Raw genomic sequence first — 44,864 nt, 5'->3', positions numbered from 1 at the left:
TGATAGGGGAGCTGAACCTGAGGAGCGTGGAGGCGTTCCTCAGGTTTGTTGAACGTTATTTAGGTGGACCGCCGGGGCTGATGAAAATCTTTAAGTTACGTTAAAGTCCCATAACTGCTGTATAAATAAAGGGAAACCGCATCATCTATATCGAAGGTAGATCTCAGCCATGATTTTTTCTCTTCCTCTTCTTACGATTGTATTTTTAATAAAATCTGAATGGAAATGCTTATAAATATCTTGATAAAGATATATTATCTATGAGCTATATTGAAATAGAAGCATTAAAAAGGCTAAAGAGTGCAAGTCTAATCTTGATTATAACTCCGATACTAATTTTAATTGGGATTTTTATAGGAGTAGGAGTGCTATTCGGTTCAGCATCTTTAGCAGTGGAAGGTTTAGCGTCGGGTAATTCATCATTAGCTTCTAATGGTGCAATAACCGCAATAACTACACTAGTATTAATGGGGATATTACCTCTAGTGGGCGTAATATTAGGGCTTATTGCAATCTTTAAGCTTAGGGACGGATTTAGAGACCTTAAGTCAGTTTTCCCAGAGGCAGGAATAGGGGCTAGCGGAGGGCTGTTATTACTTATAGGGTACATAGTATTTATATTATTCCCGATAGGAATACTCGCCATCAATCCTATTTTTCTGATCTTATCGTTTGTTGGACTGGTATTAGGTATGCCAATATACTTTGTCGGTATAATTTTAACTGCAATAGGATTCTACAGAGTAGGTAATAGGTACAATGAAAGCTTAGTGAGCGTAGGAGGTATATTGACTATCTTCTTACCTTTCATAGGCTATATTTTGAACTTTATAGGACTAGGGAAAATAATAAACAAATTATCAATGGGACAACAACCTTACTCACCTCAACCTTATCAGCAAAGTACTTTTCAACCCAGTGGGATGCCTTACTCGCAGCCACAATACCAGCCTAATTCACAACCTCAGAATCTGCCTTCTTTGCCTTACCAACCAGCCTCACAACAATTTCCTGGACAACAGCCACCTCTCCCTCAATCTAGCCAACCAATGAGTCCTCAAGCTCCACTGCCAATTTACCAAACCGGTCCCTTCGCCATGTTAAGGCCAGATGGCAGTTTAACGTTCCAAGTGTACTCCTCTCAACCCGCCCAGTTAATAAGCGCAAGAATAGAAGACAGTGGTAATACTACTACAACAATAACACCGAACTTCATTCAACCTAACCAGATCACTAACGTGACTGTAAATTTCGGATCTATTCCAATAGTGCCAGGTAGACAGTATAGAATTATAGTAACAGCTATTATAAATAATTCACCTACTCAATTTCCGGTTTATGCAAATAGTTAAAGCTGATAAAAACATCAAAATGGAATTTCTCTCCCTAAGCGAATTTTCATAAGGCTGTTAACAACCATAAATAAGTCATAACTAGTTTTTAATTACTAATTAAGAAAATTTTCGAGACCTAATTATTACGGTGCATAGAGTATATGTCTGAAGGAGATTGCATGAGTAACTGACTTCCTTATATAAAACATATTAGTCAGATCTGTGTAATACAGATCTGACTGGGGTTCAGGCCGTGACGCTCCTTGGGCTTAAAGCTTGCCGGGGAGCTTGGCCGCCTCCAACTCGGACCGGAAGTTGGGCAAAAAGCCCGAATAAAACATAAGGGTGAGTGTAAGTGGAGGCCCCCAGTTGCAGGAATAGACGTATCAAAAGATAAATTAATTGTACTATAATAAGCAGTTTAACATTAGTGAGTAAAGCAGGTTCCATGGCGTAAGTAGTGTGGACTATGCTCGATTTTCAAGGAAAGTTTTTATACCGGAAGCTCCCCTCTCTAGAAAGTCTTTTGTATTTTAGATCATAAAATCAGCTTCTACGAATATTCGAATACTATTAAACCTTTCATTATTATTAGGAATATAGATGTGATTAACAGAATAAATCGTTAAATATGCAGAAAAATTACAATATAACATCTCTTCAAAACTTATCGCGATCATTAATTACTACACTCAGTCATCTGAAATATTTGGCTGATTAGATAAAATGTATTCCTTGGTCAACATTAGCTTGAAGTTTTTCACCAAGACATATCCCTAAAGTCCTCCTGAGCTTGTCGAAAAAGTTCACCGAGAAGTTCTACCCTTCCACTCGGTATACTCAGTTCTCTCTATAGTAATTCCCATGTTGTCTTAACTGAACTCTTTCGAATTCTGTACAGCAACGAGAATGTCATAATCTTTTACGTCAATACCATTAACTGAAAACGGGTCTTAACCTTCAGAGATATCCTTGTTACATAAATCGACATAACTAGTGAAGTTGCTTTAATGACCTTATATTGAAATTTTTAAGAAAATAATTTTGTTTATTTCTATATATTTAATTAAATAAACAATAAAATTAGAAGGAGTTCGATATCATAAACGTAGAATTTTGTCATTTTAGTAATATAAAATCTTTTTGTGAATAAAATTAGGTATATATAAAGTTTACCACGATTAGACTTAATAAGATATATCTACAAGTCTTTAGGCGATGCATCAGATAGCGAATTTTTATCATATCTTGTATAAAGAAGGTAGTATTAGCTTATTTAGTAAGAGGGTATTACCCGTTTATGATCTCTTCCCACAAAGCCTAAAGAACCCATAAAGTTTATATATCTCTCCATTCACTGGAAAATCTAGCGATAATATGAAGTATAGACTAATCGGAATTGGAGCTAGTAATTCTCTCGTAATGGGAATAGTAGTAGTCGTATTATTAATCTTTGCTGTAGCTGGATTCTTTCTATATCCTATAATATTTCGTGAGACCCCTAAGACCGTGACGTTAACTGAGCTAAATACAATTACCTCTACTTCTACCTCTACTTCTACCGTTACTTCTACCGTCACATCAACAGTTACAAATACGTGTGTCTCAACGACGAAATCAACCATATACCTGACTTCTACCGTCACATCAACAGTTACGGTAACGCAAACGCAAACTAAAGTATCTTATGGAACAACCCCTAACAATATTGACATATATAATGCACTTACCACTACTTTGGGTAACGGTTACAAAGTCACGCTCTTAAATAGCACCAACGCTAGCGGTATGCTAATGTTCGGCAATGTAGGAGATCCTCAACTGTTCATAAATTATAGTTTCTTGTACTTTATACAGCAAGGTGACTTAATTAAGGTTTACCCACCAGGTAGCGCTCAGTATTGGGGTAATTTGTCTTTAGATTTAGGAGTCTTACAGATAGTTCCCGCCGAATACCATGTTGCAGCGGCACTAGTGGCAAACACCACAGGGATTTATTATACTGGTGGGAATTATACAGTAATGGTCATAGGGACTTTTTCTCATGGCGGTGCAAGATTTATACAACCTTATCCTGCTGACGGGTACTCAATTATGCTATTTGTAACACCACCTAAACCCTTAATTAACAATACAGCATACTACACAAATGAGTTATTAAACGTAGGTATGCAGGGATGGGAGGTCAAACTTTCCGGCGAAATATACTATCCTTATTCCATGACTCCATACATAGTTGTACAATGGGAGCCTTATTGGAATGTAGCCAGAGACCCATGGACTACTGGAGAGTTTAATGTTTGGGTAGTTCACCCCTCGCCTAACGGCATTGTAAACGAGAGCGATATTAAACTGCTAGTTGGTGGAGGAGGTAACGGGTTTATAGAGGGTCTTAGCCCAGGTGATCTAATCGAGATGAAAGTCACATATGACGGGTACAATAATACAATCTATGCTGAAGTTGTAGATCTCAATACATCAAGTACAATAACGCTGACTCTACCTTTGTACTCTAATTTTACAGTCCCTCATGAAGGTAATTATTGGACGGAAGTTAATGCAGGAACTGGGAACTCTTACTGGAATTGGGGAATAGTATATCTCAGCGTATTTAATAACGTGTACGTTCAAATAGAAAAAGTTTAACATAATAATTTTTTAAACTTTATTTAAGCCTTGTAGCATGGTCAAAAATCTAAACAAAGAATTATTTACATCACGGTTACATACACTCTATGATTTTTAGACTTATCTCCAGTGAAGTGTTAAGTAATTAAATATGTACTCCTTCTCTACTTATTATGACTATAAACACTCTCCTAATGTTAGCTAATGAAAGTTATCCATCATAGTAAGAAATATAATATCACTTCATAATTTCCTTATCAGATTATGATATAATTTCCTCAATGTGTTTAAAGAAAGAAAAATTTATATAATTAAAATTCTAGCTCTAATTATATGTTAAAAGTATGTCCTAGATGCGGGTATGTAAATAACGATCGGGCCATACAGTGTGTGAGATGTGGATTCCCACTGCAACAGCCTTTTCAACCTAGTCCTCAATCGAACCTTCCTTACTATCCTCCAACTTATCCTAAGAAGAAGAGTAGTCTTCCAATATTAGGCGTAATAATAGCTGTTATAGTTATCATTGCTGTAGCAGTTTTCTTCCACCCTCCATTTTTGAACAAGCCTATAAGTAAAAACGTTATTACCATACCCGTTGTAACTACATATCCAAAAACAGTGACTTCATCTACATCAGTAGTGCCCCCTTATACGACAAGTACAACTACTCAAACGCCTATTTCACCCCTATCTTATACGGGCTCAGTAATATCCTTTAACGGAATAGACCAATACTTTATAACCCCTGAATTTAACATAACTGTTAATGGAAGAAACATTACTGTAGGACTCTTTAACTATGTTGCAATGAAATATGACGCTGAAACAATAGCTGTCAGAGCTTACTTAACCCCTTACACTCAAGGTGTAATAATCGGCTTATCTAAGAACACCCTCCCCTTCAATACTCCCTATTCAGGTTGGTCACCTCTGGTGTACATGAGTGATGGTCAACTGATTATCGCTGACATTAACTCAGTTGGTGGGTTTACGTTTCTAGAGACCGGTGTAGGTAATTCCATACCTACTCCTAACGGAGGAGAAGCGGCTATGGCAGTTGCGATACCGCAGCCAGGTTTTTACTGTATCGTGTTTGAAGAATGGACTAATGACAGCGGTACGTATGTTGCGGGATACATTAATGGGCAGTTGATAGGAGAGTTCTATAGCACTTATACTAACGCTTCCTCCCTATTTGGTCAAATTGGTCCGTATAAGTATAACTTCGTGGGCATAGCATTTACTAAGCAGTGGCCTCAGACAAATTACCAGTGGTACCCATTTAACGGTTCTATAAGCGACATAATTGTATATCCTTCTGTGCTAACTCAGTCCCAAATAGAGCAGCTAATGAGCGGCACCACGCCAAAGGGATATTTAGTGTATTATAACGCACCAAACGTTAATTATTCACCAAAGGTGGGCAAATGGTATCCGACATATAGCTATCTTGATTACCCATTGGTAGCAGTAGGCAACCCAATCGTCATCACTGAATAACAAATCTTTTCTATAAGGTATTAAGTTTTTTAATTTATTTCTAGTAAGACTAGATTAATGTCCTTTCTTATTTTTCAAAGGGTTAGCAATTACCTGAGATGCTTACATGTCTAACAGTAAAAAGGTTTATAGCTCCTAATAAACAGATTAAAACATGCTAATACTTCTTATTTTGCTCTTCGTTTTATCAAAAAATTACGTTAGCATACTAACATGACAACTACGGTTTGGCTTAGTGACCAACTCCCATGTAACAAGTTAAGCTGTAACATACCGTCACCTATTGTCAGTATTGAGTACCAAATAGACGGTTCAGTGTATTGTTCGCAAGTTAGAGTAATAATAGGTGACCCGTTAACGACACTACCATTCTACCAACGTTTAGTATTTAAAGACAACTCTTGGTGCTAAAGAAAATGTACTGTTGTTAATCGATCTTAGTTCTATCTTAATAAAAACCATATATTACCAGATTTGATACCAATAATCACACATTTATTGTGTCGAAATCTGTAGAATTACCTAATACTTCATAGTGATCAGTAATTAATTTACCTGGTCTACAGCTAAAAATTAACGTTAATTAAAAAGACGATTTTGCTAATTACTATTTATGATTACTTTCAAGATTAGTTGTTAGTTATGTAAACAATAGTCTTGATTTTATGAGAAAGTCTACTAACCCTTTATACCAGAACAGAGATTATGTCGCTTAAGGGGTTACGTCATAATATAACTCCTCTATGTCTCTCCGTCAGTATTAATTCCCACATCTTTTAAGAAAATTTTGCAAGGCCAATAATTTCTCCGAAGTCCCAATACCTCAAATTAATTTCAGTCCTCCTTTCCGAGTCCAAGTCTACAAATATCCTCTTAAAAGTACCGTTATACTCGTCATATCCCTCATGTATGGATATTGCAACCTTTTTTCTGGGAGCACGTGTTTATAACCAGAAGTTATTATAAAGTCATAAAGCATGTTGTGACCTTGAATATAAGAATACCAGTTTGCTTCTATGATATCTTAGAGGAGATAGTAAACTTAGCAATGTCAAAGGCAGAGAAACTATTGTGAGAATTACCGTACATTAGAACGAGGTCAGCTTTAACGCCTAATTTGTAACCCTCCTTAGCGTCTAATTTAAATGTATTAACTTCCGTTTTTAGTTCTTGCTTTGAAAACTCTTTTGCTTTACCTTATGCTTCTTCCCTAATATCGGTGATAATCAGCCTCTGTACAGCAAACCCTAAACTCATCAACGTCTTCAATATCGTTATTCCTCCTATCCTAGTACCGCCCTTTCCTGAAGGGGAGCTTCCGGTATAACAACTTTTCCTCGGGAAAGAAGTTTATTCACACTCGGGATATTTCTCCTCTATGTAGAATTATTGTATTTTTATAGACTTTTCCAATCTCAGAGTCCGTAGTGTATATTGCAGCATTCTCTTTTTCAGCAAAGGCTGCTAGAAAACAATCCACTATGGAAAGGTTTTGGTATTTAACTTTGAGCTCACCGGCCCTTAAAGCGAGTTCCTTATTAGTACTGACAATCTTTATTGGGGAATTCAGGATTAAGGAGAGTCTAACATTTGCTTCTATCCCCTTAAGTTTGCCATAAGTATAAAGGAACTCCGCTAAATTAAGGTCTAGAGTATAACCTATACCCTTACTCGTATAAACCTCCTCCACAGCTTTCTTAACCTCTTCATTAAGCCCGGAAAAATATACGTGGAAAAAACTTGTATCAAGCAGAATTTTCCTTCTCAACTTCCCGTTTCCTCAGCTTTTCCAACTCTTTTACAGCAGAATCTCCCATCTCTTTATCTATGCCGTATGCGTCCAAGAGGGTTAATTTACGTTTTAAAATAATCTTATCACCCTTAACTTCTAGCTCTATGACAGAACCCTCTTTAATATTGAACCTTCTTCTAACCTCAGTGGGGATAACTATAATCCCTTTCTTATGAACTTTTACCTCCATAAATGGTATTTCGTTTAACGATTACTAAAGTTTAACTTGTGATTAAGTTAAACTACAAGGCGAGTTTAACCTAAATGTAGACCCCCCTCGGGAAAGGGAGAACAATACTTTGAAAGTATTAAACCCAGTGCTCTAATCCTTACTAATTTCAGTCCTTTTCAAAAGTCTTAGATAATTGCCGAGAAGTCTAGGATGGTGCAAAGGCTGACACTCCTTCCACAAGCTTATATCCTTATCAGAGTAAGTTAGACTGAAAAACATGAGGACGCTGGGGGTTTTGACTCGCTGCTCCTTATGACTTCATAGGGACCCGCCAATGACCTTATTATATCTAGAATTAATAGAACTCCTAAACACTTTCTTCACGACAAAGAAGACATAATAAATAAACTAGATAGTAAGAGAAAAGAGAGGAGGAAAAAATTACTTTAATCTCTTATAAAGAATTATTATAACTGCTAACACTACAACCAAAATAACCAATACTAAAATTGGTAACATGTTGAAGTTGTTATTATTAGACTGAACTATTGGTGCCGATGGTCCCACTGGGATTTGCGTTATTTCGGTAGTATTTGTAGTGGTTGTAGTAACCGAAGTGGTTGATGTATTCACTGAACTAGTCGTAGTGGTCACATTAACCGTAGTTGTCGTGGTGGTTGTGGATTGGTTTGTTGGGTGTGGTAATGGTTGTATTGCCATGTATATTGTACCATGGCCATTCGTAGTATTCATTAGCCCAAACCATGTCAGGTACAGCGTGTTGTCTATGATTGATGCCCTAGGGATTATTGTGAACGCCGTGGTGTAGTTGCTAATCGGCTGTAACACTGTGCCGTTCCAGTTGAATACGCTTAACAAGCCCGGCCTCCAGGCTATTATGACCAACCCATGGCTCCATACCACTGGGAATGCGTATGCGTAAATCGGTAGGCTTATTTCCAACCTCTGCGTACCGTTAACCACCGTTAATGTTCCATTGTAGAAGTGGTAGAGTAGGTCACTACTGAAGCCGGCAATGCTCGCATAAATTGGTTCAACCACTCCAGTATTCATGTTAACTAGGGCGTAGGTGCCGTTTATGAACTGAACAATGACCAAACCATTCCAAGCACCAGTAATACCAACAACACGTGGAATACTCAACGCCCTAACAACAACACCAGTCGGCGTCAACTCCTCAAGTATCGTGTTGTTATATGTGAGTGTCACTTTAGGCTCATAGACTAGGTATATGTACTTGCCGTCGCTGGCGTAGCTCATTGCATCACCGCTTGTTGTTAGATTAACCACTGGCCCCCAAGTATTGCCGTGTAGTACCGAGGCTTGTAGGAGTATTGTTAGGTTGTTGAGGCCGTAATGCCCCATAGGCACACCACCCCAAATCATCATCAACGAGCCATTGCTCAACGTGATCAAAAGCGGACTACCCTCACCCAAATCATTAAAAACCGGCAACGGTGCCTTCACCGCCGTAGTCCCATTGAATACTAAACCCTTAATAACAGCCACACCACTCGGCATCAACTCAGTGTAGTAGATATAAACCAAACCATTGTAGTTGGTTATTGAGTACCCGTAGCCAAAGCGGGTATTGTTAGTTATGATACCGAAGGTTGAGCCATTAACCCAATCGGAACCGAGTATTTGCTGCTGGAACTGCTGGGCGGCCTGCTGCAATTCATCCTCAAACGATGCAATATCACTATTAGGCACGGAACCCCACTCATAGAGAACACCTGGGCCAAGAATAGTCCAGCTACCTTGGTAATTAAATATTATTAAGTTGGCGACTACGAACGCATTAACCTCACCAACCATTGCACCACCAGGGCTTTCTAAAAGTGATGAACCGTTTGGTTGCAGTAGGAAGCCTACGCCCGCTGCACCCTGGAGACCGCCGGCAGCTCCAAATCCAAAGATGTTGGCAGATAGTGAGCCCTCGATACCGAAGGGTATGAACACGTTGCCGGATACATTCTCAAAGGCTAGTGGTATTGTACTATTTGGGTTATTAGCTGGAATGAGTACGGCTTTTACATGGGCACTTGCACCAAGTGATATTGACACAGTAGCGCCGACAGCCCCTATGTCATCTATAGAAATACCCCATGGCGTTGGGACATTGAAAGTGCCGTAGGCTGATAAAAATGCCGACGCGTCTATGCTCTGAAGCAAAACCTGGTAATTACTTATCGCTAGGTTTCCCTGGGCACTACCACCTATCGTGAATGCCGCATCGGCAGGCCCGAATCGAAGTACCAAGTTTTTACTTATACTGCCAGCAATGCTTACAGTACCATTTGAGTCCAATGTCACGGGTATGGGGTACTCGAGCAATATACTATAGTTACCGGAGAGGTAATTAACTGGAATATTCTGCTCAAGCTCATACTTTAGGATTACTTTTGCCTTTATTTCATACGTGTTATTGAACAGGCCGGTAATGTTCTTTTCAAGGCTCCACTCATACCCAATATCCAATGGTATACTGAACCCACTTAACTTGCTTAGGTTCAATTCAGATGCCTGGTCGGGGATAGGTATGTTGTACAGTATTGCTAATACTATGGGTGGTGGTTCCAGTACTATTATGCTGTATGTGCCCTCTACTACGTTGTTGTTACCATACACTGCGTAGACTGTTAACTCGTAACTACCGGGTTTTAACCCACCCATATTCACCTCATTACTCACCCAATATCCACTTGATGTGTTATAGGTGAAGCTTAACGTGACGTTAGACCCCCCAATGTACCCGGTGACGCTTGAGGGTTGATTACCGTTTATGCTTGGGGCAGCCACGAAGAACCTATCAGTTAGGTTAAAGCCTGAGTAGAAGTACTTAACGAATTGAGAATAAACCTCAATGTGTGTTGTGGGCGGTTGTATGATTGTGGTTGCTGTCCAGTTCCACTGGTCAGTCACAGTGTATATGCTGATGTGGGTGAGCACTGCGGCGTAGACGTAGTAGGTGCCTGCTTGGCTGACTGGGTAGGTGAAGTTGAACGTGTTGAGTCCCGGGTTTATGGTGACGTTGAACACCTTGGATGGGCTGTAGGGACTAGCGAGGGAGGGATTATTGGTGACCCAGAGCTCTATTTCACCCAGAGTCGGGCTAGTCACTGTACCGTTGGCAGTTACCGTGACCACAATCTCCCGATTGCTAGCCGAGACTTGTAGATTATAAATCCAAGGCTCATGCCTATAGAAGGTGACGAAGTTACTACCAGGCTGGAGATTCACCGTCATGCCTCCCCAATACTCCGTGAGGTTAAGCCCAATGTTCGGGTAGTGGTAAACCTCAAGAGTGTAGGTTCCCGGAGGCACATTGTAAAAGTTCAAGTAACCGCTTGAATTCATGTACACAACCTCCTTAAAACCAGAGGAATTGTAGAGGACCCCAAGGACAACACCAGGCACTGTGGTGGCAAGCCTACCAAGAACATTAAACACTTTAACGCTCAAGGAAGACAAAGTTTGTGGTGTGGTATTATGCGGTACGGAAGAGCTAGCAATTTGAATAAGGTAACTGAGAATTCCACTAATCTCGGTGTAATTCGGCGATTGAGTATTAATTCCAATCGAGTATACATATTGTGCTGACTGATTAGGCAGAAGGGTTATTTTTGCGTGCTGAATGTTAAGGAAAGAATTGGCTATAGTAACGTTGTCAATGGAAAAGCCGTTAGTGACTAACTGGATTTGTTGAGTAGTAGATAAATTATTTATCGGGATCAGCTGAATATCCCACCCACTTACGTTATCTATTAATGTTATAGGCCCTACCGGGAGGACTTGCCAAAGTCCGAAAGAGTCCAGCTTCCCTAAATAATTCCCATTAATGTATAAAGAAGTTTTACCGTCAATATAGTACGCATCTTGAATTACTTGTTCTGTCGCTTTGACATACGGGTTAAACAAGTTTGGTAGGACTGTGAAATATAGTCCGTCTACACCCTTATGTATATGGCTCCAATATTGATTAAGTTCTAGCGGAACTGGTGCTAAGTTGCGGTAGTAAAGTAGGACTATCACTTTTTCTCCATTATAAGCTATTATCATAGTCTTCTGAAGCATATAGGTTGAGTTCACTACACTCCCGTTATTATATGTAGGTAGGGCTATGAAAGTGAACCCGTATACCTTCCAACTACCTAAAGTAGTGTTGAATACGTAAGGACCTTCTAATGTGTGAGCGAAATAACTCATATTGTTAAAGTCAAGTATGCCCGGGATAGAAAGATTACCCAACATAACGGGGGGCATGAACAATTCTAATTCAGCTTGAGTGAAGTTCAAGTATACAGCACCCATAGCGGAGGAATTGTAAAAATACGGAATAGGGTTAAGCTCGATCGGCGTTTCCGTCACGAATCTAAGGACCTTTTCGTCAGTTGGTATTGGTGTTCCCAAGTAGTTACTTAAGTATGCTGAAACCACGACGTCTACGTACGGGGTACCGGAAGGGATTCCCAAACTGAAGTAATTGTAACCGGGGGCTAGATACCTTTCAATTGAAGCAGGTATCAAGGACGAAGGAGTATAGAAGTAAACAATAGCCTCAATAGAGTAGTTTCTAGGATTATAAATTACTGCATTTATATTGTACATTCCGTTAGCTAAAGTATAGTTTAAACTATATATTATGGGAGCATTCCTGATAAAGTTTACCGTATAAGGTAATGAGGTCACATTCACCGTAATGTTGCCCCAATATTCGGTGATGTTCATCCCAGAACTAGGAATATGGTATACATCTACAACGTACTGCCCGGGAGTCACGTTAGTGAACACAAGTTGTGAGTAACTGTTAATATAAGCCTTTTCAACTACTTGGTTTTCAGAATTAATTAGAAGTCCGTACGTTATCCCTCCTACTACTGGAGAACCGAGAGTATAATTGTAAACGTTTACTACAAGTGATCCTTCCTCTTTTTGCGCACTCTGAACTCCTATTATTATAACTTGTGTAATGTAGTTTGTGTAGTTTGTTAAAAAATCTGCAACGTATATGTAACCGTTACCGTAAGTCATTAGAGAGTTCTGTAAGTTATTAGGTGCGGTGAGATTACTGATCACGTAATTATACTCGGGGTCTATAACAGAGATCATCCCATCAGCACTTACGTAAACGTAGCTATTTTCAGGGGAGTAAGTAACAGCAAAAGTTAGCGATCCTATTGGAATCTCAGCCACCAAATTATTAGAAGAAATTACACTTATGTAATTTCCACTTACCACATATACGTAACCGTTACTCGGGTTATACGTCAACAAGGGCTTTGAGAATAAAATGTATTGACCGCTAATGTTTTGTAAGAATCCTATTACAGAGTTATTCGAGGGATTGATAACAACTAAATCTCCTAGGCCATTATATCCTATGCCAAATGCGTATATATATCCGTTAACGGGGTCATAAAGCATGGATAAGACAGAAGTATTAACATTTATAGTTCCTACAATCTCTAAATTAGGAGTAAGAACTATTATAGAACTGTAGCGCGACACGTAGATGTAACCATTCGATGGATCAAGTACCATGCTATAACTACTCAAATTTCCTATAATCACGTGACCTATAATCATGTTATTACTTACATTGATAGCATATATTTCATTAATAGTACTATCATTTGTAAACGAATTAACGCTTACATAAAGAATTCCGTTTAGCCGATCATATAACATGGTAGAAATACTACCGTTTAGAGTTATGTTACTAACTATGGTAGTCCCATCTATAACACTTATTGACGAACCAAGATCTACATAAACATCTCCGTTCTGCGGATTATAGCACATGATTCTAGGTGGAGGCAAAGTTGGAATTTTCGATACTTCTGTGTAGTTAGCGATAACGTAAATTCCTGACTCTGAATAGTTTAATGCAGCAAAACCAACGTAGGTGTAGCCATTTTTTGGGTCATAGAGTATAGAAGTCGGTTCTCCTTCTCCCAAATTTATCTCATTGACTATGTTTCCTACTGGTTTAGACATTGAAAGAGCGATCAAAAAATAATGAGTTAATAACGTAGGTGTTAGTAAAAATATTAGTAATAATGAAGATAATAATCTCTCATGCATAGTTGAGTTCACGCTCTTTAGTTATAGATTTTATTGTCAATATAAATACTTTACTTAGCGGGTACTACTGTGACCACACTCATATTGATTTCAAACTAATAAAAAACTCTAACAATCACCTCACCTCCTCAAAAAAGAACTGAACACTATCAATACCAGATAAAGCACACCCAACAAACCGCTTTACGTAGACTTCAGGCTCTTGATAACCACACATAGCCTATTTATTTTCTAACCCGGAAATTCAAGGCGTTTGGGAAAAAATCCCACGTGGGGGGTTGCGGATAACTTGCACGGCATTTATGCAAGCACTGAATGAGACTTGGTTGGGTTCAATTTCGGGAAAAGGTGGTAACCACTGTTTAGAACTACTACTTGCGGCGCCTACCCATTAGTAACGCAATAATCAACACTAAAACCACTATTACCGCAACCGTAACATAAGTGAGTAATGCACTGTGTGATGGTTTTACACTATTCGTTATGCTAGAATTCACAGAATAATATGTGGGTCAAGGCAATGGTGACTTTACATTACCTATCATCGCCAAATACAACAAAGCCCAATTAGCATAGAAAGCACCTGTAATTCCTTCTACGCCGAATACGTAAGACCCACTGTCTGGTGGTGTGTAGTAGCCGTTTAGGTTTAGTGTGAAGTTTGCCGATTGCCCAGTGTTTAGATCTATGGCGATGCCGGTGAGTGTGTTTGCGCTCGGGTTATATGTCACGGTTATGTTAATACGATCACCAGGGTTAGGCTTGAAGGCACCTGTACCAATACCATTCCAACCGGCGAATGGCTGACCAAGGTTTGGCGACGGACTTGGACCAATGCTTGGGTTATTACCGTTTGTATTATTCACAATCCACACGTTCCACTGCCCAGTAGCATCAGGGTATGTACCGAATATCTGCCAGTATGGTTCCCACTGAACCGCTATGTACTGTGTTGAGCTCTGGGGCAGAATAATATCATCCTCATGAGGTGATGGGTACCCATACCCACTATACGCCCATCCATTCCCAACCGTTGAGGTGTAAGGTATTGAGTAGTTGTACTTCGGGCTTACGCCCCACGTTGTTGGGTTTAAGAATAGGTATATTTCGAAACCATCAGAAAGTGGTGATGAACTGCTTGAGTATGTACCAATAATTATTATCTTCACCGCGCCTCCACTGTAGGTTTCATTCCAAAACATGGCACTGCCCATATTATATTGGGTTGAACCCATCATAAGCACTGGTTGGTTGCTGCTTATGCCTGCAAGGCTCCAGTACTGGCTTGCGTTTTTTGGCCCATAGTACACCGGCCACTGACTTGTTGGTGTACCGTAATCGTCGCCTTGGTACACATGGAGCACGCCGAAGTACTGCTGGCCATTCAATAGGTTTAGTACCACTTGGTAGTTCTGTGACTTTGTAGGAGTCATGTGGTTAAATAGAGATGGTACGAGGAATAAGGCGGCTATAATAACTATTATTGCTAAAGCAACCCCAATTATTGGTACCAACTTCCTTCCTCTCTTTTTACCACCGGCTGAAGGCGGTTGCGGGTAGGGTGGTGGTGATACTGGAGGCTGTTGTACTGTGGGTTGATATACTGGTTGAGTTAATGGGAATCCACACTTAATACAATACATTGCTTCATCAGGGTTTTGGAACCCACATCTGGGACAGTACTTTACCATTATTCACTTTTTATCTTTTAGTAATAAATAAGTTTTTCATCACCTAGCACTTTTACACATGTTAGTCAATGAAAGACCTCCTTACGACTGGTCTGATGCGAATGGGGAAGCTCAAATTAGCGCCAACCAAGTCAGCCTTGGGCGTCGCCAAGGTCGGTTAAGCCATCTGAGACGGCTATTAGCTTTGCCCTGCCTGACCTTGCGTGAGATAATACTTCTTAAGGATTGAGTAGCCCCCAGAGTACGCTACCATTAGCCCTATGAACCACATCATCGAGAGCAAAGCGACAATCGGCCCCCCGCCGACGAACACAAGTAGCGGGTACGGGATAGCCGTCATAATCCCGCCGACCTTCAGCCTGGCGTTCTTATACTTAGACCCGACTAAGAAGAGCGAGGTCCCCAACAGTATATTCCCTACAAAGATTAAGGGCGGGATCGCGTCTAGAACGGCCCCTGCCTTGCCAATCCCCGTGTAGGGCACGTAGCCGCCAAGGTAGGAGAGACCCTTGTACGTTTTGTAGACTCCATATATCAGCATGACGATCAGGGCTATGAACACTATGAACAGCTCTGTCAGCACCTCTGCTGAGTAAATGAACGACTGTACGATCGCAGCAGTGAGCGTCTGCATAGGCGGAGTAGGCCCTTGAGGTAAAGGCCCCGAGACTGATGACTCTGCTGCCATACTACCGAAAAAGGAGAACAAGCCCACGACGAACATGAAGGTGGCTATCCACCCTATCCCATATATCAGGTTCCCGATGCCTCTTATTTCGGGGTTCTGGTCATTGAAGGACAGATGAACAACGTCCTTCTGGCTCTGCCTTTTCCTTTGGTTTTTGGACGGAGAACCACCATTCATTGACAAGCACTACCTAAAACTTTTGGTATTGGAAAAATATATAAATTTTATAGTGCGGGTTTTCGACGTCACTTCTTCGTGGTCTCCTTGTCATACTCGGCGGGCTGAGCGAGCTCTGTAGCTTTTGCGTGATTTCCGCTCAAGTTTGAGCGGAAACATGCTTACAAGAATGATGACAAGCACACATGAGGGCTTGCGCTGACCGCTATAGCTCCCTAACGCCAGCTGGCCAGGGCGAGGAGCACGGCTATGCCTTTAGGAGATTCAAGGAGTCCCTGCGGAGGGCTCCTTAGCGCTCCTCGTGGGGCCGTGTAAACCTCATAGCCTTGAGGCTCTCATATAAGTAACAATAATAACCACTAGTTGGCGGCACCACAGCTTGTGAATCAAGGCTAGAGGTGGTAAAAAAGAGAGGAAAAAGAGTGTTCCCTTTTATTTCAGAAAAACCAATTCACTGTTTAGGGCTATGGCTTTCTAAGTTTAATCATTAACAACGCAGCAAGCGACACCACCACAACCACAGCCACCACAACAACCAAGGTAGGCACTACACTGGGTGTCTGATTAGTCGATGTCAACATAATGGGTGTGGTAACAGAGCTAATTGAGGTACTATTAGTCGAGACGCTTGTCGATGTCGACTTAGTGGACGTGGTAACCGAGCTAATTGAGGTACTATTAGTCGAGACGCTTGAGGTACTATTAGTCGAGACGCTTGAGGTACTATTAGTCGAGACGCTTGAGGTACTATTAGTCGAGACGCTTGAGGTACTATTAGTCGAGACGCTTGAGGTACTATTAGTCGAGACGCTTGTCGATGTCGACTTAGTGGACGTGGTAACCGAGCTAATTGAGGTACTATTAGTCGAGACGCTTGTAGAGATTATACTAACAGAGCCCGAATAGAAATTGGTAACGTAAATGTACCCATTGGATGGATCATACGCAACCCCCGCTGGCTTTAATCCAACGGGGATGGTTGCGATAACAGTATTATTCGCCCCATCTATCACCGAAACGGTGCCCGAATCCCAATTGGCAACGTAAATGTACCCGTTAGATGGATCATATGCAACCCCCCATGGCGCTAATCCAACGGGAATGGTTGCGATAACAGTGTTGGTTGCACCATTAATCACCGAAACGGTGCATAAATACGAATTGGCAACATAAATGTAACCGTTAGATGGGTCATACGCTATGCACCATGGCCATATTCCAACGGTGATATTTGCGATAACAGTGTTGGTGTTCCCATTAATCACCAAAACACTGTCTGAACCACAATCGGCAACGTAAATGTACCCATTGGATGGATCATACGCAACCCCCGCTGGCCGTTGTCCAACGGTGATATTTGCGATAACAGTTGTCCCATTAATCACCGAAACAGTGCATGAATTCCAATTGGTAACGTAAATGTACCCATTGGATGGATCATACGCAACCCCAAATGGCTCTATTCCAACGGTGATATTTGCGATAACAGTTGTCCCATCTATCACCGAAACGGTGTCCGAATCCCAATTGGCAATATAAATGTACCCGTTAGATGGGTCATACGCACCCCCCCCTTGGCCCTGATCCAACGGGAATGGTTGCGATAACAGTGTTGGTTGCACCATTAATCACCGAAACGGTGTTTGAATGACAATCGGCAACATAAATGTAACCGTTAGATGGATCATACGTTATGCCCCATGGCCGCAGAGGATTACTTGTATTCACATTTCCATTTATGAGGGTATTGTTTAAAAGGTCTAGAGTATATTTTACGTACCCACCCGGATTGTTCTGACCACTATTCTGAGACCCGTTAGCCGGAACTGTAAGTCCAAAGGCTAAAAAAAGGATTGCTATTGAAACGAATATCATCGCAATTAATCTACCTCTCTTAGCCATCCTCCGCACCATCACAGACCTATTTATGATCCCCTTTTATAAATATTTCGAAGGGTTGGGTGGGCATGGCGTGAAAATAACCATAAGGCAAGGTGTGTATTGCTTGGTTTGGTTAAAATTGCGCGTTTTTGAGTAAAGCGCATCAGCAACCTCTTCTGTATAGGCTTTGGTTAAATACTCAACTTCGTGATAATCACCTCCTCGTCTCCCAAATTGTTCGCGAGTCTTCCGAAGACAGCGTTGGCACAATTATCAAATGCTAGGCACTTAACGGCATCCTCATCAAGCTCCCTAACGTCAAGTACAAGTAATACCCTCTACCGCGCCGTATTTAACCTTGTGAACGCCTCCTCGGTTATCTCCATGAACACAAACACCGTCAAGATGCCCCAGAAGCTATTTAGCCGGAGTACCAATGCCATCTCCTCTGTTAGGTTCATCTTCACCATGAAGTAAACATTTGATATGGCTGGCTCGGTAGTCCTCAGAGCTAACACGTGGTGTGTGTTCCACCTGATCCTATTCGGTAGGAAGAACCTCGTTCACAATGATTTAATCCTCCTAGCCTTGCTATTATCCATATCAGGCACGTATGCATTAGGTCGAATTAACATTTTATTAGCGACCTCCTCACCCCTACCGCAGATCATCGGTATGAACGGCAAATTAGGCCTATTCCTATAAGTATCACAAGCAACCGCGGACAATTGAGTTGAAGGCCTCAATCACATCGCCACGCCTATTAACGCCCATATCTGTGATTAGATCATTAAAACGCGATAAAGGCGTCCTTACCGTAATGCCCCCGATTTCCTACCTCATTCCTTTAATCAGCTGTCAAGGTACTTAAATAGCCCTTTGTAAATCCGGAATTTATAAGCCAATAACGACACTATCCCCACACCCTCTATAGAGTGTAAGATATAAATACCGGCATCTTTCTTGAAATTACCTAGGTGAGAACATGAACAGAGTTGTAGTTATTGGAATAGTAGTAGTTATAGTAGCAGTAACAGCCGCTATTATGTTCTATAAAAGAGAGTCAACATTAATGCCTTCTTAGGATTGCGTTTTAATTATGTAGCAAAACCTTTTACGATACCGAGATTGTTGAATAGCTTAAAAGCACTGTCTTAGGGTTATAAAGCTTAAAATTTCCGGTTCCGGAATAATTCCGGTGGCGGAAAATTCTCTTTGATACAAGGCCTAAAACAGAGAGGAAGGATTTCTTTGATAGGGAGAGAGAAATTGAGGAACTAAAAGATGTAATTACACATAATGACTTTGCAGCAGTACTGGGGATTAGAAGGATAGGTAAAACGAGTTTAGTAAAAGTAACGCTCAATGAACTTCCAGATTACGTTACTCTAACTATCAATTTGGGTAAGCTAGGGAGTAAAAAGTCCTACCCTATGGAAACGTTTTCAAAATTATTTTTGGAAGGAGCGGCGGAAGTTATAAGGAAACACACTTTTGCCGGAAAAGTTTCAAAAATTATTGCAAATAGATTAGGTATAAATCCGGAAGACATCCTAGAATTAAACTGGATTAAAATTGGAGTTAAACTAAGAGAGTTTAAGACAGAAGACGTTGATGAGGTCATTAGGGCTCTGGACTCGATTGCTAGGGATAATAAGAAAGGGTTAGTAATATTCATAGATGAAGTACAAAACATTAAAAAGGTTAAGGGGTTTGATATAGGTTCATTCTTTCATGATATTTACGAATGGTGCGAAAACACGGTTGTAATAGTTTCTGGTAGCTTTATTGGGGTAGCCGAGGAGATTTTAAATCAAGTTGAGGAGGAGAAACCGTTCTACGGTAGAAAGTTCTTTAGGATAAAACTTGAGAGGTTTGATGAGGTTAAGTCTAAGGAGTTCTTAAGGAGGGGCTTTGAAGAGGAGAATGTTAAAGTTGATGAGAAGGTTATTGATGAGGCTGTAAGGCTCTTCGACGGGATCCCAGGGTGGCTTGCCCTATTCGGAAGGAGTTACTCCTATTCTGTAAAGCACACCCACCCTATTGATATTAGAGTTATAGTAAAGGAAGCGGCGAAACAAGTTTCTAAAGAGTTTACGAGGTTTTTGAGTAACTCTAATTCACCTAAACGTTATGCAGAAATTATACTTTCGCTTTCGAGATTGGGTAACAAAGGGAGTCTTAGTGAGATTAGGGATGTCATGAACTCCCTATATAAAGAGAGTATTGGGGATTCAAGGATTTATGAATTATTAAAAACATTGGTCGCTTACGGCTTCGTGGATAAGACTAGTAAGGGGAAATATTCTTTACCTAATGATTTGCCAAGTAGGTTGGGGTTAAGGCATTCTGCAAAGATGTGGGTGAAGAAAATGCCATGATTGACTTTTCAACTGAGTAATATGAGTTAAGCTCTTCTAGTCGCTTCATCTCCTCGGAACAACTTTACCATACCTCCCCTTTGTCTACATAAGTTTAAAAAACCCACGTGACAATGTTAGTTAAGGCTATGCTTAAAATTTGACCGAAAAATTTTATGCTTAACGCACTCGACCCTTCCAAGAAGGGGAGCTTCCGGTATAACAGCTTTTCCTTGGAAATTAAGCGTAGTCCTTACTACTTACGCAATGAAACTTCCTTTGCCCAATAGCATTAAACAGCCAATCATGGAGTACAGTTAATTTATCTTTTGATCATCTACAACTGGGGTCTCCAAATTTATTCGTCTTAGCCAACTTCCGGTTCAGAGTAAGGCAATATCTTTGACAAGCTTTAAGCAAAAAAATCTACACTCAATTCAGATCTTTATTGTAAGCTAAAAGGAGTCGACAGTATGAAGAGACTTGTTTAACTCCCCCACTATTTTCAGTTAAGCGGTCTAAGTAATGGTGAATAATTCCCAAGTATGTAATAACCGCCGTAAATATCTAATTTAGGAAACTATAATGATTAAAATTAGTGTGTGGGTTCCTTCCTTAATCCAGATAATTTATAAAGACATAAGCCATATTTGGCAACAGCTTGCTTAACTTTACCGAGATGCTGTTATAATTATGTTGTATTTCTTTATACTCTAGAACACTGATCGGGTTCCCGAATAGGTCTATCCTATCTGAGATTGCTTGGACACTCTTCCTTATAGCAAACCCCGGGTAACTGATCGTCACCTCGTACTCCAATACGGGGTTAAAACTGTTTGTCGCTATATAAGCTGCAATGCGTGTGTCACCATATATTTCTTTTAGCGCTTCTAATATCCTTTTCTTATCGTTCAGCGACCAATCCATTAGCTTATAATGTAAAAATAGTTCGAACTCAGAGTTTTCGGGTATTTTTTCATCACATATAAAGGAGATGCCTAATACGTATTGGTATTTTAAGGGAGTCTTTAAGTAGGAGATTGCCGGTCTACATTCCCAGTCCAGTATCTTACCTTCAAAGTGTAAAATACTCATGTTTTCAACCGGGAAATGGGACATTGTGAAGTAGCTCTTATTGAATTCCTTAAAATTGTGTATTATTGAATGTATAAAGACTTCTATGTAGCCGTTAGAGGAGTATACCATCTTTTGCTCAACGTACTTCATGTAAAGTTGCATGGACTTTGTGTTATAACCCAGCTTTTCGAAATCGTCTAACGTCATCTTTTAAAATTTACATTCAGCATATATAATCCTTTTAGCAAATGTTTCCAGTTGTCTAATTAAAGAATTACGAAGGTTTTTAAAAAATTTTTAAAAGTTTTCAATTTGAAAAATTCTCGTATTAAACCTACCGCATACACTCATTAAAAAAAAAGATATATTCTCACTGATTAGGGTTAAAATTGGTTATAGTAAGGGCAAAAGATTTTACCATTTCACAGCTGATTAAAAGTTTTTAGATATATTTCGACAGAATATATGCTACTTCATTCGCTGTAGGCCTTTCTACAGGGTTTGGTGATAGCATTTTCTTCAATAGTTCCCCGATTTCTGGGTCTATTTGCAGAGTGAAGTTCCAGTTTTTCAGTTGCTCCTTACCGTAGTTCAACCACTGCAAGGCGTAATGCGTGTTACCGTAACTATAATAGTCGAAAGCGTAATTCATCGCGTCTAAATCCGGTCTGTCTATATTTCCCTTGAGTAGTACGTACATAGTCATGCCCAAAGCGAAGATGTCCATGGAGGGCGAAGCACCTTTACCTATTATCACGTTTTCTAATTGTTCCGGCGGTGCGTATTCTAATGTTAGTTGGCTTATGCTACCACCTACTTTTACGGCACTCCCTAAATCGCCTAACTTTACGTTGTCGGTAAGGCTCACGAGCGGGTTATTCGTATCTAAAGGCCTTAATAAGTAGATATTCTGAGGTTTTATATCTAAATGCGCATATCCTTGGGAATGCATGTATTCTAACGCCCTACTCGTGTAATAAATTATCTTATAAACTATTTTGTTCCACTGTTGTGAATATCTTAACGGGCTGTTCTTAAATAACTCATAAACTGATCCCCCCTCCATAAAGTCCATTATTATCCTCGGTGGGTCGGTTAGGTAAATTCTCGTATCGTTATTATTAATTATTGACTTTATCGCGTTCTCGTCGACGTTTACTGCATAAATTTTTACAGTGTACGGAGAGTCTGATAAGGATACTAAGTTTGATGCTTCCTTTTGGATACTGGAATAATAATCTTTAACAATAGTAGTACCCCTCCTAACGTTAGCCAATTTTAGGACTTTGATAGCATAAGGTCTGTTATCGTAATACCCATTTAAAACGTAACTTGTACCACCCTCTCCTATTACTGATAATATTCTGTAAACCCCTAATTGCTTACCTACCCATAGATTCGGATCCCAGTTGCTTAATGATGGTGCAAGTGTCGATGTCTGTTGTTGCTGATGTGTGAGGTGCTGATATGGCCACGCCTGCTGATACGCGGGGGATTGAACGCTGACCGGGGTTGAGTGTTCAAAGTGCACTGAGGCACTCACTATAAATATTATTCCGGTAATTAAATATAAAACATATAATGAATTACTAGTGGAAAAGAGTAGTTCGCTTGTAGCTCCACCTATTGTTGACGATCCATAAATCATCGCCGTTATTAGTAATAATACGCCCCCAACTAAAAAGAGCCACTGTTTGCTTTTAGAACTATATAATATGAACCCTACGCCCGAGAGTATGAACGATATTAAGAACGCTACTACGCTTATTAATGGTAAAGGGAGTAAGCCTGGGTAAGAACTGAGGTAAGGATTAGAATAGGGATAAGGATTAGATAAGGAAATAAGAAATGCTAAGAGTAAAGAAATAATAAGTAAAATGTAGCCTATTTTAGCCGTGTTTAATGCCCAATAACCTAGATCTTGACGTCCTAAAAGCCTAATTCCCCAACCCCCGTTTTTTAAAGCTTCGTACAGGAAGGTTAGTGATGTTATTGTGAATATCAAAAAGAGTATTAAATTACTTATTGAAGCTGCAGAAAGCGAGGCTGACTCAGCAAAGAATCCAAAAATAGCGGAAAGTATTAAATACATGCCAAGGTTGTTGATACTGTTCTTTACAGTCCGCATCGAACAAAATTATCTTAACCTTATATATAAATTTTTTAGTTTACCAGATTTCGTAGGCGTTCCTTTTTTATCAAAGCTAACGTTAAACTTACTTTTAAATCAACGCTTGAATTCAAGGAAATTTGATGAGCCTAACATCTAAGAAAATTGAACCAATCCACAAACCAAGTTTACTGCAAATCTTAGGCATGTAGTTCAACAACTAAAAATTAAAACCTGGCGGATCTTATGGCGCTTTAAAAACTAGTATAAACCTTGTACTATCTCACTAGTCCCATCCTGGTTGATGTAAATCCTTGAAAACTCGCCCATGTTATTTAGGAATAAGAGTCCAGCTCTTTGTTTGTGGTAAATGCTAGAAAACACCGTTATTACCTTACCGTTATGGTCTATTTTGAACCCGTCAGCAGTCTCGTGAGCCCTAATAACCCCTCTAAAACCAGTTCTAGTTAAAAACTCCTCTGTAATTTTTCTACCGAAGTAAAACACTCCATCACCTCTTCTGTTAAGTGAAAAGTAATCAATTGAGTCATTAGGGTCGTTCCATAACAGTTGGAATAGTATAGGGTCGTCCGGGATAATATCCCCCTTAGGGAGCCTATACAAATCGTCAACATTGTCTATTCCTAACTCCATCTCTCCTTTAGCGTTATAGAGACCCGGTAAGCCCCCGTGAGTACAAAAGTAACCATTAACACTTACGGCTACGGGCATTTGGGAGAACAGTTCTACGAAAACTGAGTAATACTTTTCACCTACTTTTTCCTTTACTTCTTGATAAAAGCCGTAATAATAGTTTGTGAGGGGACTTTCGTGATTTCCCCTCAAAACTATTACCTTTTTATCCCTGTCATTTACGAGGAGTTCTAGAACACTCATTAGGTTCTCTATTCCATTCGGTGGTTGTCTGTCAACATAATCGCCCAAGAAAACGAGTAGGTCTACCTTGTCGTAATAATATTTGGCTAAATCCGTGACATTAGTGGCGCCGTGAGTATCACCTATAAAAAGCACTCTCTCGGCATTATATTCACCTATATAACTACCTTGTTGTTTAAATATCTCTATCGCGTGTTTTACAACGTCTAGCCTTTCCTCCAACAAAATCACCCTGTTAAGTATGGGTATAACATATTAGCTATCTCAGATGCCGTAGGTCTCTGGGTAGGGTCGGGGTTTAGCATTTTCTTGATTATTCCCATCAATCCATCATCTGGTAGGGAATTCCACTTCTCCGTTACCCTCCTTAACAACTCATTATAAGTTGCCTGGAAGTTACCTGTAGATAACTGATTAAATGCTTGATTAACTAAGGTCACGTCATTGAAGTATCTCCCGGTTAATAAGGCATATGCCATGCTCCCTAGGGCGTATATATCCATGCTCGGGTGGGCTGGGTTTATTAGCTGTTCCGGTGGACAGTACTCTAAGGTTAACTGCGTCACTGGGTTACCGATCTTTACTGCGCTTCCTAAGTCTCCTAACTTAACTTGAGTCCTACCGTTAACAATGTTATCATAAACTTCTTCTCCCACATCGCCTGGGTATTGGGTGAAAAATACGTTCTGCGGTTTTACATCTAGGTGCACATAGCCTTGTGAATGGATGAAGTATAAAGCCCTAGCTATATCATAAATTACCCTCACAACTATTTTCTCCCATACTTTAGAGTTCTTAACGTTAGGGTTGCTGATCAGCTTTGATAACGTACCACCGCTCATGTACTCCATCACTAGGTAAGGTGGTGAGGTAATGTATAATTCAACATTCCCTTTCATAATGTTCATTAATGTGGGGAAATCAACTTTTCCTCCCACTACCTTCACTACTGCGTCTGTCTTGGTTGAGAGTTCTATTAAGTTATTCAGCTCTTTATAAAGCTCTTGGAAGTTCCTCATACCTATAGTCACTGTACTCCCCGGAGTAGGTGTTACCTTCATCACTTTCATTGCATATGTATTCCCATCAGCCCCTATGACTTTAAGGACGTATGAAGTTCCACCTTCCCCTATAGCATCTGACACGTAGTAAGAGTCTATTTTTCTTTCTTTCCATAGGGTAGGGTCAAAGTTGGATAAGTTTAGTTCCTTTATCTGGAACCTTATTTTAACGGACTTTTCGGCTATAAATGACTTTGACTCCGGCACCAGAACAGTGTTCCCTTGTATTACGTCTTCTATTTCTACCCTACTACCCCTCTTAACTTTTATAGTCTTACTACTTAGTGTCAACTCGTCCTCATTGATTTTGACTCTTATACTCGGTGAATAATTCTCGGGGTATTCGAAAGACAACACTACCTCCTTCCTCTTGTTATACATCATGTATCCGCCTATCCCCGCAACACCAAAGGGTATTAATAGGAATAACACGCTGAGTAAGTTTATTGTATACACTTCTTTTTCGCTAATAGGCCCGTTAACCACCAGGTACTGCCCGTTGGACGCGCTTACATTGCCCTCCCAATATACATTAGCAAATGGGTTAGGGCTGGGTTGATTCAATTGTATTTTTGTACCTTGGGTAACCCACTCCTCAGTATTTCCGATAGTTACTAAGTACTGTATTACGTAGTTAGGGGTAATCGTTTCACTACCGTTTACCGGGCTCAACGTAGAGTTAAGGTAGTACCTTTCGGTCGAGGAAATCTGAATTATTTGTGGTGGGGAGGGTAACGCACCTCTACTGACCCATTGAGTAATAGTACCGTTAGGTAAGTTGATCGTTACAAAATACTGAATCACGTAGTTCGGGGTAATAGTTGTTGGGGAACTAATAGTATAATTCCCTTGGGAGATTAAGAAGTACCTCGCGGTAGAATTAATTTGAATTACTGTTGGTAAGGATAATGTAAAGCCTTTGGTTACCCATAAGTTCGTAGTACCGTTAGGATACTGTACTGTCACTAGGTATTGTATTACATAGTTCGGAGTTATGGTCATGGGCGAATTAATTGGTTCGCTCACGTTCTGGGATACGGTATATCTTTCATCATTTGATACTTGAATATACGGTGGTAATTTTATGTATGAGCCGGCGTTAACCCATTCTCGTACCGTCCCGTTAGGTAGGTTTATGTTTACTAAGTACTGTAACTGGGAAGTGACTGAGAGAGTTATAGGCTTATTAACGACTATTTCATACTCATTTGACGTTATCGCATACCTAGCTGTTGAGTTAATGTAGTAGTACTTGTAAATAATTATACTAGTGTTAGTTTTGAAATAACCAGACTGTAAGGTAGCGTTAACACCGTTTATATTTGCCGGGATCGGTTGGTTCACACTGACGTAATAATATACTTGCGTTGACAGCGGAGCCTGTGGAGAGTTTACGGTAAAGGTCTCTTGTTGCACTACGTAAAGCGTGCCATTATAAGTCACGTTTTGTGAGGGAATTTCAATTATTGTTCCCGCATTATACCACCCAGACTCCAGAGTCTCTAACGTATTGTTAACATAGGCTTTGACGGGGAAGGGTACGGTTAAATAATACTGTAAAACATATGCGGGAGCTATAGTGTATAATCCGGCCGTAGTTAGATATATCGTTGAGTTAGTATAATATACTCCGTTTACTCTAACTCCATTGAGGAAGTAACGTTCCACATTTGTTACGTAGTAAGTCTCATTGAACTTCAATATTGACGGAACTGGTAAAGAGATAGTAGTGTTAACGTTTTCCGGTATACCGTTAGCGTAAAATATGGGAACCGGCGAAATTACCTTCACTTCAACAGCGTACGGTAAAGTGAGTGAATAAGTTGTGGAATACAGCGTATTCCCTCCGACGTTAAGCGTTAAAGATATTTGGTAAGAGCCGTCTTGTAATGATAGGGTTGTAGTAGAGTTTGTTAACGTTTCTGAAAATGTCTGTGGGCCGGAGACGCTTAGCTCCCAATCAGCCCCCGCTGGAATGGTAGTTATATACACGTTGTTCCCAAAGGCTCTCAATGAAGTGCCCACGGTCCACAAGTACTCCGAATTCGTTTGCCCGTTACTTTGGATTACGGTTACCCCATTATACGTTTCGGCTATCCCTTGGCTCGTTGACACGCCAGATAAAGCCTCGTAGGTTGTAGAATACCCTCCGGGGACATTGTAAAACACGTTCCCATACCCGGAATAGTAAGCGAGAGAGATGCTCCCGCTCCATGAATAAACACTTACTGTAGTACCCAATTCAGTCCCAGAGACAAGTCCGCCAATTACAAAGGATAAATAGTTCCCACTCCCAGTAGGATTGGTACCCCCTACAATTATGTATGTAGACGATGTGGGAACGTATAGGATTATCGTATCAAACGTGCTATTTGCCACTGGGTTGTTACCACTAAACAATTCAAAATACTGATAGATTATAGGATAACCCTGGTAGTTCACTGCGGCGGTCTCTAAAACGATGGTAATGGGTAAGGTTACAGTATAAGTATTGTAAGAGTAATAATAAAATTGTATGCCGTTATATATTTCTACACCACCATTACCTTTAATTAAGGAAGGGTTTATACTCGCGTCAGGTGCTGAGAAATTCCATAGGTAATCCTCAAACGTAACTCGGTATTCGTTTCCTCCTACATACTGAATTAATGCAACGTTGTTTGACCAATAGTACTGTCCGTTACCTAGTTCTATTACTGAGTTTAGTTGTAACGAGAACGGCCCGCTAGTACTTGCTGAGTTTAAAGTAAATGTCCCACCCACATTAATGGTAGTGTAAGAATAAGAGACTATCCCTTTGCCGCTAACTGGTACTTGACCGGTATCAACTATCCCTACTGCCGGTGAAGGTGAAGAGATTTGTGAGTAAGAAAGAGTCGTTAAGGTTGATAATAGAAATAAAAGGGATATAAATAGTACACTTTTCTTAATATCCTTTAAGTCTCTCATTAATACTATGTCTTAAAGAGAAATTTATAAGCTTTTTACATGACCAGTTTGTCTTTCCATGAGGTCCTCGATAGAAAATTGTATAACGAGTCTGGATTGAGGTTCGGTATGTAAAACTTTCTGCCACTTCCTCCGTTCTCCTTAATGTATAGTACACAAGACCCATTCTCCCTCGAAATCTTAAGCGATTCTATATCATAAATCTTTAGAGCCTCACATTTATTACAGTCTAAAAGCTCGTGCTTCATAATGAAGAGCCTTTGTCCTTCCAGTTGCATTTTCTTTACAAACTCTGATAGGCAGGACCTTTTAGGTGTAAGTAACAAGGTCACACCAACTACAATTCCGGGAATTACGCCTAAGGGAAAATTAAAAAGTACTGCAAAAGCAGAAATCGCTGTGAATTCCGCTAGGGAGACGCTTAACAATGAGTTCAACTTCTTATTATAACTGGTGGGTATATTCGTATCGTTTTGGGAAACCACAAGACTTGAGTTTGTTATTTTTATCGTGAACACAGATTTCTTGTCCTCACCGACTACAAATGGGAGTTCGGCTAGAATTATTTCCGATAACGGATACCCGCACTTTAAACAAGCAACAGCGTGATCATCGTTGGCAAACCCACAATTGGGACAAACCTTAACCATATATTGCAAGATAGAGTTTTTGGTTTATAAATTCATACTTAGCTGAGCCTCAATCATAACTTATTGGGGGGGGGTAACGATTATCTTAGACCCTAAATTCATTTTGCATGATTTTTTTAACCCAGAAAGTAACATTACTACTTTATGAGAATATTTAGTTAAATTATTTTAATTACTTTTTAACTCCCTTGAATCATTTGCAGGATGATGAGTTTATGGGTCTAGGGATTATTATATTTCCTTAGACATAAATATTTGTTACTCAATTTAAAAATTTTTAAATAACATATTTTAGCTTAATCTTCCTTTCAATAACTAATAGGATTACAGCAGATCACACCTTCTCTTACAATTTGTACCTTCTAATTATATGACAAAAAGTTTTTATAACTACAATTTGTCCATTAAGGTTGAAGAATAAATCTGGATAAAGAGGAGTGAGCTCAAAGGAGTGAGAAAATAGCTAAAGAAGAAAAAAGAAATTAACTTTGTATAGTATCAACAATTCCGATAGCAGAATTAACTAGGTTAACTAAGGCTTGTACTGCGGGGGTAAAGTTGATTACAAGTGTAATTGAAAGGCCATTAGGTGTTATGCCTAATAAAAACCCGACACTATATAATTGAAGACTTTTATCTAAAAACTGGTTTACTAGCGGCGATATAATGCCGAAGATGGCTCCGGATAAGTCATTTGACCCAGAAATTGGAATGTAAAGATAATAAGCTCTGAGAGATGTTGTAGACATTATGTTGTTTACAGTAGAGTCGTTTATAATAGTAGTATTTGCAGTAGTAGAAATTAACGATATGCTCGTATTAAGGTAGTGGTCGATGGTGGGTAGTGTTTGGTTTATCGTACCGTACCATGAATTTATAAAATTGTATACGGGTTGTATCGGACTATTATTTTCCGTCCAATTTAAGGATAAGGTTATGAACACTGCACTCCCATTAGACTCGACAATAACATTCATACTGTTAGGAAGGAGGTAGTTTAACGTGGACTCCAATGGGGAGAAAACTTGGGAGACAATTGGAGTGAAATTATATAAATTATAAGTTGCATGGGTCAGTGCATTAGATATGTCATTAGATATGTTTTGTATCATTTTTTGAATGTAGTTTATCCCTGTCAAACTTTTTACCGTGTTATTAGACAATTGTGCGGTTGAGGAATTCGTTAAATAAGCTGTAAAGCCACCGTTTGACAACACATAAAGCCCCGTTTCAGAATTTATTGTGGTCCAATTACCTCCAAAATATTTGGAAGTGAGGTTCTGCAACTCTCCAGCCTGGGGTAGAGGAGCTGGTGGTTGTGGTGGTTGCGGAGAACTTATTGCCATCAGTTGTGTTTGGGCTGGTAGAAGGGCATATGCTATAACGAATCCTATTACTGCAGATACTGCATAAATTATCGCTACATAGTACTTAATTAATTTGGGATTCATTTATGAAAAAGAAACTTTTTGAATTTATAAATTTTACAGTCTAAAGGGTAAGATAAGATAAGCCACGCCTATAGCTATTAGGCTCATGAGAAAACCTTTAGGGTAGATGAAGAGTATTATGCTAAGGAAGGCTAAGGCTAGAACTATATAAAGGATTATTGTAAGTTCATTATTCATTATCCCCTTATACTTTAAAATCCGCTCGTTTGCAAAGACACTCATTATTATGTAAACTGCAATGAACACAGCTACAACGTAAGCCAGCTTAAAAAGTTCTAGAGAAACGTCATAAAAGTACCAATATTCTAAAATAACGGTCGGTATAATAGAAATTCCGGCAACCGTAGAGTTTATCATTAATAATCCATTGCTTGACGTCCTCCTTAAAGGCACTGTGTAAAGGACATTGCCAATCAAGATGCCCAATACCGCTACAAGTAAAGAAATTTCTGGGTTCTTTAAGAATATGATACTAGATATAATTAACGCGCTGGCCAAGGTCATGAGAGCCGCTTTCAAATAGGCTAAAGTAGGCGAATAAGTCAGAGGATAGCCGCAATTTAGGCATGTAGTAGCAGTACTAGGATTTTCATACCCGCATCTAGGGCACTTATTACCCATTGATTATGATGTATATTGAGTGAGTTTATAAGTATTTCTTTCTATTTTGATAGAAAGTTGTAAAAAATTTTAGAAGCCTATAAAATTGGAACTTCTACGCCTTACTGGATAAGTTCGAAGAGATTTATAATGTTTAGGATATATATACTATGGAGTTATGCTTTCATTAGTTGTAAGGTTCACAATAATACTGGCCATATTCTCTTGTATTGCCCTAATTCTCCACTCCTACGCGAGTTCTATAGGTATAAACGACGTAGGTTCAACGGGACAAGGTGCATCTTATACTTATACCACAACGTCATATAAGGGGTATTTCATCTTCTACGGTGGGTCTTTTTACTCGGGGGAACCAATAAATTATAATGTAGCATCCGTACAGCTTAACACAGTCCTAACTAACGGTATCTATTACTATTTTGTGCAGAATGTTTTAGTTTTAATAGCTAACGGAAACGGGACTTACACTCTTAACTTTGTGGATAATATATGGAATCTTACCTACCCGTATAGTATAATGCCCTCCTTGATTATCGGGAACGGAGAAGTGAGTAAAGCACCAAATCAGTCAATCTGCTTTTATTTTTACATCTTTCCCGATAACATAACCTTAACCCCACCCTTTAATGTTACGCTAATATCCAATGTGAGCTTAGAGGGGCAGTACATTAAGTTAACTTTCAGTGCTATACTAGGTAAGGGGAACTTTTCGACGTCATATAACTACGATACAGTTAAGATACTTAACCCCTCAAGCAAGGCGTTCTTTATCGTGGGAAGTAAAATTAACACTTACCCGTCGAATAGTGACGCCGAATTTGTGATAGGGGGTGGAGGGAGCGGTTCTACGTTATATGTATATAACTGGAGTTCGGAAATGATGTTATTATATTTGTATAATGAAAAGTACTATGAAGTCCCCTCAGCAGTGTCTTACTCCTCTATAACCGGTGAATCCCTCTCAAATACTCATGGGATATTTGAGTACTATTCGTCGAACGGTTATGTGGTGCAAATATCCGGTTATAGTTTTTACGGTCAGTTATGGAATACATCAACAAACCTCACTGTTATTAACTCTTCAATTTTACAATTTAACTTAGTTCCCGAATACGGTGAGTGGTTTTACGAGGTAAACGGGAAGACTTTTCCTCTAACTTCAGATAGAATCTCACTACCTTACGGTGTGTATAATATAACGGTGTTCCTCAAGGCTGGTAATGAAATTATATATGAGAAGGAGTTTGAAGATGTAAAAATAACTCCTTATGCAGTGGTTGAGTCCAAGGCTCCACTGATATACGTTAACGGTAAAGCATATTCTAATAATACTATTGTTAATGGGTATTATACATTTTACATACCCTTACGTGGCACAACGGTAGTTCAGTTCCCCGAATATTATTATTACCAGAACTCATCGAGGCTTGAATTCTTATGGGCGGTTTATAATGGTAAGGTGATAAATAGCAATATTATAAACATAACCTCTCCTGGTGTCTACAGGGGGGTTTACCAGCTAGAACTCTTATTAAAACTCCCGTTTAACCTCACTGTAATTTACAACGGTACTATTTACAATAATGTAAGTCAACTGTATCTCCCTTACGGGGCGAAAATTATAATCCCTGAACAGAATGTGAGCCCTAATAACGGGACTCTAATAGAGTTCCTTAACCAAAGCCTAGTAGTTTACGGTGAGAAAATAAACCTAATTACGAGGCTGTTTTATTACGTTAACATAACTTACAACACGTATATTAGTTCATTGCCTAAATCAGGATTTTACCCAGAAGGCTACTGTATTTCTATACCTAGAGAATTAGAAAACGAAACTACGATAGTTTTAATTAACGCATCAGCATACAAACTTAAAGTGTTCTCCCCACTAAAGCTCAGTGTAAACATTACCTTGTATTACAGAATAGTTTTAATGTTGGGTAATTATTCGGTGAGCGAGTTTTATAAAGAAGGGAGCGTCATTACGTTTAATAACAATATCTCTTATAATGGTTCGGTAATGTTTGTAGCCGAGAGGCCTATAACGGTGGTTATCAACTCCCCAAAGATAGTATCGCTAAATGGATATTATGAACTGTACTTCTTAATAGAGGTTCACTATCTGAATCAAACCCTTGAACTTTGGTACCCATCCGGGAAAGTTTTAGAATTACACAACATAACGAAAGAGAATATAAGTTATGTTTTCAGTAAGGTTGTAGTCACTCACCCCGGAGAGTACTACCTTAATTACACGGTCTATGATAAAGTCGTGGATATACTTCCTAATAGTACTTTAGTCTTTTACGTAAAAAACGATACTTATGCGTGGATACCAGTATATTTTGGCGGTACAATAATTAACGAGTCAATATTAGTTACTTCACCATTAGTATTAAATAACCAACTGCAACAGCAAGCTATCGTGACACCGGAAGCTCAAAGTAAACCACCTTTGGGGCTTATGCTTTTAATACCGCTAATAATCGCGTTTCTCGTCACGGTTTGGCTCATGAAAAGAAATAAATAATTTTTATTTTGATTGTCTTTAGTTTATATTGTGAGACTTGCACTTCCGGTTAACGGCAATTATGCTTACTCTAAGTCCATGTACAATATGCTAAGGAATTACTTAACACCTAATTCTAAGCTCAATATCATGGTAGGTATTGCCGTCTTCCTAAATAACGATTTTAACGTCGTGAGTACCATAAAAAAGTTTGAGGTAACTGGCTTTCCCCAAGATGATTATATATATATTCAATTCCCTTTTGACATAAGTAATTCTACCTTTGTCATGATGAAAATAAACTCAATCTACCTCGTGAGCGAAACTACGGCTTATTTAGTGCCTATAAGCGATAGTGAGGTTGACGAGATTAGCGGTAATTCATTATTTAAGTTCTTCCAAGACCATAGGGATAGTCCTATAAAATATTACCTAGAACAAGTGAGGAATGAAGACGCAGTAATTCTCCCCTCAAACCAGCAAGTAAATGTACCGAAGGACACTGTAGCAAGTTCTCTACTGGGTAGGATTATAGGAATGTATAGGTTAATAGACTATGTAGGCGAAGGTGGGATAGCTTACGTATTTAAGGCTGAGAGTAAGGGTAAGGAATACGTAATTAAAATACCTAAGGCCGAGTACGAGAACTTAGATGCATATCTTAATAGCTTATTAAGTGAGGCGTCGGCAATAGTCTCCATGTCCTCCGATCCCAGAATCGTTAGAATCTATGCCATCCATGTTGACATGAACATATTAGACTATCTAAACGACCCTCAGACTTATTACCTCTACCCACCTTACATAGTCACAGAATTCATGAGAGGAGGGGACTTAAAGAAGTATATAGACAATCCCTCATTCACCAGCTCAAGGTATTGGAAATACATTGCATATTACACACTTTATCACATAGCCGACGCCTTAAACGTGGTTCATAGCAAAGGTTATGTACACTTAGATATAAAGCCCAGCAATGTATTACTTATAAAGCCTTACAATACGCCCGAAGGACTTTACGCAGACTTAACCCGGTATTTGGTCATAAAACTAGGTGATTTAGGTTCAGCCGCTAGGACAAGAGGTGAAATAGTCCAACTCTCGCCAGAATATTCACCGCCAGATCAAATACAGTACATGTTGGAGGGTAGGGGAGCCAGGCCTTTGATGGACATATTCTCTTTGGGTTTAACTTTCCTAAAAATCCTCGACACACAAATTCAAAGGCCGGACTTACAGTATATAGTAAGCGCGATAAGGAGTATAAGAAATGATAAAAACTACGCACTTCAGTTACTTTCCTATTCCTCCTCACTCTTAGCTAACTGGAATCCCTCAGTACTTAACATTTTAGAACCAGAAATAAGGGAGTTAGTACTCAAGATGATAAATCCCAACCTCTACTCAAGACCTACAGCCAAAGAGGTAAGGGATACTGTAGGTAAATACATAAAGTTATCGTATCAATAATAGAGTGACCATAATGAGAGAGACGCTCTCAATTAAAGTGTTTGGGCTCCATTAAATTTTCTAGAATTAGTGTTCAATCCTCAGCACCTGGGCTTTCACAAGGGTATTTCCCGTTCACACTCTTAACTCCCCACACTAGCGACGGATATGAGGAAACCCGCACGCACGTCTTCCACCTACCTGGCGTGAATACGTTTAAACTTCACGATTTAGTGGCATGGGCGTCATGGAATAGTATAGGCTTTTAGGTAAACTCTTAAATAAACATTAGGAATATGCTCAAATGTAAATTTTAAATCTAGATAAATGGAGAGTTATAACATAATGGTATCTAAAGAGAAAGTTCTGAGGGTTATTGAATACTTTAGGACTAACAGAACTATAAATGAAATAAAGGAGGACAAAAGAATAGTGAAATTGCTCGTAGAGTTAGGGGTGTTAAAGTCTATAGGTAGAGTGCTAAGTCTAGACAAAAACTTTAGAGCAATACACACACTAGTTGAAGTTTACGACGAGGAGGAGCCGAGAATAAGTGTTAAGAGCGTAATTTTTGACAGACTGAGAGAAGAGAGGGATAACATTTATATCATCTGGAAAAGTCATATGGCGGAACCAATACCCGTAATAGAGGACGGAAAGTTCACGATTAGACAAGTTTCTCCCTTACCCATATCAGAACTCTATACCATAACAGCGATTCAATTCAATAACCCGGTCTTGAAGTTTAGGTTTATAACTAGAGACGAGAGGGAGATACTCTTCAACGTTACTAACCTACCTTATTATATAATAATCCCTCCGTCAGGGAAGCCGTTTAAGAAAATGATTAGTGAGGAGAGGGTTAAGGCTCCTGTAACATTCTTCTTCTTTTACTCTAAATAATTTACTAAAACGTACGAACAATTTGGAATCAAATTAGATGAGCGATTCATGAATCTCTTGAGAATTAACCACTAAAAGTTTAATCGCACTAGAATTAATAGATCTTAGGTTTAGCCTTGGCAATTATAATATATTTTAACTCAACCTCGTAAATATACATAATCCTTGTTTTTCCTTATTATATTTTATGATTTTATTCACTGCACTGAACAGTGTGGACAACAATTTTGTTAATATAAAATGAATTATTTGAATTGTTTGTGCTTTATTAATAGAACGTTGATGATAATACCTTTTTAGGGTGAGCACGGGAGGTATTACTTGGAGGTGAGCACATGGAAACTAGATGGAAGGTTCCCGTGCTCACCCAAATTATACTAATTTTAATTGAGTATATTAACCTTAGCCCTAGGTTTTACTCTAGGGATACCGTAGCCTCTGCATTGGCTAACTACGTTTCTGGATTATCCTCTTAGAGGGTAGTTTTCCCCCATTCCACTCTGCTTTACTATCATAGGAGGTTGAGTTATGTGAGGTATGCTGTGCCATTGAGTGGTGTTTACGCTATTGACGAGACTAAGGTGAGGCTAATTAATGGTCAGTACTATTACGTGTGGATCGTTAGGGATGTAAAAACTAAGGGAATACCCTTCTTCATGGTTACTAGCGTTAGGAGTGGAGTACACGTCTTGGTAGTTCTTGCGAACATGAGTAGGGTTGAGGAAATAGCAATGAGGGTGTTTAGGAGAAGGATTGATAAGGTAATTTACTTGCACGATGGGGCAACTGCATACAACGCCTTCACATGGTTAAACGTAGAACACGAGAAGGTAACGTTCAACGAGAGGAATTACGCAGAACAAGGGTTCAGAAGCCTAAAACATAGGCTTGCATCAATGGACTTCCACTTCCCTTGGAATACTAACAAGTTCACAATAACTAGGTGGTTATCAACATTCTTCCTAATATATAACATCCTTTACACCCCAACGTACTTGTTAGATAAGGGGGTGATAATAAATGTAAATATTTCAAATGAATGAAATTGTTGTCCACACTGATAGTGTCGTCATTAAGTTACAAATTCTGGGATTAACCTTCTCTCCCACAAGACTAGGGCTATGGAGTACATCATGCTACGAATGCTCCTATTTACTGCCTTCGTTGCCCTCTTGAATCTATTTAGCCTATCCCTTAATGAGGAATGAAAGGACTCGTTCGGGTTAACTGGCGAGACAACCGTGTGGTCTTTCAACCAGTAGTACAAGTTATAATCATCGCTCACCCATCTACCCTCTTCGGGCAAATACTTTTTGACCTCAAGGAAAGTACTCTCATCCCTATCCCCCACAGAGTAAATGAGGTAAACTCCCAGCTTCGTGTACACGTAACAAGTGAAAACCCACTTGTAAAAAGCCCTAGTATTCTTGTACAAGTAAGTCCACATCTCATCAACAACCTTAGTAACAACCTTACCCTTGACCAACTCCTTAGCCCTACCCCACAACTCAACCAACTTCTCATACTTTTTCCTACCATAACGCTTAATCCAAGTGAAAACAGTACCAAGAGGTACGTTAAGCACCCTAGAAATAGCCCTCATACTCATACCATTAGCATACATTCTCAAAGCCTCCTCCCTCAACTTCCTAGAATGATGATGATAACTAGCATCACCCAAGAAGTACTTACCACAATCCCTACACAAATACTTCTGCCTACCCAAAGGCCTACCACACTTAACAACATGATGACTACCACAAGAGGGACAAGAAACGTCTTGCCTAAATACAGGCTTCCTACCCATAAGTAATACTCGTTATACAAATATAAATAACTTAACGACGACACTATCTCCACACTGGCACTGAAATTACCTAAATCTATTTTCCACTTAATAAACATACTTTAGCTTTAAAAAGACGTGACTCATAGTATTCTCTTAAAGATTAATCTGAAGGAACAATTAGACCTATTGATACAGCTTTCCCAAAAACCCAATGAATGTACACACTTGATGCTTGAATTATAAAGATTTAAATATAGTTTGCTCAAAAAATATTTTGACATGACAAAGAAGTGTCCAAGATGTGGCCATGAAAACTCAGACACTGCAGAATTCTGTTCCAAATGCGGATATGCGTTAGTAGGATTTGAACAAACTATTGTACCTAGAGTTCCTAAACCCCAACAAAGTCAGCAACCTCCTACTCAACAACCAAAGGCCTCTCCACCCCCACCTCCACCCCCACCACCATCGTCATCATCTACAACCACACCTCCACCACCTCCACCCCCACCACCATCGACAACAACTAGTGCTAAAACGTCCTCTCCTCCACCCCCACCTCCACCCCCACCACCATCGACAACAACTAGTGCTAAAACGTCCTCTCCTCCACCCCCACCACCATCGCCATCATCTACAACCACTCCTATACCAACGCCCTCACAACCATCAACGTCCAGCACTAAAACCTCCCCCGTACCATCTCCTACTACTGGTAGGGCTAAGCAGAAAAGTTATCTTAAATTTGCGGCCATAGGAATTGTAGCTGCTATAGTAGTAGTTGCAGTTGTCTTCTTTGTTCTACCAATGTTCAATTCTGGTTCCTCCTCACCTCCGCCCACCGTACTTCTGAGTTCTGGTGAAGCTGCTGCAATATTCGGAGGGCAGTGGAATAATCCTGCGATATCTGTTATAACGTATAATAACAACTTATACACTATTTCTGGTGTTGGAAGTGCGGCTTCAAACCCAATAGGCTCTTACACATATTTGCCTGAGTTCTACGGTTCTACGACCGTTACGATATTTAACGGTTATCAAGAAGTGGTAATAAACACGCTTACAAGCCCGACGTACTCAAATGTCGAATTACAAATAATAGATATTTACGCGAGCTCTTCTAAAACCGTAGGGCAAATGTATTCTGAAGCAACAGCACAGCTAGCCTCTAACGGACTCTCACATATTCAAACAAGTACCTACCCTGCTCACACGGGAATAACTTATACATATTCAGTCTACTCTACCGCAAAAGGCGAGCTCTTAATAGCTCAAGGAGGTAACCAGATAGTTATAGTAATAGTGTTGGGAGGCACGGGTAACACAGCATTTAGCGTATCTAACGTCCTAGAGACCTTAAACTTCGTACAGTAACGGTGGTATTATTGATAAAAGGTAAAAATTTTCTTATTCTTACGTTTTTATCTTTAATTCTTTTCCCATCCTTATCAACTCTTTCATATATTACGTTCTACCCCGTAAATATCCATGCACCGCCCCCTAAAGTTGGTATTTACAATTTAATCCAATTTCAATATTATATATACAACTTTGAGATAGAAAACAAGACACTTATTATAAAAAACTTGATCACTAACCAAACTTACAATATAAACTTACCATCTAATGACGATGTAAAAATTTACACTGTCTCCAATTCCAGTATGGTCTATGTAACAGCACAGAATGAGCTAATACAATTATTCTTCTCGAAATCGGGAATTCTCAACAAGAGTTATAAGCTGGGTGATGATTACAGCGTAACATTTGTAAGCGGTTATGAAATGTCCCCTACCCCTGTAAACATTACCACTATTGAAGTAAAGAACAATAGTAACTCATTCCTACTTTTTACACCATCGGGAGGGTACATAAAGTTCAAGGATAGTGTGAGAACGTTTTACATAAACGTAAATGTTACACTCTATGACTTTAATAACGATACATCAACTCTGACTGGGGTTAAGAACCTAACTCTTGATGGTATTCTACAGTTTCCTTATTATTATAATAATAGTATCATAGTTTATAACTCAACTTCCCATCAAGTCGTAAAACTGAGTTTTACAAGTCATGGTGGGATAGGTGGGATTGAACTCTACAGTGGAGGAGAGGAAATAAACACTTTAATCAAAGTAGGGATTGACGTGAAGGAAATGATTTATTTAGGTAGGCTAATAATAATATCTGGGTCAAATGAGTCATGTGTATATAACTGGACGACACTGCTACATTATTTTAACTTCCCAATTACAGCGGGCTATAATGTTTCTGGTTATTGTATACTTTACGGCGATTTTAACACTTTCGTTATAAATATTAATAGGAATATCAACAATTCCGAGACCTACTACTTGAGCAGTCTAGCAGTTATCGAAAGTCAGTCATATGCGGTAGTAATTAGTAATGGTAAAATTGAACCAGTTCCACTTAGCGGGTCAGTCAATATATATGAACAGCCTTTGCTAGTTGGGAATTCCCTATTAGCCTTCCCAGAGAATAAGACAGTTGGAGGCCTCACGTGTTTATATGTAGTAAACATAAGTAATTTTCAGTCATTTTCTGCACTTTCATATTATGTAAACACCTCGTACTCGTTGTCAGGTTATTATTATTATAATGGTAATGTATACTCTTCGACCGACGGTAGTATAGTTAATGTAAAGATCTACGGACAGACTAACACAACAAATCTAATAATCTCTGGAGTGATTAATATCACCCTTACGTCGGGTAACTATACTTTAATCTTACCTAACGGAGAGTACTTCTTCAAATATTCAAATTACTCTCGTGAAGAGGATCTTTATGGAGCGACAGCAAGTGTTGTGTTTAATACGACTGTTAAAAAACCCGTGACCTCTGCAATAACTACTGCATTCATGACAACAACAAATCAGACGTCTATAAATACTCAGATTATAGCACCGGCACCTTCCAAAGCTGTTTCCTTGCCTATCAACTACGAGACGATCATATTAATTATTGCCGGTTACGCCTCAATAATAGGCGCTTACTTATACGCTAGAAAGAGAGGTTAATTTCAGAGAAGCAAAGTTTTTAAAAAAAGCGGATATTATTTTAAAACGGTGTGAGATTATTAGTACTCACTACCATAATTATAAGAAGATTAGCTCACTTTATTTCCTAGTACTACTCTTCTTATCCTTTCTCGTAGTAACAGTATCTAATGGTGGTTCTGTAATAACCCACAACCCCGACTTAAGTATTACATTAAAAGGAGGTGATTCACCAGTACTCTTAACTATTTATAATGTTAACACTCAGTCTTTAGTGTTAAAAGGAGTTATTAACTCCTCAACGACACTAAACCTCCCCCAAGGCGTTTACTATTACTACGTAAAGCCTTTGGATAAAAACGTTATAGTCCTTCCGCAACATGGTTACTTTATAGTACCCTTCTCTACAATAACCTTATACGAGATTCAAGAGCCAACTTTTAAGGCACACACGGTCACACACCTTAAAATAGCCTCACTACCAATAGACTACGTAACGGCAATGCAAGTCTATTATGCAGGGCCATTTGATTACTTAGCTTTAGGTACTAATACTTCAGAATTACTAGTAGCTAAGTACTTTTACTTTAACTCCAGTTTCGTCGTAATGTGGAGGGAAAGGTTTAATGGAAATATAACTGCTGTCGCCATCTCCCCCGATTTTACGGCCTCAGCCGTATACTTTAATAACAGAACATACGTATATGTCTTTTACACCTCAAACGGTAGTCTAATAACAATTATAAACCAATGGGTATATTACCAAGTATCAGGGGGGTGTTTTGGCGGTATCAATGTATCAACTGTGGTTTCTCCATTGCCTTTAGTTAAGTCGATCGCTATTCAAGGTAACAATGTTTTCATAGACTTGAATGGCGGTGCAGCTATAGTCAGTGCTGAGATAAGCCCTGAATCATATAACGCTACCACGTTAATAGGAACTCATCATAGGTTAACATTTAGCATATTTTATGTATATAACGACCTCGTAGATACGTATAATGATACAATATACTCGTTCTATACAGAGTATTCGTTTACAATTTCTTTTGAAGGGTTGAGTTTAGTTCAAATACCAAGCTTCATTAATTATCAAGGCCTTAACTTGAATCTCTCTTTTATTGAACTATTCAGATTTCTTTCTAACCCTGGTAACGTTACACTTACCGTGAATAGTCAGTATGACGCTTTTTTAGGTATTATGATCCCAAATAACGTATCGCCCAATTACTATATACTAGAGTTTTTCCCTAATCATGACTACATGATACAGATACCGGACATTGATACCTCCCCAGATATAGACGCTCCCCCAATTGTCACTCCTTCATCAAACGGTATTGCAGCGTATTTTGATTTCAATCTTAGTGACTTTAACTATCAAGGACAAATGCTCTGGAGCAAATACATACCCAACGCCGTAGCTATAACCAGTTCCGCTAACGGGCAAGTGATTGCCGCATTAAACGGTAGCGGGACAAATTGGTCCATATTAGAGTATAATGATCTAGGGCAACTAATTGCAAAAGTTAACGAAATAGGACAAAACGTTTACTCAATGGAACAACTAGGGATTGGAATAAACGGCGGGCAATCCTACCCGTTTACTATGGACGAGTATAATAAAGTAATATTTGTAGCTACATCCACTAACCTTTACGCCATCCCGGTTGGTATTAATGCAACTATACAGAACGGTAAGGTCATCTTGCCTGTAAGAATTAACGTAAGTGTTTCACCACCCTACACTGGGGTAGTAGAAATCACGTATAACGGGCACACGACCAGTACAGAGACAAACACTTCAATCACTACATTCCCTACTTCAGTTACTCTTTACGCAAATTCCCTCAGCAACTCAACGTTTTTTGGTTGGATAGTTAATGGGACAGAGTACAATGAAAACCCATTGACAATTTACGTAGGAGGGAATACCACAATAATAGCCCAGTTTAAGACCCAGATAAACGTAACGTTTGAGGAAGTAGGACTAAGCGACACGTATTGGTTTGTCAATATTTCTGGTAAGACTTACGTGACTTCCTCACAAACCATAACGGTTACCGTAAAGCCTGGGGTTACTTATACGGCCGGTCTATTAACATATACGAACTCCACAGTAACCGTCTTCCAAGGTACGGTGACAAGCAACTTAATAGTGTTGAATTTCACTAACTATTTCAAACCAATCATAACGTGCTTAAACCTATTAACCCCGGTATACAATACCGCGAGCTTAATACTAAGTAAAGACTACTGGGAGAACTTTATGAATAACTACGGGGAAGCCCTATATTATTACTCACTTCTCATGAACGGAAGTTACAAGTTGTTTAACGAATCACCCCAGTTCTATGCGTACCTACAAATGGTCATGAACAACCCAGTCCTACCTTATTATACTGGGTCTATAAACGTTCAACCCTTCATAAACAACATAAGCCCATTACTCTCCCTCAACCTCACGGGTATTACACATTTACTCAACTTGGAAGGGGAATACTTGTCAAAAGGGGACTTCAGAACGTACACCCAATTAAGGGCTATAACCCTGAACAACATTACACAACTGCTGAAGGTGATTAACGGGCGTGACTACGACGAGATCGCGGAACTATCTTTACTTAATCCGGCTGACGTACAAACCATAATACCCTATTTAACCTTTAGGAACTCATTAATAGCCATATTCAACATCTCTTCACTTGTCTTAAAGGACCCGACTAGCTTAAACATGAGCGTTATCTCATGGTTTCCCATAGTATTAAATACCGACCTACAGAACAACAGTTTAATTGCCCAACTATACGTACCACCATACTACTCCTTTGAGGGTATAGCACAAGCACAACAGTTCTATTCAATCCCCGTCACCAACCTATACTATAACTTAACAGTACGGTCTATTAACGTGGGGATAGGGAGTATACAAGTCCCGTTGAACCTGAGTAAGCCTTACTCACAAATTGTGGGCTACTATTTAACCTTCCTGAACACAACGATAATAAACCCCGTGTTCACTCAAGTGCTGAAGGAATATAAATTAATTAATATATTACCTAATGTGACAGAGTACAGTTACCTCTTCCAACAATTCGCTGAGAAGTCCGTAAGTACTAGAGTAAACGTAAGGCCATTACCTATTAACATATCATTCGTTAAAATAACCTTAAACTACACGCCTTTAACTATTGCAGAACTCTACCTAAATACTACCCCCACTATCATAATGCAGAACTACGTGGTAAGCACTGTAAAAGGTGAAGAGTACTTGAAAGCGTTAAACAACATATACTTCATAGTCCCCAACGTCTCGGAGGGCAATCTGATATTCGGGACACCGCAAAAGGTTAACTTTTCGGTGCTGAAACTACCTAATCACATCAGCTTTAACAATACCATGCAAGACTCAATAGCTTTTCTAAAGTTGAACAACACTTACGTGGGCTACGTCACAAAGGCTAAGGTGGAACTGGTTTCACAAGCCAACATCTCTCAAGTTTCCATAAAGTCTACAACGTCCCCGTACGTCTTCCTACTCGGCAACATCTCACAACTACAGATAATCGGTATGCCCTTAGGGAACTACACAATTACAGCTCAGACACCTCAAGGGGTGTTAAACACCAGCGTCGAGGTGAACAACTCAAATGAAGTAATAAATGTGAGCTTAACTCAAAACAACAATGTTGTCAATCCCCTACCTTTAATTACCACGAGCAGTAACAGTCTGCCGATGTTAGGGATTTCTATCATTATAGCACTTTTAGTCGCACTGGCTGTAACTATAACTCTAATGAGGAGGAGATAACGTTCATAGGACAACTTTTTATAAGGGAGTCTAGAACTCTCGTCCCCCCAATGAAAATAATTCACGTCATATAAACCTTCTACCAGTGTGAAGTGGGAAGTGTACACCTTATCCCCCCCCCCCCCCCATAACTTTTGAGTTCCACATTACTCCTTCTTAGCAATTTTTTGGGGTATAGCCTATCTAATTTCCCGGTTAATAAAAACATTTATTCAACTAAACCTATACCTACA

26 protein-coding genes and 3 pseudogenes are annotated in these 44,864 nt (G+C 39.4%); 13 read left to right on the top strand and 16 right to left on the bottom strand.

The features are described 5' to 3' along the window. The 4 genes and pseudogenes from WIW72_RS00295 to WIW72_RS00280 all read left to right on the top strand — a co-directional run. Positions 1 to 104 (top strand): annotated as a pseudogene (locus tag WIW72_RS00295) (transposase); the annotation flags it as partial. Between the two features lie 156 nt (positions 105 to 260). Then, positions 261 to 1,352 (top strand): DUF973 family protein, encoded by a 1,092-nt coding sequence (locus tag WIW72_RS00290; RefSeq protein WP_337698991.1) that lies wholly within the window; start codon positions 261 to 263, stop codon positions 1,350 to 1,352. A 1,359-nt stretch (positions 1,353 to 2,711) separates the two neighbouring features. Next, on the top strand, positions 2,712 to 3,980 hold the full coding sequence (locus WIW72_RS00285; RefSeq protein ID WP_337721198.1) for a hypothetical protein: 1,269 nt from the start codon (positions 2,712 to 2,714) through the stop codon (positions 3,978 to 3,980). Between the two features lie 315 nt (positions 3,981 to 4,295). Continuing rightward, positions 4,296 to 5,465: a hypothetical protein gene (locus WIW72_RS00280; RefSeq protein ID WP_337698996.1), complete on the top strand. Its 1,170-nt coding sequence runs from the start codon at positions 4,296 to 4,298 to the stop codon at positions 5,463 to 5,465. A gap of 1,354 nt (positions 5,466 to 6,819) precedes the next feature. Here the strand turns inward: WIW72_RS00280 and WIW72_RS00275 are convergent. From WIW72_RS00275 to WIW72_RS00255, 5 genes are all read right to left on the bottom strand, one after another. Next, a complete protein-coding gene (locus tag WIW72_RS00275) occupies positions 6,820 to 7,233 on the bottom strand; it encodes a type II toxin-antitoxin system VapC family toxin (RefSeq protein WP_337698997.1) in 414 nt (137 codons plus the stop codon). After that, positions 7,211 to 7,447, bottom strand: a complete 237-nt coding sequence (locus WIW72_RS00270) for an AbrB/MazE/SpoVT family DNA-binding domain-containing protein (RefSeq protein WP_337698999.1) — start codon at positions 7,445 to 7,447, stop codon at positions 7,211 to 7,213. Before WIW72_RS00270 ends, WIW72_RS00275 begins: the two co-directional genes overlap by 23 nt. Before the next feature lie 423 nt (positions 7,448 to 7,870). Continuing rightward, positions 7,871 to 13,450: a YncE family protein gene (locus WIW72_RS00265; RefSeq protein ID WP_337721197.1), complete on the bottom strand. Its 5,580-nt coding sequence runs from the start codon at positions 13,448 to 13,450 to the stop codon at positions 7,871 to 7,873. A gap of 599 nt (positions 13,451 to 14,049) precedes the next feature. Next, positions 14,050 to 15,228, bottom strand: coding sequence for a zinc ribbon domain-containing protein (locus WIW72_RS00260; protein WP_337699003.1), 1,179 nt, complete (start codon positions 15,226 to 15,228; stop codon positions 14,050 to 14,052). Between the two features lie 178 nt (positions 15,229 to 15,406). Next, on the bottom strand, positions 15,407 to 16,093 hold the full coding sequence (locus WIW72_RS00255; RefSeq protein ID WP_337699005.1) for a DUF973 family protein: 687 nt from the start codon (positions 16,091 to 16,093) through the stop codon (positions 15,407 to 15,409). A 651-nt stretch (positions 16,094 to 16,744) separates the two neighbouring features. Between WIW72_RS00255 and WIW72_RS00250 the strand changes: the two genes are divergently transcribed. After that, complete coding sequence (locus tag WIW72_RS00250) at positions 16,745 to 16,999, top strand: hypothetical protein (RefSeq protein ID WP_337721196.1); 255 nt, start codon at positions 16,745 to 16,747, stop codon at positions 16,997 to 16,999. Positions 17,000 to 17,043: 44 nt separating this feature from the next. Here the strand turns inward: WIW72_RS00250 and WIW72_RS13190 are convergent. The 3 genes and pseudogenes from WIW72_RS13190 to WIW72_RS00240 form a co-directional block, all read right to left on the bottom strand. Further along, positions 17,044 to 17,718, bottom strand: a pseudogene (locus WIW72_RS13190) (YncE family protein); the annotation flags it as partial. Then, the gene (locus WIW72_RS00245; protein ID WP_337721195.1) at positions 17,651 to 18,007 is read right to left on the bottom strand and encodes a hypothetical protein; all 357 of its coding nucleotides are present in this window, start codon (positions 18,005 to 18,007) and stop codon (positions 17,651 to 17,653) included. The gene WIW72_RS00245 and the pseudogene WIW72_RS13190, both read right to left, overlap by 68 nt. 530 nt (positions 18,008 to 18,537) lie before the next feature. Continuing rightward, the gene (locus WIW72_RS00240) at positions 18,538 to 18,720 is read right to left on the bottom strand and encodes a hypothetical protein (RefSeq protein ID WP_337699009.1); all 183 of its coding nucleotides are present in this window, start codon (positions 18,718 to 18,720) and stop codon (positions 18,538 to 18,540) included. 462 nt (positions 18,721 to 19,182) lie between these two features. Here WIW72_RS00240 and WIW72_RS00235 point away from each other — a divergent pair, with 462 nt between their 5' ends. Further along, on the top strand, positions 19,183 to 20,355 hold the full coding sequence (locus WIW72_RS00235) for an AAA family ATPase (RefSeq protein ID WP_337699049.1): 1,173 nt from the start codon (positions 19,183 to 19,185) through the stop codon (positions 20,353 to 20,355). Positions 20,356 to 20,949: 594 nt separating this feature from the next. Here WIW72_RS00235 and WIW72_RS00230 read toward each other — a convergent pair. From WIW72_RS00230 to WIW72_RS00200, 7 genes are all read right to left on the bottom strand, one after another. Further along, positions 20,950 to 21,618: a hypothetical protein gene (locus WIW72_RS00230; RefSeq protein ID WP_337699011.1), complete on the bottom strand. Its 669-nt coding sequence runs from the start codon at positions 21,616 to 21,618 to the stop codon at positions 20,950 to 20,952. Between the two features lie 235 nt (positions 21,619 to 21,853). Further along, on the bottom strand, positions 21,854 to 23,539 hold the full coding sequence (locus tag WIW72_RS00225) for a serine/threonine-protein kinase (protein ID WP_337699013.1): 1,686 nt from the start codon (positions 23,537 to 23,539) through the stop codon (positions 21,854 to 21,856). Between the two features lie 243 nt (positions 23,540 to 23,782). After that, complete coding sequence (locus WIW72_RS00220) at positions 23,783 to 24,649, bottom strand: metallophosphoesterase (protein ID WP_337699014.1); 867 nt, start codon at positions 24,647 to 24,649, stop codon at positions 23,783 to 23,785. After that, positions 24,646 to 28,428 carry a thermopsin family protease gene (locus tag WIW72_RS00215; protein ID WP_337699015.1) on the bottom strand — a complete coding sequence of 1,261 codons (3,783 nt, stop codon included), beginning with the start codon at positions 28,426 to 28,428 and terminating at the stop codon, positions 24,646 to 24,648. Before WIW72_RS00215 ends, WIW72_RS00220 begins: the two co-directional genes overlap by 4 nt. 35 nt (positions 28,429 to 28,463) lie before the next feature. Then, positions 28,464 to 29,078 carry a zinc ribbon domain-containing protein gene (locus WIW72_RS00210; RefSeq protein WP_337699016.1) on the bottom strand — a complete coding sequence of 205 codons (615 nt, stop codon included), beginning with the start codon at positions 29,076 to 29,078 and terminating at the stop codon, positions 28,464 to 28,466. Positions 29,079 to 29,560: 482 nt separating this feature from the next. Then, entirely contained in the window at positions 29,561 to 30,529 is a 969-nt protein-coding gene (locus WIW72_RS00205; RefSeq protein ID WP_337699017.1) for a hypothetical protein, read from the bottom strand. A gap of 33 nt (positions 30,530 to 30,562) precedes the next feature. Beyond that, positions 30,563 to 31,150 (bottom strand): zinc ribbon domain-containing protein, encoded by a 588-nt coding sequence (locus WIW72_RS00200; protein ID WP_337699018.1) that lies wholly within the window; start codon positions 31,148 to 31,150, stop codon positions 30,563 to 30,565. Positions 31,151 to 31,307: 157 nt separating this feature from the next. Between WIW72_RS00200 and WIW72_RS00195 the strand changes: the two genes are divergently transcribed. The 4 genes and pseudogenes from WIW72_RS00195 to WIW72_RS00180 all read left to right on the top strand — a co-directional run bounded on the left by WIW72_RS00195 (position 31,308) and on the right by WIW72_RS00180 (position 37,054). Beyond that, on the top strand, positions 31,308 to 33,680 hold the full coding sequence (locus WIW72_RS00195; protein WP_337699020.1) for a thermopsin family protease: 2,373 nt from the start codon (positions 31,308 to 31,310) through the stop codon (positions 33,678 to 33,680). Positions 33,681 to 33,710: 30 nt separating this feature from the next. After that, positions 33,711 to 35,129, top strand: a complete 1,419-nt coding sequence (locus WIW72_RS00190; RefSeq protein ID WP_337699022.1) for a protein kinase domain-containing protein — start codon at positions 33,711 to 33,713, stop codon at positions 35,127 to 35,129. Positions 35,130 to 35,453: 324 nt separating this feature from the next. Continuing rightward, a complete protein-coding gene (locus WIW72_RS00185; RefSeq protein ID WP_337699024.1) occupies positions 35,454 to 36,011 on the top strand; it encodes a hypothetical protein in 558 nt (185 codons plus the stop codon). 335 nt (positions 36,012 to 36,346) lie between these two features. Then, positions 36,347 to 37,054 (top strand): annotated as a pseudogene (locus tag WIW72_RS00180) (IS6 family transposase). A gap of 29 nt (positions 37,055 to 37,083) precedes the next feature. Here WIW72_RS00180 and WIW72_RS00175 read toward each other — a convergent pair. Further along, entirely contained in the window at positions 37,084 to 37,818 is a 735-nt protein-coding gene (locus WIW72_RS00175; protein ID WP_337721194.1) for an IS1 family transposase, read from the bottom strand. A gap of 261 nt (positions 37,819 to 38,079) precedes the next feature. Between WIW72_RS00175 and WIW72_RS00170 the strand changes: the two genes are divergently transcribed. From WIW72_RS00170 to WIW72_RS00160, 3 genes are all read left to right on the top strand, one after another. Continuing rightward, complete coding sequence (locus tag WIW72_RS00170) at positions 38,080 to 39,174, top strand: zinc ribbon domain-containing protein (protein ID WP_337699027.1); 1,095 nt, start codon at positions 38,080 to 38,082, stop codon at positions 39,172 to 39,174. Positions 39,175 to 39,386: 212 nt separating this feature from the next. Further along, positions 39,387 to 40,841 carry a hypothetical protein gene (locus tag WIW72_RS00165; RefSeq protein ID WP_337699029.1) on the top strand — a complete coding sequence of 485 codons (1,455 nt, stop codon included), beginning with the start codon at positions 39,387 to 39,389 and terminating at the stop codon, positions 40,839 to 40,841. Between the two features lie 253 nt (positions 40,842 to 41,094). After that, positions 41,095 to 44,631 (top strand): hypothetical protein, encoded by a 3,537-nt coding sequence (locus WIW72_RS00160; RefSeq protein WP_337699031.1) that lies wholly within the window; start codon positions 41,095 to 41,097, stop codon positions 44,629 to 44,631. The last annotated feature ends 233 nt before the right edge of the window (positions 44,632 to 44,864 follow it).

It is taken from the genome of Stygiolobus sp. CP859M (assembly GCF_037389975.1).
In the GTDB taxonomy this organism is placed as follows: Archaea; Thermoproteota; Thermoprotei_A; order Sulfolobales; family Sulfolobaceae; genus Stygiolobus.
Note: the sequence above shows the minus strand (reverse complement) of the source record. Positions and strands in the feature narration are given on the sequence as shown.

Coding starts and splice junctions, on each gene's coding strand:
- WIW72_RS00290 (WP_337698991.1), top strand. CDS start 261: ATGAGCTATATTGAAATAGAAGCATTAAAAAGGCTAAAGAGTGCAAGT.
- WIW72_RS00285 (WP_337721198.1), top strand. CDS start 2,712: ATGAAGTATAGACTAATCGGAATTGGAGCTAGTAATTCTCTCGTAATG.
- WIW72_RS00280 (WP_337698996.1), top strand. CDS start 4,296: ATGTTAAAAGTATGTCCTAGATGCGGGTATGTAAATAACGATCGGGCC.
- WIW72_RS00270 (WP_337698999.1), bottom strand. CDS start 7,447: ATGGAGGTAAAAGTTCATAAGAAAGGGATTATAGTTATCCCCACTGAG.
- WIW72_RS00265 (WP_337721197.1), bottom strand. CDS start 13,450: ATGTCTAAACCAGTAGGAAACATAGTCAATGAGATAAATTTGGGAGAA.
- WIW72_RS00260 (WP_337699003.1), bottom strand. CDS start 15,228: ATGGTAAAGTACTGTCCCAGATGTGGGTTCCAAAACCCTGATGAAGCA.
- WIW72_RS00255 (WP_337699005.1), bottom strand. CDS start 16,093: ATGAATGGTGGTTCTCCGTCCAAAAACCAAAGGAAAAGGCAGAGCCAG.
- WIW72_RS00245 (WP_337721195.1), bottom strand. CDS start 18,007: ATGGTGCGGAGGATGGCTAAGAGAGGTAGATTAATTGCGATGATATTC.
- WIW72_RS00230 (WP_337699011.1), bottom strand. CDS start 21,618: ATGACGTTAGACGATTTCGAAAAGCTGGGTTATAACACAAAGTCCATG.
- WIW72_RS00225 (WP_337699013.1), bottom strand. CDS start 23,539: ATGCGGACTGTAAAGAACAGTATCAACAACCTTGGCATGTATTTAATA.
- WIW72_RS00215 (WP_337699015.1), bottom strand. CDS start 28,428: ATGAGAGACTTAAAGGATATTAAGAAAAGTGTACTATTTATATCCCTT.
- WIW72_RS00210 (WP_337699016.1), bottom strand. CDS start 29,078: ATGGTTAAGGTTTGTCCCAATTGTGGGTTTGCCAACGATGATCACGCT.
- WIW72_RS00205 (WP_337699017.1), bottom strand. CDS start 30,529: ATGAATCCCAAATTAATTAAGTACTATGTAGCGATAATTTATGCAGTA.
- WIW72_RS00200 (WP_337699018.1), bottom strand. CDS start 31,150: ATGGGTAATAAGTGCCCTAGATGCGGGTATGAAAATCCTAGTACTGCT.
- WIW72_RS00195 (WP_337699020.1), top strand. CDS start 31,308: ATGCTTTCATTAGTTGTAAGGTTCACAATAATACTGGCCATATTCTCT.
- WIW72_RS00185 (WP_337699024.1), top strand. CDS start 35,454: ATGGTATCTAAAGAGAAAGTTCTGAGGGTTATTGAATACTTTAGGACT.
- WIW72_RS00175 (WP_337721194.1), bottom strand. CDS start 37,818: ATGGGTAGGAAGCCTGTATTTAGGCAAGACGTTTCTTGTCCCTCTTGT.
- WIW72_RS00170 (WP_337699027.1), top strand. CDS start 38,080: ATGACAAAGAAGTGTCCAAGATGTGGCCATGAAAACTCAGACACTGCA.